The sequence below is a fragment of the Pseudomonas sp. TWI628 genome (assembly GCF_039673865.1).
Lineage (GTDB): Bacteria > Pseudomonadota > Gammaproteobacteria > Pseudomonadales > Pseudomonadaceae > Aquipseudomonas.
The window spans coordinates 222,103-277,749 of record NZ_JBDJMM010000001.1 but is presented as its reverse complement, the minus strand read 5'-3'; the positions used below and the strand labels follow the sequence as shown (position 1 = coordinate 277,749).

At 64.2% G+C, this 55,647-nt stretch carries 53 protein-coding genes and 2 pseudogenes (2 of these 55 cut by a window edge); 35 read left to right on the top strand and 20 right to left on the bottom strand.

Annotated elements, in window-relative coordinates:
* Both ABE528_RS01455 and ABE528_RS01450 read right to left on the bottom strand, forming a co-directional pair.
* A protein-coding gene (locus ABE528_RS01455; RefSeq protein ID WP_346651940.1) for an acyl-CoA dehydrogenase family protein crosses the window boundary here: on the bottom strand, positions 1-733 show its 5' portion. Its footprint begins 332 nt before the window's first position; only the first 733 of its 1,065 coding nucleotides appear in the window; the start codon lies at positions 731-733; its stop codon lies beyond the left edge, outside the window.
* A gap of 48 nt (positions 734-781) precedes the next feature.
* Complete coding sequence (locus ABE528_RS01450; protein WP_152957671.1) at positions 782-1,342, bottom strand: carboxymuconolactone decarboxylase family protein; 561 nt, start codon at positions 1,340-1,342, stop codon at positions 782-784.
* 103 nt (positions 1,343-1,445) lie between these two features.
* On the opposite strand from ABE528_RS01450, the gene ABE528_RS01445 reads away from it, so the two are divergent.
* Together ABE528_RS01445 and ABE528_RS01440 are read left to right on the top strand one after the other, a co-directional pair.
* A complete protein-coding gene (locus tag ABE528_RS01445) occupies positions 1,446-2,354 on the top strand; it encodes an AraC family transcriptional regulator (RefSeq protein ID WP_152957672.1) in 909 nt (302 codons plus the stop codon).
* A 277-nt stretch (positions 2,355-2,631) separates the two neighbouring features.
* Positions 2,632-4,257 (top strand): methyl-accepting chemotaxis protein, encoded by a 1,626-nt coding sequence (locus ABE528_RS01440; RefSeq protein WP_152957673.1) that lies wholly within the window; start codon positions 2,632-2,634, stop codon positions 4,255-4,257.
* A gap of 150 nt (positions 4,258-4,407) precedes the next feature.
* On the opposite strand, the gene ABE528_RS01435 is transcribed toward ABE528_RS01440, so the two are convergent.
* The gene (locus tag ABE528_RS01435; protein WP_152957674.1) at positions 4,408-5,814 is read right to left on the bottom strand and encodes a cytosine permease; all 1,407 of its coding nucleotides are present in this window, start codon (positions 5,812-5,814) and stop codon (positions 4,408-4,410) included.
* A 316-nt stretch (positions 5,815-6,130) separates the two neighbouring features.
* Here ABE528_RS01435 and ABE528_RS01430 point away from each other — a divergent pair, with 316 nt between their 5' ends.
* From ABE528_RS01430 to ABE528_RS01390, 9 genes are all read left to right on the top strand, one after another.
* Entirely contained in the window at positions 6,131-6,616 is a 486-nt protein-coding gene (locus ABE528_RS01430; protein WP_152957675.1) for a flavin reductase family protein, read from the top strand.
* A 75-nt stretch (positions 6,617-6,691) separates the two neighbouring features.
* Complete coding sequence (locus tag ABE528_RS01425; RefSeq protein ID WP_346651939.1) at positions 6,692-7,732, top strand: LLM class flavin-dependent oxidoreductase; 1,041 nt, start codon at positions 6,692-6,694, stop codon at positions 7,730-7,732.
* A gap of 238 nt (positions 7,733-7,970) precedes the next feature.
* Positions 7,971-8,567: an amino acid synthesis family protein gene (locus ABE528_RS01420; protein WP_003256068.1), complete on the top strand. Its 597-nt coding sequence runs from the start codon at positions 7,971-7,973 to the stop codon at positions 8,565-8,567.
* Between the two features lie 68 nt (positions 8,568-8,635).
* Complete coding sequence (locus ABE528_RS01415; protein WP_152957677.1) at positions 8,636-9,469, top strand: alpha/beta fold hydrolase; 834 nt, start codon at positions 8,636-8,638, stop codon at positions 9,467-9,469.
* Complete coding sequence (locus ABE528_RS01410) at positions 9,466-10,947, top strand: aldehyde dehydrogenase (protein ID WP_152957678.1); 1,482 nt, start codon at positions 9,466-9,468, stop codon at positions 10,945-10,947. Before ABE528_RS01415 ends, ABE528_RS01410 begins: the two co-directional genes overlap by 4 nt.
* Before the next feature lie 13 nt (positions 10,948-10,960).
* The gene (locus ABE528_RS01405) at positions 10,961-11,446 is read left to right on the top strand and encodes a flavin reductase family protein (RefSeq protein ID WP_152957679.1); all 486 of its coding nucleotides are present in this window, start codon (positions 10,961-10,963) and stop codon (positions 11,444-11,446) included.
* Positions 11,447-11,556: 110 nt separating this feature from the next.
* Positions 11,557-11,946 carry a carboxymuconolactone decarboxylase family protein gene (locus ABE528_RS01400; protein ID WP_152957680.1) on the top strand — a complete coding sequence of 130 codons (390 nt, stop codon included), beginning with the start codon at positions 11,557-11,559 and terminating at the stop codon, positions 11,944-11,946.
* Positions 11,947-12,036: 90 nt separating this feature from the next.
* Positions 12,037-12,783: a GntR family transcriptional regulator gene (locus tag ABE528_RS01395; RefSeq protein WP_152957681.1), complete on the top strand. Its 747-nt coding sequence runs from the start codon at positions 12,037-12,039 to the stop codon at positions 12,781-12,783.
* A 21-nt stretch (positions 12,784-12,804) separates the two neighbouring features.
* A complete protein-coding gene (locus tag ABE528_RS01390; RefSeq protein ID WP_346651938.1) occupies positions 12,805-13,368 on the top strand; it encodes an NUDIX hydrolase in 564 nt (187 codons plus the stop codon).
* Between the two features lie 87 nt (positions 13,369-13,455).
* Here ABE528_RS01390 and ABE528_RS01385 read toward each other — a convergent pair whose 3' ends face one another.
* A complete protein-coding gene (locus ABE528_RS01385; protein WP_346651937.1) occupies positions 13,456-14,070 on the bottom strand; it encodes a LysE family translocator in 615 nt (204 codons plus the stop codon).
* A gap of 111 nt (positions 14,071-14,181) precedes the next feature.
* On the opposite strand from ABE528_RS01385, the gene ABE528_RS01380 reads away from it, so the two are divergent.
* On the top strand, positions 14,182-14,634 hold the full coding sequence (locus ABE528_RS01380; RefSeq protein ID WP_346651936.1) for an Lrp/AsnC family transcriptional regulator: 453 nt from the start codon (positions 14,182-14,184) through the stop codon (positions 14,632-14,634).
* A 292-nt stretch (positions 14,635-14,926) separates the two neighbouring features.
* Positions 14,927-16,339 (top strand): cytosine permease, encoded by a 1,413-nt coding sequence (locus ABE528_RS01375; protein WP_152957684.1) that lies wholly within the window; start codon positions 14,927-14,929, stop codon positions 16,337-16,339.
* A gap of 63 nt (positions 16,340-16,402) precedes the next feature.
* Here ABE528_RS01375 and ABE528_RS01370 read toward each other — a convergent pair whose 3' ends face one another.
* The 5 genes from ABE528_RS01370 to glnT form a co-directional block, all read right to left on the bottom strand.
* The gene (locus ABE528_RS01370) at positions 16,403-17,704 is read right to left on the bottom strand and encodes an ammonium transporter (RefSeq protein ID WP_346651935.1); all 1,302 of its coding nucleotides are present in this window, start codon (positions 17,702-17,704) and stop codon (positions 16,403-16,405) included.
* 59 nt (positions 17,705-17,763) lie between these two features.
* Positions 17,764-19,089 carry an FMN-binding glutamate synthase family protein gene (locus ABE528_RS01365; RefSeq protein WP_346651934.1) on the bottom strand — a complete coding sequence of 442 codons (1,326 nt, stop codon included), beginning with the start codon at positions 19,087-19,089 and terminating at the stop codon, positions 17,764-17,766.
* A gap of 15 nt (positions 19,090-19,104) precedes the next feature.
* Positions 19,105-19,779 (bottom strand): protein glxC, encoded by a 675-nt coding sequence (locus tag ABE528_RS01360; RefSeq protein ID WP_152957686.1) that lies wholly within the window; start codon positions 19,777-19,779, stop codon positions 19,105-19,107.
* Positions 19,780-19,805: 26 nt separating this feature from the next.
* Positions 19,806-20,711, bottom strand: a complete 906-nt coding sequence (locus ABE528_RS01355; RefSeq protein ID WP_346651933.1) for a glutamine amidotransferase family protein — start codon at positions 20,709-20,711, stop codon at positions 19,806-19,808.
* A gap of 66 nt (positions 20,712-20,777) precedes the next feature.
* A complete protein-coding gene (glnT, locus tag ABE528_RS01350; RefSeq protein ID WP_152957688.1) occupies positions 20,778-22,112 on the bottom strand; it encodes a type III glutamate--ammonia ligase in 1,335 nt (444 codons plus the stop codon).
* Positions 22,113-22,455: 343 nt separating this feature from the next.
* Between glnT and ABE528_RS01345 the strand changes: the two genes are divergently transcribed.
* The gene (locus tag ABE528_RS01345) at positions 22,456-23,049 is read left to right on the top strand and encodes a cupin domain-containing protein (RefSeq protein ID WP_152957689.1); all 594 of its coding nucleotides are present in this window, start codon (positions 22,456-22,458) and stop codon (positions 23,047-23,049) included.
* A gap of 8 nt (positions 23,050-23,057) precedes the next feature.
* On the opposite strand, the gene ABE528_RS01340 is transcribed toward ABE528_RS01345, so the two are convergent.
* Positions 23,058-23,762: an NUDIX domain-containing protein gene (locus tag ABE528_RS01340; protein ID WP_346651932.1), complete on the bottom strand. Its 705-nt coding sequence runs from the start codon at positions 23,760-23,762 to the stop codon at positions 23,058-23,060.
* 137 nt (positions 23,763-23,899) lie between these two features.
* Between ABE528_RS01340 and ABE528_RS01335 the strand changes: the two genes are divergently transcribed.
* The 5 genes and pseudogenes from ABE528_RS01335 to ABE528_RS01315 all read left to right on the top strand — a co-directional run bounded on the left by ABE528_RS01335 (position 23,900) and on the right by ABE528_RS01315 (position 28,039).
* On the top strand, positions 23,900-24,550 hold the full coding sequence (locus ABE528_RS01335) for a nicotinamidase (protein WP_346651931.1): 651 nt from the start codon (positions 23,900-23,902) through the stop codon (positions 24,548-24,550).
* Entirely contained in the window at positions 24,547-25,746 is a 1,200-nt protein-coding gene (gene pncB, locus ABE528_RS01330) for a nicotinate phosphoribosyltransferase (protein WP_346651930.1), read from the top strand. Before ABE528_RS01335 ends, pncB begins: the two co-directional genes overlap by 4 nt.
* Before the next feature lie 13 nt (positions 25,747-25,759).
* Positions 25,760-25,840: pseudogene (locus tag ABE528_RS01325) on the top strand (arsenate reductase ArsC); the annotation flags it as partial.
* 215 nt (positions 25,841-26,055) lie between these two features.
* Positions 26,056-27,624, top strand: coding sequence for a phospholipase D family protein (locus ABE528_RS01320; protein ID WP_346651929.1), 1,569 nt, complete (start codon positions 26,056-26,058; stop codon positions 27,622-27,624).
* Positions 27,625-27,688: 64 nt separating this feature from the next.
* Positions 27,689-28,039 carry a DUF5329 domain-containing protein gene (locus tag ABE528_RS01315; RefSeq protein WP_346651954.1) on the top strand — a complete coding sequence of 117 codons (351 nt, stop codon included), beginning with the start codon at positions 27,689-27,691 and terminating at the stop codon, positions 28,037-28,039.
* Between the two features lie 115 nt (positions 28,040-28,154).
* On the opposite strand, the gene ABE528_RS01310 is transcribed toward ABE528_RS01315, so the two are convergent.
* Both ABE528_RS01310 and ABE528_RS01305 read right to left on the bottom strand, forming a co-directional pair.
* The gene (locus ABE528_RS01310; protein ID WP_346651928.1) at positions 28,155-28,427 is read right to left on the bottom strand and encodes a PepSY domain-containing protein; all 273 of its coding nucleotides are present in this window, start codon (positions 28,425-28,427) and stop codon (positions 28,155-28,157) included.
* Positions 28,428-28,484: 57 nt separating this feature from the next.
* Positions 28,485-28,919, bottom strand: a complete 435-nt coding sequence (locus ABE528_RS01305) for an NUDIX domain-containing protein (protein ID WP_346651927.1) — start codon at positions 28,917-28,919, stop codon at positions 28,485-28,487.
* 175 nt (positions 28,920-29,094) lie between these two features.
* Between ABE528_RS01305 and ABE528_RS01300 the strand changes: the two genes are divergently transcribed.
* Positions 29,095-30,078: a LysR family transcriptional regulator gene (locus ABE528_RS01300; protein WP_346651953.1), complete on the top strand. Its 984-nt coding sequence runs from the start codon at positions 29,095-29,097 to the stop codon at positions 30,076-30,078.
* An 18-nt stretch (positions 30,079-30,096) separates the two neighbouring features.
* Here ABE528_RS01300 and ABE528_RS01295 read toward each other — a convergent pair whose 3' ends face one another.
* A complete protein-coding gene (locus ABE528_RS01295; RefSeq protein WP_346651926.1) occupies positions 30,097-30,564 on the bottom strand; it encodes a RidA family protein in 468 nt (155 codons plus the stop codon).
* A gap of 206 nt (positions 30,565-30,770) precedes the next feature.
* On the opposite strand from ABE528_RS01295, the gene ABE528_RS01290 reads away from it, so the two are divergent.
* On the top strand, positions 30,771-31,457 hold the full coding sequence (locus ABE528_RS01290; protein ID WP_152957698.1) for a hydrolase: 687 nt from the start codon (positions 30,771-30,773) through the stop codon (positions 31,455-31,457).
* A gap of 74 nt (positions 31,458-31,531) precedes the next feature.
* Positions 31,532-31,900: pseudogene (locus ABE528_RS01285) on the top strand (AraC family transcriptional regulator); the annotation flags it as partial.
* 8 nt (positions 31,901-31,908) lie between these two features.
* Here ABE528_RS01285 and ABE528_RS01280 read toward each other — a convergent pair.
* A complete protein-coding gene (locus tag ABE528_RS01280) occupies positions 31,909-32,802 on the bottom strand; it encodes a LysR family transcriptional regulator (protein WP_346651925.1) in 894 nt (297 codons plus the stop codon).
* A gap of 111 nt (positions 32,803-32,913) precedes the next feature.
* Here ABE528_RS01280 and ABE528_RS01275 point away from each other — a divergent pair, with 111 nt between their 5' ends.
* Positions 32,914-33,975: a YeiH family protein gene (locus tag ABE528_RS01275; RefSeq protein WP_346651924.1), complete on the top strand. Its 1,062-nt coding sequence runs from the start codon at positions 32,914-32,916 to the stop codon at positions 33,973-33,975.
* Between the two features lie 63 nt (positions 33,976-34,038).
* Complete coding sequence (gene ppnN / locus ABE528_RS01270; protein WP_152957701.1) at positions 34,039-35,412, top strand: nucleotide 5'-monophosphate nucleosidase PpnN; 1,374 nt, start codon at positions 34,039-34,041, stop codon at positions 35,410-35,412.
* A 29-nt stretch (positions 35,413-35,441) separates the two neighbouring features.
* Here ppnN and ABE528_RS01265 read toward each other — a convergent pair whose 3' ends face one another.
* Complete coding sequence (locus tag ABE528_RS01265; protein ID WP_152957702.1) at positions 35,442-36,608, bottom strand: GGDEF domain-containing protein; 1,167 nt, start codon at positions 36,606-36,608, stop codon at positions 35,442-35,444.
* 211 nt (positions 36,609-36,819) lie between these two features.
* Complete coding sequence (gene pssA, locus ABE528_RS01260; protein WP_346651923.1) at positions 36,820-38,148, bottom strand: CDP-diacylglycerol--serine O-phosphatidyltransferase; 1,329 nt, start codon at positions 38,146-38,148, stop codon at positions 36,820-36,822.
* Positions 38,149-38,306: 158 nt separating this feature from the next.
* On the opposite strand from pssA, the gene ABE528_RS01255 reads away from it, so the two are divergent.
* A complete protein-coding gene (locus ABE528_RS01255; RefSeq protein WP_346651922.1) occupies positions 38,307-39,302 on the top strand; it encodes a GlxA family transcriptional regulator in 996 nt (331 codons plus the stop codon).
* 24 nt (positions 39,303-39,326) lie between these two features.
* Here ABE528_RS01255 and ABE528_RS01250 read toward each other — a convergent pair whose 3' ends face one another.
* The 3 genes from ABE528_RS01250 to katG all read right to left on the bottom strand — a co-directional run bounded on the left by ABE528_RS01250 (position 39,327) and on the right by katG (position 44,451).
* On the bottom strand, positions 39,327-40,661 hold the full coding sequence (locus ABE528_RS01250; protein WP_346651921.1) for an MFS transporter: 1,335 nt from the start codon (positions 40,659-40,661) through the stop codon (positions 39,327-39,329).
* A 163-nt stretch (positions 40,662-40,824) separates the two neighbouring features.
* On the bottom strand, positions 40,825-42,036 hold the full coding sequence (locus ABE528_RS01245; protein WP_152957705.1) for a M24 family metallopeptidase: 1,212 nt from the start codon (positions 42,034-42,036) through the stop codon (positions 40,825-40,827).
* Between the two features lie 159 nt (positions 42,037-42,195).
* Positions 42,196-44,451 (bottom strand): catalase/peroxidase HPI, encoded by a 2,256-nt coding sequence (gene katG, locus ABE528_RS01240; RefSeq protein ID WP_346651920.1) that lies wholly within the window; start codon positions 44,449-44,451, stop codon positions 42,196-42,198.
* A gap of 348 nt (positions 44,452-44,799) precedes the next feature.
* On the opposite strand from katG, the gene ABE528_RS01235 reads away from it, so the two are divergent.
* From ABE528_RS01235 to ABE528_RS01225, 3 genes are all read left to right on the top strand, one after another.
* Positions 44,800-45,708: a LysR family transcriptional regulator gene (locus ABE528_RS01235; protein WP_085675983.1), complete on the top strand. Its 909-nt coding sequence runs from the start codon at positions 44,800-44,802 to the stop codon at positions 45,706-45,708.
* 113 nt (positions 45,709-45,821) lie between these two features.
* Positions 45,822-46,409, top strand: a complete 588-nt coding sequence (locus ABE528_RS01230) for a hypothetical protein (RefSeq protein WP_178120116.1) — start codon at positions 45,822-45,824, stop codon at positions 46,407-46,409.
* A gap of 107 nt (positions 46,410-46,516) precedes the next feature.
* Positions 46,517-46,834, top strand: coding sequence for a DUF2388 domain-containing protein (locus tag ABE528_RS01225; RefSeq protein ID WP_346651919.1), 318 nt, complete (start codon positions 46,517-46,519; stop codon positions 46,832-46,834).
* Between the two features lie 61 nt (positions 46,835-46,895).
* Here the strand turns inward: ABE528_RS01225 and glcC are convergent, their stop codons facing one another.
* The gene (gene glcC, locus ABE528_RS01220; protein ID WP_152957710.1) at positions 46,896-47,660 is read right to left on the bottom strand and encodes a transcriptional regulator GlcC; all 765 of its coding nucleotides are present in this window, start codon (positions 47,658-47,660) and stop codon (positions 46,896-46,898) included.
* Positions 47,661-47,855: 195 nt separating this feature from the next.
* Here glcC and glcD point away from each other — a divergent pair, with 195 nt between their 5' ends.
* The 7 genes from glcD to ABE528_RS01185 form a co-directional block, all read left to right on the top strand.
* On the top strand, positions 47,856-49,355 hold the full coding sequence (gene glcD / locus ABE528_RS01215) for a glycolate oxidase subunit GlcD (RefSeq protein WP_346651918.1): 1,500 nt from the start codon (positions 47,856-47,858) through the stop codon (positions 49,353-49,355).
* The gene (gene glcE, locus ABE528_RS01210) at positions 49,355-50,407 is read left to right on the top strand and encodes a glycolate oxidase subunit GlcE (protein ID WP_346651917.1); all 1,053 of its coding nucleotides are present in this window, start codon (positions 49,355-49,357) and stop codon (positions 50,405-50,407) included. The genes glcD and glcE overlap by 1 nt, the downstream gene beginning before the upstream one ends.
* Positions 50,408-50,417: 10 nt before the next feature.
* Positions 50,418-51,653 carry a glycolate oxidase subunit GlcF gene (gene glcF, locus ABE528_RS01205; RefSeq protein WP_346651916.1) on the top strand — a complete coding sequence of 412 codons (1,236 nt, stop codon included), beginning with the start codon at positions 50,418-50,420 and terminating at the stop codon, positions 51,651-51,653.
* Positions 51,646-52,044, top strand: a complete 399-nt coding sequence (locus ABE528_RS01200) for a heme-binding protein (RefSeq protein WP_152957714.1) — start codon at positions 51,646-51,648, stop codon at positions 52,042-52,044. Before glcF ends, ABE528_RS01200 begins: the two co-directional genes overlap by 8 nt.
* 84 nt (positions 52,045-52,128) lie before the next feature.
* Positions 52,129-54,297, top strand: a complete 2,169-nt coding sequence (locus ABE528_RS01195; protein WP_346651915.1) for a malate synthase G — start codon at positions 52,129-52,131, stop codon at positions 54,295-54,297.
* A 206-nt stretch (positions 54,298-54,503) separates the two neighbouring features.
* The gene (locus tag ABE528_RS01190; RefSeq protein WP_346651914.1) at positions 54,504-54,842 is read left to right on the top strand and encodes a hypothetical protein; all 339 of its coding nucleotides are present in this window, start codon (positions 54,504-54,506) and stop codon (positions 54,840-54,842) included.
* A gap of 39 nt (positions 54,843-54,881) precedes the next feature.
* Positions 54,882-55,647, top strand: the 5' portion of a protein-coding gene (locus ABE528_RS01185; protein ID WP_346651913.1) for a PLP-dependent aminotransferase family protein. The gene runs 668 nt beyond the window's last position; 766 of the gene's 1,434 nt are visible here — the first part of the coding sequence; it begins with the start codon at positions 54,882-54,884; its stop codon lies off the right edge, out of view.

Genomic DNA, 55,647 nt, shown 5'->3' with positions numbered 1-55,647 from the left:
CATGCACTTCATGCAACGACCGCCGCGCCAGGCCAATGGCCATGCCGCACTGCAGGGCGAGAAACGCCGGGCGCACCTTGGGCAGGAACTCGCGGGCATTTTCGTGCAGCAGCCAGTCGCGGCTCAGCTCGACCTGGTGGAACGCCAGCGCTGCCGTGTTGCTCGACTGCAGGCCCATCAGCTCCAGGTCGTCAGAGCGCTCCAGGCCCTGGCTGTCGGAGGGAATGGCCATCACGAAAGGCGAGCCACCGGCGTCGTCCTCGATGGCTGCCGCCACGACAAAGCCGCTCTTGCGCAAGTTGGTCACCCAGTGCAGACGGCCTTCCAGTGCCCAGCCCGCTGCCTCGGCGCGGCCACGCACTTGCAATGCCTCGATCCCGGAAAGGAACTTCATGGCGTTGGACAACCCGGTGGCGCCGGCCAGTTCGCCGGTCAGCAGGCTGGGCAGCAAGCGCTCGCGCAAGGCCTGGTTAGGGCTTTGCAGCAGGTATTCGATGAACGCGCGCTGGCCCCAACAAACGAAGGCTGCGGCCAGTGAGCGACTGGCGATGGCGGCGATGGCTTCGACCGCGTGGGTAACTGCGCCGCCGCTGCCACCCAGTGCCGGGGGGACGCCAACACGCAGCAGTTGCGATTCGGCGATGTGCCCCAGCACCTGTTGCGGGTCGCATTGGCCCTGGTCGATTGCCTCGGCGTTGGCATCCAGCCATTGACGAAATGCAGCATCAAGCATGTCCCTACTCCTTTTGAAATCGCAGGCGCCACCAGCGCCAGGCGTCAATTACGCAGTTGGCAGCCAGCGGTACTTGCTCAGCTCGTCGTTGAGCGGCGTCTGGGCGAACACATTAGCAAAGTTGCACAGGGTTGCGAGACTCACGCCAAGAATCACTTCCAGGGCGTTGCCTTCGGTGAAACCGGCTGCGCGGAACGCCTGGTAGGTGGCGTCGCTGACATTGCCGCGGGTTGCAATGACTTCACGGGCGAATTCGGCCAGGGTCTCGTAGCGCGCATCTGGCAGTTCGCCACGAGCCCGCAGGGCGTCGACCACCTCGGCGGGCAGCTTGGCCTTGTTCAGGGCCACGGCGGTATGGCCGGCAACGCAGAAGTCGCAACCGTGTTGGGTCGCGGCAATCAATTGCACCACTTCACGCTCGGCCAGGGTCAGCTCGGATTTGCCGTTCAGGGCCGAGACAGTGACGTAGGTTTCCAGCGCCGCCGGGGCATTGGCCAGCACGCCGAGCAGGTTGGGAATGAAGCCGGAGTTCTTCTGGGCATTTTCGAGGAATGGGCGGGCCGCTTCCGGGGCACTCTGCAGAGTGTGTAGAGTAATGCGCGAGGTCATGGAGTGGTCTCCTGTCGATGTATGTGCCTACAGTCTGTTGGTTATAAGAAATACCCTCCATATTCATCAGTCGCCTTTCCTTGCTCCTGAGTCTTTGCATTAGATGATTTCATCCAGCCATCTTGTCGATTGGTTATTAGAAGGCCTCGAACTCGACGCCAGCCTGTTCCATGTCGGCCGCTATTGCGGCGGCTGGCATGCCAGCACCCAGGGCATGGGCCGCGCCAGCTTTCACCTAGTGGTGCAAGGGCATTGCTGGTTGCACCTCGATGGCCACGCCGAGGCCGTGCGCCTGGCAGCCGGCGATGCCGTGTTCCTGCTGCGCGACCTGAGCTATCGGCTATCCAGCGACCAGGACCCGATCACCGCCTGCGACCAGCCACGCCAGCAGATGCAGGCGCTGGATGCGACGGCGAGCGATGGGGTGGGCCTGGTCTGCGGGTTTTTCGACTTCCGCGCCGGGTTGTCGTCACTGATCGTCGAGGGGCTGGCCGACTGGATCGTGCTGCGCGCCGATGAGCCGGCCGGCCATGCGGCGCGGGCGTTGTTCGGGCTGATTCTGGAGGAGTGCCAGCGCTCGCCCTCGCAAACCATGCTGGAGCGCCTGACCCAACTGCTGTTTCTGTATGTGCTGCGCCAGCAGGTGCACGGGGGGCAATCGCTGGGCGGACTGGTCGCCCTCGCCCGCCAGCCGGCGTTTGCCGGGTTGCTGGAGCAGTTGATCGAGCAGCCTGGGCAGGCCTGGACGCTGGAGAGCATGGCGGCCTGCACCGGGTTGTCGCGCTCGGCGTTCTTCAAGCGCTTCAATGAGCTGGCCGGGCAGTCGCCGGGGCAAGTGCTGTTGGCACTGCGCATGCGCCACGCGTGCCGGTTGCTGAAGGCGGGCAATACCGTGGAACAGGTGGCGGTGCAGGTGGGGTACCAGTCGGTAGCGGCCTTTACCCGGGCGTTTGCCAAGGCCATGGGGGTGCAGCCCGGGGCCTATCGGCGGCAACAGGCTGGAACATTCTGACCTGGTAGCGCAGGGGCCCCGCCGCTGCTGGTGATCCTTTGACTGCAAAGTCCTGACAGATCCGTCAAAGAATGACGGATATTTCAGAAGATGTTGTTACATTGAATGGCTGGTCAATATTGATGGCCATATGGCATCATCGAAATCAAAAAAGCATACATGAGGGTGAGGCACACACTTAAATCCGCAGCGCATCGAGAGCCTGGCGCCATTCCCTGGTGGCCCGGCTACCCGCCCATGCTCTTGACGCCTGCACGCCAACGTCAAGGAGCATTCCATGCAGTTACGGAATATGAAGATCGGCACCCGCGCGACCAGCGTTTTCGCCCTGTTGGGCGCATTGGTCCTGGCCATGGGCCTTATCGCAATCTATGAAACCCGGCAGATGGACGCGGCCACGGACGAAATCCGTGTCACCTGGATGCCCGCCGTGGTTGCTCTCGGTGAAATCAGCACCAACCTCGGCCGCGCCCGCGCCGTCACCCTGCGCGCTGCGCTGGATGACAACACCGGCGAGCGTGCGCGCAACATCGACATGCTCAAGGGCATCAACGAGCAGCTCGGCAGTGGCCTGAAGGATTACGAGGACACCATCATCGCTGCGGATGACCGCGCCCTGTTCAACGCCTTCAAAGCTGCCCACCAGCAATACCTCGAACTGCAGTCACGCGTAGTGCAGGATATCGCTGCCGGTCGCATGGACCAGGCCAAGCAGCAGATTAGCGGCCCGCTCACCCAGTACGCCGACACCATGATGAAAGCCATGACCGCACTGATTGCCTACAACGGCAAAGGCGCCGAGGATGCCTCGCAACGCAGCAGCGATGTGGCCGATGAAGCCTTCACCGCCATCATCGCCTCGCTGGTGATCATCATGCTCGCCCTGGCCGCCATCGCCACCGTGCTCACCCGCAGTATCGTGATGCCGCTGGCCGATGCAGTTGCTGTGGCCGAGCGTGTAGCTACCGGTGACCTGACCCAGGACATCCGTGTCGTCGGCCGTGATGAACCGGCCCTGTTGCTGCGCGCCTTGAGCCGCATGCAGGACAGCCTGCGCGACACTTTGCGCAAGATCGCCGCTTCCTCCGACCAGTTGGCCTCGGCCTCGGAGGAGCTGCACACCGTGACCGAAGACACCAGCCGCGGCCTGCACCAGCAGAGCGCGGAAATCGACCAGGCCGCAACCGCCGTCAACCAGATGACCGCCGCAGTGGAAGAAGTGGCGAACAACGCGGTGAGCACGGCCGATGCCTCCCAAGGCGCCGACCGCACTACCCGCGATGGTCGTGACCAGGTCAACCAGGCCCTGGCCTCGCTCCAGCATCTGGTCAATGACGTGACGGGCACTTCCACCGAGATCGAGCAGCTGGCCAGCAACGCCAACGAGATCAGCCGCGTGCTGGACGTGATTGGCGCGATTGCCGGGCAGACCAACCTGCTGGCGCTCAACGCTGCCATCGAAGCCGCACGCGCAGGTGAAGCGGGCCGCGGCTTTGCCGTGGTGGCCGATGAAGTGCGCGCCCTCGCCCACCGCACCCAGCAGTCGACGGCAGAAATCGAGCAGATGATCGCCGGCATCCAGAACGGTACCGAGCGGGCAGTGTCGGCGATGCACAGCAGCCGCGGCCGGGCGAACGGCACGCTGGAAGTGGCGCAAGGCGCTGGCCAGGCGCTGGAAGTGATTGCCGAGGCGATCGCCTCGATCAACCAGCGTAACCTGGTGATCGCCAGTGCTTCCGAGGAGCAGGCGCAGGTGGCGCGGGAGGTGGACCGCAACCTGGTGAACATTCGCGATCTGGCGATGCAGACGTCGGCGGGGGCAAATCAGACCAGTGCGGCGGCGCAGGACCTGTCGCGCCTTGCCGTGGACCTGAATGGCATGGTGGCGCAGTTCAAGGTCTGATCCAAAACAGCTGGGGCCGCTTTGCGGCCCATCGCAGGCAAGCCAGCTCCCACAGGTACGGCGCAAGCCTAGGGCTATGTGTAATCCTGTGGGAGCTGGCTTGCCTGCGATGGGCTGCAAAGCAGCCCCTGTCACAGCAACAATTATCTATCAGTCGTTGACGCTTACAACCCGCCCCGCCTGCTCGGCAGCCTTGCCGCGCGTCGCCAGGCAGTAATACAGCGGCACCGTCACCAGCAAACCGAACAGCCACGACAGGTCAGCCCCTTCGACGATGTTCGAGTACGGCCCCACATACAGCGATGTGTTGGCAAACGGCAGCTGCACCAGGATGCCGCAGGCATAGGCAATGATCGCGTGGTGATTGAAGCGGCCATAGATGCCGCCGTCAGCGCGGAAGATCGACGCAATGTCGTACTGGCCCTTCTTGATCAGGTAGAAGTCGATCAGGTTGATCGATGCCCACGGCACCAGCACCAGCAGCAGCGCCAGGATCAGGCCGATGAACTGGCCAATGAAGCCCGCCGACGCATTCAGCGCGACCATCCCGCAGCCCACCAGGATCACCGTAGCCAGGATCACCCGCACCTTGATGCTCGGCGTCCACTCGGCAATGAAGGTCTGGATTGCGGTGACGATCGACAACACCGCGCCATACAGGTTGAGGGCGTTGTGGCTGATGATGTTGAGCAGGAACAGCACCATCAGGATCGGGCCCAGCCAGCCGGTGGCCTGCTTGACCGCATCCATCGCATCGGTGCCTTCCGGCACGCACAGCACCGCAATCGCACCAAAGCTGAAGCACAGGATGGTGCCCAGGGTGGCGCCGAAGTAGGTCGCCCAGAACGGCTTGGCGATGCCCACTTCACGCGGCAGGTAGCGCGAGTAGTCGGAGGTGTACGGCGAGAAGCTGATCTGCCAGATGATGCCCAGCGACACGGTGGCAATGAAACCCGACAGGTTGAACGCGCCACGGCTGAAGAAGTCGGCCGGCAGCTCCTGGACGAACATCATGATGAAACCGGCCAGCAGTGCCGAACCCATCACCCAGGTGCCGATGCGGTTGAGGATGTGGATGAAGCGGTAGCCGATCACACCGATAGCCGTCGCACTCAAGGCGCCGATCACGATCGCGCCTGGCATCGGCATGCTGGGGGCAATGCCGTGGATGGTCTTGCCCGCCAGGACGATGTTGGAAATGAAGAAGCCGACATAGATCAGCGCGGTGAAGAACACGATCAGCAGCGCGCCATACCGGCCGAACTGGCCACGGCTCTGGACCATCTGCGGAATGCCCAGCTGCGGTCCCTGCGCAGAGGCCAGGGCAATGAACACGCCCCCGATGAGATGCCCCAGCACGATTGCGATCAGCCCCCACAACAGGTTCAGGTGGAACACCTGGACCACCATGGCGCCGGTGACGATAGGCAGTGGCGCGATGTTGGTACTGAACCAGAGGGTGAACAGGTCACGCGCCTTCCCATGGCGCTCGGCAGGTGGAACGTAATCGACCGTGTGATTCTCGACAAACTGGTGTTGCGACGACGGTTGGGACATAGGATTCAGCTCGAAAGGTCGTTTTTATCGTTGTAAGGAAACCGCATCTAGGCGGCCTCTCAGCTGCGGACCATATTATGGTATTCCAAGCTTTTGACAACACTGATCCGTAGGAAAAAACGCCCGCTGATCTCCTCGCACAACCCCTGAGACAAACCGCCTCACGGCTCAAGCCCACGGTTTACGTGGCCTTGAGCCGTTCATCGTGAAAAACCAGGGCTGAAAATTCCGCTTGCAAAATAGGTATTACGGTATACCATCAGACACATCAACGATAAAAACCGCGGACCACCGCAGCCCTTTAGAGGTACACCAGATGATCGACGCAAGCATCTACAAGAACGTCCTGGGCTCCTTCCCGTCCGGCGTGACCGTCATCACCACCCTGGACGACGACGGCTCGGTCGTCGGCCTGACCGCCAGCGCCTTCTCCTCCCTGTCGATGGACCCGCCGCTGGTGCTGTTCTGCCCCAACTATACCTCCGACTCCTACCCGGTCCTGATCAAGAACAAGCGCTTCGCCATTCACCTGCTCTCCGGTGAACAACAGGCCGAAGCCTATGCGTTCGCCAAGAAGGGCAAGGACAAGGCCGCCGGCATCGAATGGACCCTGAGCGCACTGGGCAACCCGATCCTGGCCGGCGCCACCGCCGTCATCGAATGCGAACTGTGGCGCGAATATGAAGGTGGCGACCACGCCATCATGGTCGGCAAGGTACACAACCTGATCGTCCCTGAAGAAGCCCCACGACCAATGGTCTACTGCCGCGGCAAGATGGCCAGCCTGCCGGCGTTTGCCTGAAGCCTATTCTGAATCGAGACACCTGGCGCCGCCCCTGCCCGGCGCCAGAAACTTTCAAGCGTTGAGGAAAGCCCCATGAAATTTTCGTTGTTCGTGCACATGGAACGTTGGGATGAACAGGTCAGCCACCGCCAGCTGTTCGAAGACCTGACCGAACTGACCCTGATGGCCGAGCACGGCGGTTTCAGCACCGTGTGGATCGGCGAACACCACGCCATGGAATACACCATCTCGCCTAGCCCGATGCCGCTGCTGGCCTACCTGGCTGCACGCACCGAGAAGATCCGCTTGGGTGCCGGCACCATCATCGCGCCGTTCTGGAACCCGATCCGCGTTGCCGGCGAATGCGCCCTGCTCGACGTGATCAGCAACGGCCGCATGGAAGTGGGCCTGGCCCGTGGCGCCTACCAGTTCGAGTTCGACCGCATGGCAGGCGGCATGCCGGCCACCGACGGCGGCAAGGCCCTGCGCGAAATGGTGCCGGTGGTGCGCAAACTGTGGCAAGGCGACTACGCCCATGATGGCGAAGTCTACAAGTTCCCCACCTCCACCAGCGTGCCGAAGCCGTTCAACGCCACCCCGCCGATGTGGATCGCCGCCCGCGACCCGGACTCGCACAACTTCGCCGTGGCCAACGGCTGCAACGTCATGGTCACCCCATTGATGAAGGGCGACGAGGAAGTGCTGGACCTGAAGAACAAGTTCCAGGCCGCCCTCGACAACAACCCTGAAGTGCCGCGCCCACAACTGATGGTGCTGCGCCACACCCACGTGCACAGCCCGTCCGAGCCTGATGGCTGGAAAATCGGCGCCCAGGCCATCTCGCGCTTCTACCGCACCTTCGATGCCTGGTTCGGCAACAAGACCACCCCGGTCAACGGCTTCCTCGAGCCGAGCCCGGAGTCGAAGTTCGCCGAAGTGCCGGCGTTCCAGCTGGAGAACATCCGCAAGAACACCATGATCGGCACCCCGGAAGAGATCATCGCCCGCATCAAGTACTACCAGGAACTCGGTGTCGACGAGTTCAGCTTCTGGTGCGACAACAGCCTGCCCCACGCCGAGAAGAAGAAGTCGCTCGAGCTGTTCATCAAGGAAGTGGTGCCGGCGTTCGCCTGAATTCCCATTGCCTGAGTCATTGCGGGACACGCCCGCTCCCGTGGGCCCCTGTGGCCCGCGTGAGCGGGCTTTTTTTTAAGTGGGTGACCGCCTGGGCCAGTACAGACGCCGCAAAAATCAAGGCATCAGGCCACCTTTCGTCCCCTCGCAAGAGAAATTTCCTGCCACCTCTTGCACAACAAATATTATGGTATACCATCAGACAACAAGAGCTGATAACCCTCACCAGGAGCCACCCATGAGTTTCGAAATCCGCAAGATCGTCACCTACTCCGAAGAGACCCGCATCGAAGGCGGCAAGGCCACCGACAAGCCGGTGACCATGGTCGGCCTGGCCGTTGTGATCAAGAACCCATGGGCCGGTCGCGGTTTCGTTGAAGATCTGAAGCCGGAAATCCGCGCCAACTGCTCGGAGCTGGGTGCCCTGATGGTCGAGCGCCTGACCGCTGCCATTGGCGGTGCCGACAAGATCGAAGCCTACGGTAAAGCTGCCGTGGTCGGCGCCGACGGCGAGATCGAACACGCCTCTGCGGTGATCCACACCCTGCGCTTCGGCAACCACTACCGCGAAGCGGTACAAGCCAAGAGCTACCTGAGCTTCACCAACAAGCGCGGCGGCCCAGGCACCTCGATCCAGATCCCGATGATGCAGAAGGACGACGAAGGCCTGCGCTCGCACTACATCACCCTGGAAATGCAGATCGAAGACGCCCCGCGCGCCGATGAAATCGTCGTGGTCCTGGGCGCTGCCGACGGCGGCCGCCTGCACCCGCGCATCGGCAACCGCTACATCGACCTGGAAGAACTGGCTGCCGAAAAAGCCAACGCTCAATAACAACAACCAAGACGGGCCGGGGCGTGGCGTGCTTACCCGCCGCGCCCGACCTTCAAGGAGCGCCCTCCATGATTCAGCCTGTCGCTGAACGTACACCTGCCGGCACCAGCTACCTGTCCGTCGGCCAGGGCCAACCCGTGGTACTGATCCACGGCGTGGGCCTGAACAAGGAAATGTGGGGCGGGCAGATCGTTGGCCTGGCCAACGACTACCGCGTCATCACCTACGACATGCTCGGCCACGGCCAGAGCCGCGTGCCGGCTGCAGACACACCACTGGAAGGCTACGCCGACCAGCTCGCCGAACTGCTCGACCACCTGCAGATTCCACAGGCCACCGTGATCGGTTTCTCCATGGGTGGCCTGGTCGCCCGTGCATTCGCCCTCAACTACCCGCAGCGCCTGGCTGCCCTGGTAGTGCTCAACAGCGTGTTCAACCGCACCCCCGAGCAGAGTGCCGGCGTTATCGCCCGCGCCGCCCAGGCTGCGCAGCTCGGCCCCGACGCCAACGTCGACGCCGCCCTCGACCGCTGGTTCAGCCGTGAATACAAGGCTGCCAACCCGGCGCAGGTCGCCGCCATTCGCCAGGTGCTGGCGAACAACGACCCGCAGGGTTACCACACCACTTATTCGCTGTTCGCCACCCAGGACATGTACCGCGCCGGCGACCTGGGCAGCATCCAGGTGCCGACGCTGATCGCCACCGGCGAACTCGACTCGGGCTCCACCCCGGCCATGACCCGCCAGCTCGCCGCCAGCATTCCTGGCGCACAAAGCGTGGTCCTCGCCGAGCAACGGCATATGATGCCCGTGGAAGCACCGCGTGAAGTCAACAAGATGCTCCTGGACTTCCTCGCCCACGCCCGCACCCTCACCGAATCCGCCAAGGGGATTGTTGCATGACCCTCGTTCGTTTCCAGATGTGCATCGACGGCCAATGGCTCGATGCCCAGAGCGGCAAGACCTTCGACAGCCTCAACCCGGCCACTGCCCAGGCCTGGGCGCAACTGCCCGACGCCGACGAAGCCGATGTCGAGCTGGCCGTACAGGCCGCCCAGCGTGCCTTCGAGAGCAAGGAGTGGCGCAGCATCAGCGCCACCGCGCGCGGCAAGCTGCTGCGTCGCCTGGGTGACCTGATTACCGAGAACAAGGAACACCTGGCCCAGCTGGAAAGCCGTGACAACGGCAAGCTGATCCGCGAAACCCGCGGCCAGGTCGGTTACCTGCCGGAGTTCTTCCACTACACCGCGGGCCTGGCCGACAAGCTCGAAGGCGGCACCCTGCCGCTGGACAAGCCGGACCTGTTCGCCTACACCGTGCACGAGCCAATCGGCGTGGTGGCCGGGATCATCCCGTGGAACAGCCCGCTGTACCTGACCGCAATCAAGCTGGCGCCGGCCCTGGCCGCCGGCAACACCATCGTGCTCAAGCCGTCCGAGCATGCCTCGGCGACCATCCTCGAGCTGGCTCGCCTGGCCCTCGAAGCCGGCTTCCCGGCGGGCGTGGTCAACGTGGTCACCGGCTACGGCCCAAGCACCGGCGCGGCGCTGACCCGCCACCCGCTGGTGCGCAAGATCGCCTTCACCGGCGGCGCCGCCACTGCCCGCCACGTGGTGCGCAGCAGTGCCGAGAACTTTGCCAAGCTGTCGCTGGAACTGGGCGGCAAGTCGCCGAACATCATCTTCGCCGACGCCGACCTGGACAGTGCCATCAACGGCGCCGTGGCCGGCATCTATGCCGCCTCCGGCCAAAGCTGCGTGGCCGGCTCGCGCCTGCTGGTACAGGACGAGATCTTCGACGAGTTCGTCGAGCGCCTGGTCGCCCGCGCCAAGCGCATCCGCATCGGCAACCCGCAGGACGATGCCAGCGAAATGGGCCCGATGGCCACCGCACAGCAGCTGGCGGTGGTCGAAGGCCTGGTCGCTGCAGCCAAGGCCGAAGGCGCCAAGCTGCACATGGGCGGCAAGCGTGCCGAGGTTGAGGGTGATGGCTGGTTCTACGAGCCGACCCTGTTCGAGTGCGACAGCAACTCGATGACCATCATGCAGGAAGAGGTGTTCGGCCCGGTCGCCGCGGTGATCCGCTTCAAGACCGAGGAAGAGGCCCTGGCCATCGCCAACGACTCGCAGTTCGGCCTCGCCGCCGGCATCTGGACCCGCGACCTGGGCCGTGCCCACCGCCTGGCCCGCGACGTGCGTTCGGGGATCATCTGGGTCAATACCTACCGCGCCGTGTCGGCCATGGCGCCGATTGGCGGCTTCAAGAACAGCGGCTACGGCCGCGAGAGCGGCATCGATTCGGTGCTGGCCTATACCGAGCTGAAGACCGTGTGGATCAACCTGTCCACCGCGCCGATGCCCGACCCGTTTGTGATGCGCTAAGAGGTAGCACGAGATGATCGAACCAGGCATCTACAAAGACGTGATGGGCTCGTTCCCGTCCGGCGTCACCGTGGTCACCACCCTGGACGCCGACGGCGGCATCGTCGGCATCACCGCCAGCGCGTTCAGCGCGCTGTCGATCGAGCCGGCGCTGGTGCTGTTCTGCCCCAACTACGCCTCGGACACCTACCCGATCCTGCGTGACAGCAAGCAGTTCGCCATTCACCTGCTGTCCGCCGACCAGACCGCCGAGGCCTATGCCTTTGCCGGCAAGGGCAAGGACAAGGCCAAGGGCATCGAGTGGCAACTCAGCGAACTGGGTAACCCGCTGCTGACCAAGGCCACGGCGATCATCGAGTGCGAACTGTGGCGCGAGTACGACGGCGGTGACCACGCGATCATCGTCGGCGCGGTGAAGAACCTGGTGCTGCCGGCCGAGCCGGTGACGCCGATGGTCTACCACAAGGGCAAGCTGGGCGCCCTGCCCCCGCTGGGCTGACCTTGAGACTGGCGGGGCTGCTTTGCAGCCCCGTTTCACCCCTTTTTCAGGGGCCGCACTAATCGTCTCACCCTCGGTTGCGGCCCCTGTTTTATTCCGGAGTACTGCGCATGAGCAACGAAAAGTACGAGAAAGGCCTGCAGATCCGCACCCAGGTGCTGGGCGAGGAGTACGTCAACCGCTCGATCCAGAATGCCGACGAGTTCACCAAGCCGTTGCAAGAACTGGTCACCGAGTATTGCTGGGGCCACGTCTGGGGCCGCGAAGGCCTCTCGCTGAAAGAGCGCAGCATGATAAACTTGGCCATGATTTCCGCGCTCAACCGGCCCCACGAGCTCAAGTTGCACATTCGCGGCGCATTGCGTAATGGCCTGAGCCGTGAACAGATTCGCGAGATCCTGCTCCAGGTCGGCATTTATTGCGGCGTGCCCGCGGCGGTGGACAGCTTCCGCCTGGCCCGCGAAGCGTTCGCTGAAGCCGATGCGGAGTCAACCCGTTAACCGCGGGCTGTTCGAACCCACGCAAGGAGCACCGATGGTTCGGGGTGCTATTGCGGTGGCGGCCGGGCAGCCTCATTCAGAGCGCACTTGATGAAACGCCAGCCTCTCGACGACAGCTTCAAGGTCAACCGCAACCCCGTTACCCTGCGCGAAATCGTGCTCGACAAGCTGCGCGGCGCGATCATGAATTTCCACCTGCTGCCAGGCGACCGCCTGGTCGAGCGCGACCTCTGCGACCGCCTCGGCGTCAGCCGCACGTCGGTCCGTGAAGCCCTGCGCCACCTGGAGTCCGAAGGCCTGGTGGAATTCGCCGACGCCAAGGGCCCGCGCGTGGCCATCATCACCCTGGAAGACGCCCGCGACATCTACGAGCTGCGTTGCGTGCTCGAAGGCCTGATCGTGCAGCTGTTCACCCTCAACGCCAAGGCCAAGGATATCCGCGCCCTGGAGCGCGCGCTCGAGGTCAACCGCGAAGCCCTGGAGGAAGGCGAGCTGCAGCAGGTGCTGGACTCGGTACAAGGCTTCTACGACGTGCTCCTGGAAGGCTCCGGCAACCAGGTGGCGGCCCAGCAGCTGCGCCAGCTGCAGGCACGCATCAGCTACCTGCGCGCCACCTCGGTGTCGCAGGAAAACCGCCGCGGCGCCAGCAACCGTGAAATGGAAAAGATCGTCGAGGCGATCAAGGGTGGCGACCCGCTGGTGGCCCACCAGGCCTCGGTCGATCACGTGCGCGCTGCGGCCAAGGTGGCCCTCGACTACCTGCGCCAGAAGCAGGACGACAACACCAAGGTGCGCGACATGGTCGAGCCCCTGGCCATCAAGGATCCACGTATATAAAACCCGCATAGGCCGCTGACCATGCCCAACGCCCCGCGCTACTGCCCACACTGCACCACGGAACTGGCCCGGGGCGTTCCTGCCGGCGACACCCACGAACGCCTGCACTGCCCCGGCTGCGGCTATATCCATTACATCAACCCGAAGATCATCGCCGGCTGCATCATCGAGCGCGACGGCAAGTACCTGCTGTGCCAGCGCGCCATACCGCCGCGCCCCGGCACCTGGACCTTGCCGGCCGGGTTCATGGAAGCTGGCGAGACCACCGAGCAGGCGGCCTTGCGCGAGGTGTGGGAAGAAAGCGGCGTGCGCGCCGACATCGTCTCGCCCTACTCGATCTTCAGCGTGCCTACCATCTCCGAGGTGTACATCATCTTCCGCGCCATCGCCACTGAAGAGACCGGCCAGTATGGGCCGGAGACGCTGGCGTACAAGTTCTTCGCACCTGACGAGATTCCCTGGGATGAAATCTATTACCCGGCGATCCGGCAGATTCTCGAGCGCTACATCCTTGAGCGCCAGGCCGGGGTGTATGGCATCTACATGGGCAATGACGATACCGGCAAGGTGCACTTCATGCGGTAAGCCCCCCGCCAGCCGTGCATTCTGGGTGCATCCCGAAGGCCTTGAGCAGGAGGACCGGCAGCACACATGGCAAGGAGGCCAGTGAACTCAACCCAATTGCCCGGCGATCAAACCCAGGGCCACGGTAATCATCGCCACCCCCGACACCCGCCCGACCATCTTCGCCGCCCCCGGCCGAGTGCTCAGCACCGCTTTGGCGCCATAACCTACCAGCGAATAGATCACCAGCGAGCTGCACAGGTGCACCAGCCCCAGCAGCAAGATCTGCACCGGCACCGGCCAGCTCGACTGCGGGTCGGTGAATTGCGGTAACAGGGCCAGGAACAGCAGGAAAACCTTGGGGTTCAGGCCACTGACGCAAAAGCCCTTCAGCGCCCAGCGCGAGCCCGACTCCCCTGCGCCATCCTGCCCGGCCGACGGTAATGCCGGGCTCAGCAACAGGTTGCCACCCAGCCACAGCAAGTAGCTGCACCCTGCCAGGGTCAGCAAGGTCAGCGCCAGCGGGTGACCCGCCAGCAGGCTGCCCACCCCTGCCGCCACCACCAGGGTGGCCAGAAAATGCCCCGACAACATGCCCGCCACGGCAGGCATCACCCAACGCCCGCGCATCCCTGCGGAGATCGCATAGGCCCAGTCGGCACCAGGGGTGATCACGAACAGCATCGACACGGCCCAGAACGCCGTCAGCAGGCTGATTGCCACTTGAGTCTTCCTTTCACACAGTTTGGGAGGTGAAGAAAGCCTACGGATTCCACCGGGGGATTTTCTTTCGTATATTTCCCCTCAAGCCATTTTTCTGGAAGATTCTTCTCAATGGACAGAACAGACCGAAAGATCCTTGCCGAGCTGCAAAAAGACGGTCGCCTCTCGGTGACCGAGCTGGCCGACCGCGTCGGCCTCAGCCTGTCGCCCTGCCATCGGCGATTGAAGGCGCTTGAGGAGTCCGGCGCCATCCTTGGCTACCACGCGCGCCTGGCGCCCAGCGCCTTGGGGCTGAATTTTGCCGCGCTGGTGTTCGTCACCCTGCGCGAGGTAACCCGCCAGCCGGTGGCGGATTTCGAGGCGGCGCTGGGCGAGATACCGCAGATCGTCGAAGCCCAGCGGCTGTTCGGTGACCCGGATTACCTGCTGCATGTGGTGGCCAAGGACTTGCCGGCTTTTCAGAAGCTGTATGACGAGCAGCTGACCAGTATTCCCAATGTGAAACGCCTGAGTTCGACCTTGGTGATGAAGGACGTGATCCAGGACCGGGTGCTGCCGATGTAGATTTTCAACCTGCACTGTTAATGCCCACGACGCACCAGTGCAGCTCACCCTCTCTAGCGCGGGAGGCCGCAAACCCCTCTACCCCAAGCCCTCCCGCCAACTGGCACCGTCCTTGCTACCGTCCACCGCTTAAGCTTTTGTCAGCCTTAGGTTTTTTAAGGTTTATGGGCACATATTTACTAATTTCTCGTTATCCCCGCGCCCCGCATCATCGCTCCAACAAGAACGCGTCGCCCTTCGCCGGCACGCATCCGGGCAGCACCCGATGCCCCACCTTGCCTTGGAGTCAGTCATGACCAGTGCAGCCAATTCGGCACCCCTCATAGAAAAACACACGATCGGCTATGTGCCACCGGAAGACCGCCACGGAAAGGTAAGGGATCTGTTCACACTGTGGTTCGGCGGCAATATCGCGCCGCTGCCCATCGTCACCGGCGCGCTGGGCGTGCAGCTGTTTCACCTGAACCTGGTGTGGGGCATCGTCGCCATCCTGGTCGGCCACCTGGTCGGCGGCGTGCTGATGGCGCTGCACTCGGCCCAGGGCCCGCAGATGGGCATCCCGCAGATGATCCAGAGCCGCGCCCAGTTCGGCACCCTCGGTGCGTTGCTGGTGGTGGTAATCGCCGGGGTGATGTACATCGGCTTCTTCGCCTCCAACATCGTCCTCGCCGGCAAGTCGCTGCATGGCGTGGTCGAGGCCGTACCGGTGCCAGTGGGCATCGTCATCGGTGCGCTGGGGTCGGGCATCATCGGCATCATAGGCTACCGCTTCATCCACGTGCTCAACCGCATCGGCACCTGGGTGCTGGGCATCGGCATCGTGGTGGGCTTTGGCTACATCTTCAGCCATGTGCAGAGCGACGACTTCCTCACCCGCGGCGGCTTCAACCTGGCCGGCTGGCTGGCCACCGTATCGCTGGCGGCGCTGTGGCAGATCGCCTTCGCCCCGTACGTGTCGGACTACTCGCGCTACCTGCCGGCCGACGTGAAAGTCAGCTCGACCTTCTGGACCACCTACCTGGGCTCGGCCCTGGGTTCGAGCCTGTCGTTCATCTTTGGCGCGGTGGCGGTGCTGGCGATCCCGGCTGGCGTAGACACCATGGACGCGGTCAAGCTGGCCACCGGCACCCTCGGCCCGGTGATGCTGGTGCTGTTCCTGCTCAGCGTGATCAGCCACAACGCCCTCAACCTGTATGGCGCGGTGCTGTCGATCATTACCCTGGTGCAGACCTTCGCCTACCGCTGGATTCCCACTGCCAAAAGCCGCGCGGTGCTGTCGCTGATCGTGCTGGCCGCCTGCTGCGTGGTGGCGGTGTTCGCCTCGGCCGACTTCATCGGCCACTTCGTCGACATGGTGCTGGTGCTGCTGGTGGTGCTGGTGCCGTGGACGGCGATCAACCTGATCGACTTCTATGCCATCCACAAGGGTGACTACGACATCCAGTCGATCTTCAAGGTCGATGGCGGCATCTACGGCCGTTACAACCCGCAGGCGCTGATTGCCTATGCAGTGGGTATCGTGGTGCAGATTCCTTTCATGAACACGCCGCTGTACGTCGGGCCGATCTCCGAGCACATCAACGGGGCTGACCTGTCGTGGTTGGTGGGCCTGGCTGTGACCTCGCCGTTGTATTGGTGGTTGGCCAGCCGTGACAGTGCCTACCGTCGTCGCCAGACCAGTGCCAAGCTGGCCATGGGGCACTGATTCACTTGCACCGGCCTCTTCGCGGGTTCAACCGCGAAGAGGCCGGGACTGGCAACACATCACTCAGAGGTTATAAGCCCGCTCATTGTGCTCAGCCAGGTCCAGCCCCTGCTCTTCCTCTTCCCGGCTGGCCCGCAGCCCCACAGTCAGCTTGATCGCCCCAAGAATCGCCCAGCTCACCACGAAGCAATAAACAAAGGTGAACGCCACGCCCTTGAGCTGCACCAGCGCCTGCCCGATCGGTGAAGCCCCTTCCACATACCCGCCCAACGCCGGCGCCGCAAACACCCCGGTCAACACCGCCCCGACCATCCCGCCAACCCCATGCAGCCCGAACACATCCAGGCTGTCGTCATACCCCAGCGCCTGCTTCATGCGGGTCACGGCAAAGAAGCAGATCGCCCCCGTCAGCAAGCCGATCACCACCGCACCCAACGGCCCGACAAACGCACAGGCCGGCGTGATCCCCACCAGCCCGGCCAATGCCCCTGAGGCCGCACCCAACGCGGTAGGCCGACCATGCATGACCTTCTCGGTCAGCAACCAGCCGACAATCCCGGCACACGCCGCCACCATGGTCGCCAGCATCACCACCCCAGCCCCTTCATTGGCCGCAAGCCCGGAGCCTACGTTGAAGCCGAACCAGCCAACCCACAGCAGCCCCGCGCCGACCAGGGTGAAGCCGAGGTTGTGCGGCGGCATGGCCACCTGCGGGTAACCCTTGCGCTTGCCCAGCATCAACGCGGCGGCCAATGCCGCTACACCGGAGTTGATGTGCACCGCAGTGCCGCCAGCAAAGTCCAGCACCCCCCAGTTGACCATCAGCGCCCCCGGCCCGCCCCACACCATATGGGCGATCGGCGCGTACACCAGGACGAACCAGGCCGCCATGAACAGCAGCGAGGCGCTGAACTTCATGCGCTCGGCAAAACCACCGGCGATCAGTGCCGGGGTGATGATGGCGAAGGTCAGCTGGAACACCGCGAATACCCCTTCCGGGATGGTGCCGACCAGGCTGTCGTGGCCGATGTTCAGCATCAGTGCCTTGTCCAACCCGCCGATGAAGCTGTTGAAGGTCAGTTGCCCCTCGACCATGCCCGTGGTGTCCACCACCAGGCTGTAGCCGAACAGCACCCAGAGGATGCCGATCACCCCGGCCACGGCGAACAGCTGGGTGAACACCGAAAGGAAGTTCTTCGCCCGCACCATGCCGCCATAAAACAGCGCCAGGCCCGGGATGCACATCATCAGCACAAACATCGCGGCGCAGATCATCCAGGCGGTGTTGCCCGTATCCAGGGCAGGTTCGGCGGCGTAGGCCAACGGCGTCAACGCGCACAGCACAACAGCTAGGGCAAGCTTCATGGAGTCACTCCTGTGCAAATTAAAACCGCCGGCGCGAAGGCCGGCGGTGTCGAGGTGGATCAGTACTGGGCCTGGCCCGGCACCCAGGCGGTGCCGGCCAGCGGCACCCGGGCCATGGCGGCGGCCTCGACGGTCAGCGCCACCAGGTCCTCGGGGTCGAGGTTGTGCAGGTGCGACTTGCCGCAGGCACGGGCCATGGTCTGCGCTTCCAGCACCAGCACCCGCAGGTAGTTGGCCAGGCGCCGGCCGGCCTCTTCCGGGTTCAGGCGCTTGGCCAGTTCCGGGTCCTGGGTGGTGATGCCGGCCGGGTCGCGGCCGTTCTGCCAGTCGTCGTAGAAGCCGGCGGCCGAGCCGATCTTCTTCAGCTCGCTGTCCAGCCGCGGGTGGTTGTCACCCAGGGCAATCAGCGCCGCCGTGCCAATCGCCACGGCATCGGCGCCCAGGGCCATGGCCTTGGCCACGTCGGCACCGTTGCGGATGCCACCGGAGACGATCAGCTGCACCTTGCGGTGCATGCCCATCTCCTGCAGCGCCTGCACCGCCTGCGGAATGGCCGGCAGGATCGGGATGCCGACGTGCTCGATGAACACTTCCTGGGTGGCTGCGGTGCCGCCCTGCATGCCGTCGAGCACGATCACGTCGGCGCCGGCCTTCACCGCCAGCTTGACGTCGTAGTACGGGCGGCTGGCGCCGATCTTCACGTAGATCGGTTTTTCCCAGTCGGTGATTTCGCGGAGCTCGGCAATCTTGATCGCCAGGTCGTCCGGGCCGGTCCAGTCCGGGTGGCGGCAGGCGCTGCGCTGGTCGACACCGATCGGCAAGGTGCGCATGCCGGCGACGCGCTCGGTGACCTTCATGCCCAGCAGCATGCCGCCGCCGCCCGGCTTGGCACCCTGGCCGAGGACGATCTCGATGGCGTCGGCCTTGCGCAGGTCATCGGGGTTCATGCCATAGCGCGATGGCAGGTACTGGTACACCAGGTGCTGCGACTGGCCGCGCTCTTCCGGGGTCATGCCGCCGTCGCCGGTGGTGGTGCTGGTGCCGGCAATGGTCGCGCCACGGCCCAGGGCTTCCTTGGCGTTGGCCGACAGGGCGCCGAAGCTCATGCCGGCGATGGTCACCGGGATCTTCAGGTGGATCGGCTTCTTGGCAAAGCGGTTGCCCAGCACCACGTCGGTGCCGCATTTTTCGCGGTAGCCTTCCAGCGGGTAGCGCGACACGCTGGCGCCCAGCAGCAGCAGGTCGTCGAAGTGCGGCACGCGGCGCTTGGTGCCACCGCCGCGGATGTCGTAGATGCCGGTTTCGGCGGCACGCTGGATTTCCTGGATGGTCAGGCGATCGAAAGTGGCCGACTCACGCAGTACCGGGGGGAATTGCTCGCTCATGGGAATGCTCCTGGATCAGTACGCGCTGGCGTTGTCGACTTTGAAGTTGTACAGCTGGCGGGCCGAACCGTAGCGTTTGAAATCGGCGGCCTTGTGCGCAAGGCCGGCCTTGTTCAACAGCTCCTGCAGCTCTTGCAGGTGCTCGGCGCGCATCTCTTTCTCGATGCAGTCCGAGCCCAGCGACTGCACCGAACCCTTGACGTAGATACGCACCTCGTACAGCGAATCGCCCAAGGCATCACCGGCATCGCCACACACCACCAGGCGCCCGGCCTGGCCCATGAAGCAGCTCATGTGGCCGATGCTGCCGCCGACCACGATGTCCACGCCCTTCATCGAGATGCCGCAGCGCGCGCCGGCATCACCCTCGATCACCAGCAACCCGCCATGGGCGGTGGCGCCAGCGGCCTGGGAGGCGCTGCCCTTGACCCGCACCGAGCCAGACATCATGTTCTCGGCCACGCCCACGCCGACGTTGCCGTGCACGGTGACGCTGGCCTGCTGGTTCATGCCGGCGCAGTAGTAGCCGGCATGGCCTTCGATATCCACCGCCACGGCGGCGTTGATGCCCACGGCAAGGTTGTGCTTGCCGTCGGGGTGGGTCACCCGCCATTCGTGGTCTTGCACGTCGCCATGCAGGGACTGGTTGAGTACGCGCACCGAGGCGCTGGAAAGGTCGATCGTCTTCATGAATGTCTCCAGTGATTCGCTGAGGGTCAGGCGCTTTCGCGTTCCCAGACGTACAGGGTGGCCGGCGCCGGCTCCCAGACCCTGGCCTTGTCGATGCCCGGCAGGCTGGCCAGGGCCTGGTACTCGGAGGCCATGGCCACGTAATCGTCGGTTTCGGCCAACACGGCAGGCTTGCAGGCAATCGGGTCGCGGATCACGGCAAAGCCGTTGCGGGTGCCGATGGCGAAGGTGAAGAAGCCGTCCAGGTCTTCCAGCGCACCCACCAGGGCCTGGGCCAAGGTGTCGCCTTGCTGAAGGCGCCAGGTCAGGTAGCCGGCCGCCACCTCGCTGTCGTTGTCGGTCTCGAAGCTGATGCCTTCGCGCTTGAGCTCCTGGCGCAGGCGGAAGTGGTTGGACAGCGAGCCGTTGTGCACCAGGCACAGGTCGGCGCCGGTGGAGAACGGGTGGCTGCCTTCCATGGTCACGGCGCTTTCGGTGGCCATGCGGGTATGGCCGATGATGTGGCTGCCCTTCATGCCGGCCAGGCCGAAGCGGCTGGAGATTTCCGCCGGCAGGCCCATGCCCTTGAGGATCTCGATGCTCTGCCCGGCGCTCATGATGCGCACCTCAGGGGCCAGTTCGCTCAGGGCCAGGCGGGCCTCGGTCTCGCTGGTGTGCACCTTGAGTACCGCCGCGCTGGCGTTCTGGAACCAGTCCAACGAACAGCCCAGGCGCCCTTCCAGCTGGCCCATCAGGGCCGCCCAGGGGTAGTTGATGTGCGTCGCCTGGAGGGTCAGCTTGACCCAGCCATCGGCCACTTCGTCACCGTAGATGGCGAAGCCGGCGCTGTCCGGGCCACGGTCGGTCATGGCTTCGAGCATGGGTTCGAAGAGCTTGCCGAGCTGGGCTTCCAGCTCCGGCTTTTTCAGGTACAGACCTACGATTCCACACATGGTGATACTCCTTCTAGGCAGTGGGTAGCCGCTGCATTCGCCGCTACCCAGGGATAGGGTTGGCGGTCAGAAGAATTCGGTGTAGCGCTGGATTTCCCAGTCGGAGACGTGGCGGCTGTACTCCACCCACTCCATGCGCTTGAGCTTGATGAACTCGTCGACGATCTCGGCACCGAGCACCTCGCGGAACAGCGGGTCGGCCTCCAGCGCGTCGGCGGCTTCCTTGAGCGACTGCGGCAAGGTCTTGATGCCGCGTGCGGCGATCTCTTCCAGGCTCAGGTTGTAGAGGTTCTCGTTGCACATCTCGCCCGGCTCCAGCTGGCGGTCGATGCCATCGAGGCCGGCGGCGATGATCGCGGCGGTGACCAGGTACGGGTTGCAGCCGGCGTCTGGCAGGCGGAACTCCAGGCGGCCATAGGGGATGCGCACCATCGCCGAGCGGTTGTTGGCGCCATAGGCAACGAAGGCCGGGGCCCAGGTGGCACCGGACAGCGAACGGCCGACCACCAGGCGCTTGTACGAGTTGACCGTGGGTGCGGCGAAGGCACACAGCGCCGGGCCGTGGGCCAGCAGGCCGGCGGCGAAGTGGTAGGCCAGTTTCGACAGGCCCATGCCGCTGCTGTCGGAGGGGTCGTGGAACAGGTTCTTGTTGGTCGAGCTTGCCAGCGACAGGTGGAAGTGCATGCCATTGCCGGCGCGCTTGGGGTCGGGCTTGGGCATGAACGAGCAGATCATGCCCAGGTCGTTGGCAATCTCGCCGGCGGCCATGCGGAAGAAGGTGAAGCGGTCGGCCGACTCCATGGCGTCGCTGTAGGTGTAGTTGATCTCGAACTGGCCGTTGGCGTCTTCGTGGTCGATCTGGTAGATGTCGAAGCCAACCGGTTGCAGGGCCTCGGTCAGGCGCTCCAGGAACAGCCGCGAGCGCGACAGGCCCTTGTAGTCGTAGCACGGCTTGTCGAGGTTGTCGGAAGCGTCCACCAGCTGCAGCTTGCCGCCTTCGTCGCGGCGGAACAGGCTGAACTCGGGCTCAAGGCCGGTGTTCAGGGTCCAGCCCTTGTCGGCCAGGCGCTGCACCTGCTGCTGCAAAACGTAACGGCTGTCATAGGGCCAGGGCTGGCCGTTGACATGGCCCACGCACACCACCCGGCCATAGCCCGGCTGCCACGGCACCGGGATCAGCGTAGACAAGTCGCCACGGGCCATGAAATCCGGGCCATGGGGCTCCATGCCCATGCCGCAGATGGCAAACCCGGCAAAGCCGGCACCGTCTTCAGCCACCATCTTGAGGCCCGATACCGGCACCGACTTGGTCTTCGCCGAACCGTGGATATCGACGAACTGCGCCAACACATACTTGATGCCGTACTGGTCGAGGGTGCGCTGGGTTTCTGCTGGCAACATGGGTGATCACTCCTGGGTGAGGGGCACTAATTCCGCATGGGAAACTTACTTTCCTCACAGGAATGCAATGTGCTTGCCAACTTGTGATCAACCCGGGTCAAGTAGCGCCTGTGCCGGCCTCATCGCGGCTGAAGCCGCTCATACAGGGACCGCGCAAGGCCCTGTAAGAGCGGCTTTAGCCGCTATGAGGCCGGACCAGACAGCGCAAAACCTTGCAGATTTTTATGCGCTATTTATGGGAAACTTGTTTTCACCTGAGGAAAGAAGCAGCCAATGCAGCTGCTCTTCGCACTTTCCCAGTGCGAAATCTTTATTCTTGAACTGAAACCGTGCAGGACATTCGATGCCAACCGAAACCGAACCGCGCCTTCGCCTGGAGCAGTACCTGGGCCTGCAGATCAAGCGCCAGCGCCAGGCCCAGTCGCTCAAGCTCGCCGATGTGGCACGCATCGCCGGCATCAGCCAGGGCATGCTGAGCAAGATCGAGAACGCCCAGGTGTCCACCAGCCTCGATACCCTGAGCCGCCTGTGCGATGTGCTGGGCATGCCGATGGCCAAGCTGTTCAGCCAATATGACCAGCCCGATGGCAATGCCTTGCTGGTCAAGGCCGGTGAAGGGCTGGAGGTGGTGCGCCGCGGCACCGAGAAGGGCCATACCTACCATTTGCTCAATCACGCCAGGGGGCCGAAGAAAAACTTCGAGGCGTACATGGTGACGATGGACGACGCCAGCGAAGAGTTCCCGACCTTCGCCCACCCCGGTACCGAGTTCCTGCATTTGCTGGAGGGGGAACTGGTCTACCGCCACGGCAACCAGCTCTACCGCATGCAGGCCGGCGACAGCCTGACCTTCGATGGCGAAACCCCGCACGGCCCGGAGCAGCTGGTACAGGTACCGATCCGCCTGTTGTCGATCATGAATTACGCAGAGGAATAAGAAGGCGCCTACCCCCCTTCAGGCAACAGGCTGCGATCAAACATGAACACCCGCTCGCCCTGCGGCGTGTACTGATACAACTGCTGTGGCCGCCCCAGCCTGGGCTGGTTCTTCTCCCCCGTATCCCTTACCCACCCCAGCTCACGCAAGCGCTCCAGCCGCTTGCGCAGCGAGGTGTTGTTCACCGCCTGCCCCAGGCACGCCTGCACCGCCCCGAGCGCATCGAGTACGGTGAACTTCTGCGCCAACAGGTACAGCGGCAGGCTGCTATACACCGTCTTCGCCGCCAACCGCTCGCGGGCCCGCTCCACCAGAAGGTTATGGTCGAACGGCAGCAGCACCTTGCGGTCAATCACGCTGTCCAGGTCGAAAAACGCCAGCTGCTCACCTTCAACCTGCTGCTGCGGGTCAAGCAACGCCAGGTAATAGGTGCTCAACGACCACCCCCGAGGGTCGCGAAAGGCATTGCCTTCGGTACCCACCTGTTCGAGGTGGCGCGGCAGCACCAGGGCTTTCTCGCGCAGGGCGCGTTCGGCAGCACCTTCCAGGCTGGTATCCGGGGTGCGGCCATTGACGATCACGCCGGGCAAGGCCCACTGGCCGGCATGGGGCTCGCGCTCACGACGGTGCAACAACACTTGCAGATGCTGGGCATCAGGGGCCAGACGCAGGGCGACAATATCGACACTGGCCAGAACTTCGACTGTACTCACCGGGGGCTCCTTGTTCATCAGCGCAATAATCCACCAGAGCGTCTAAGTATGGCAACCCGCAATAGCGTAGCAATTGTCACTTGACACACTTACAACACCAGGTGAATTATATAGCCATTCCAGCGAGGAGACCCGCCATGAAGATCGCCAGTTTCGATGTCGACGCGCAGAACGGCTTCACCGCCAATGCCCCTCAGGAGCTGCCGGTGCCGGAAGGCAACGAGATCGCCCCGGACCTCAACGCCATGGCCCGGCGCGCCGACCTGCGCCTGGGCAGTAAAGACGCCCACCCGGCCAACGCAGCCTGGGTGGTGGCCGAACCTGGCCAGATGCTGCAGCCGCTGCCCCTGGCCAACGCTGACCTGACCTGGGTCAGCCACTGCGTCCCCGGCACTCCCGGTTTCGAACTGCTGCCCGGCCTCCCTGCGCCCATCGACTACGACTACTTCGTCTGGAAAGGCGTCGAGCCCGACCTGCATCCCTACGGCGCCTGCTACCACGACCTCGCCGAGCGCCGCTCCACCGGGGTCATCGAGTTTCTCAAGGTGCAGCAGGTGGGTGCGGTGATCGTCGGCGGCCTGGCCCTGGACTACTGCGTCAAGACCACCGCCCGGCAATTGCGCCAGGCTGGCTTCCAGGTGCTGCTGTACTTGCCAGCCTGCCGCGCCCTGACCCAGGAAGGCGCCATTACTGCCTGCGGTGCGCTGGCCGCCGAAGGCGTGATCCTGTGCGGCGATGAAGCCGCGCTCGACTACCAGCTCTCCCTGATCAAAGGGGACCGCCCATGAGCGAAAGCGTATTCGGCCCACGGATCATCCAGAACCTGCTGGACACCGACTTCTACAAGATCACCATGATGCAGGCGGTGCTGCACAACTACCCCAACGCCGAGGTGGAGTGGGAGTTCCGCTGCCGCAACGGCGAAGACCTCTCCCCTTACCTGGCAGAAATCCGCTACCAGATAGAGCAGCTGAGCGAAGTTACCGTCACCCACGACCAGCTGGCCTATCTGGAAAAGATCCCGTTCCTCAAGCCGGACTTCATCCGCTTCCTCAGCCTGTTCCGCTTCAACCTGCGCTACGTGCAGGTCGGCTTGGACGCGGCCGGGCAACTGGCGATCCGCGTGCGCGGGCCGTGGCTGCACGTGATCCTCTACGAGATCCCGTTGCTGGCGATCATCAGCGAGGTGCGCAACCGCTACCGCTATCGCGATGTGGTGATCGAACAGGTGGGCGAGCGCCTGTACCAGAAAATGGACTGGCTCAAGGCCGAGGCCAGCGCCGACGAGCTGGCCGGTTTCCAGCTGGCCGACTTCGGCACGCGGCGGCGTTTTTCCTACCGGGTGCAGGAAGAAGTGGTGTACCTGCTCAAGCACGACTTCCCCGGCCGCTTCGTCGGCACCAGCAACGTGCACCTGGCACGCGAACTGGAACTCAAGCCGCTTGGCACCATGGCCCATGAATGGTTCATGGCGCACCAGCAACTCGGCCCACGGCTGGTCGACAGCCAGGCCGCCGCGCTGGAAGCCTGGGTGCGCGAGTACCGTGGCTTGCTGGGCATCGCCTTGACCGACTGCATTACCATGGACGCCTTCCTGAGTGATTTCGACCTGTACTTCGCCAAGCTGTTCGACGGCCTGCGCCACGACTCCGGCGACCCGCTGGTGTGGGCGGAGAAAGCCATCGCTCACTATGAACGGCTGGGGATCGACCCGAAGGGCAAGACGCTGATCTTCTCCGACGGCCTGGATTTCGCCAAGGCGCTGAGCCTGTATCGGGCGTTACACTCGCGGATCAACGTGAGCTTCGGCATTGGTACCCGGCTGACCTGCGATATCCCGGGGGTGGAGCCGATGAACATCGTGATCAAGATGACCGACTGCAATGGCGCGCCAGTGGCGAAGATCTCCGACAGCCCGGGCAAGACCCAGTGCCGGGACGAGAATTTCGTGGCCTACATGAAGCATGTCTTCAAGGTGAGTTGACCCCGCCTGGCGCCCTCCGGATATCGTCATCACCGTTTGCGACAGGGCTGCCGGAGAAGCGTGCCCGGTGTATTTCGGCCCTGCACTGAAATCGCCCATCGGTACGCGTTGAGCAGGAGGGAAGATGATCTCTGCGGCATTGCCTGATACGCCCGGAACGATACGGCACCCTCGCAGTTGATCTACGCTTTGAACAACACCGCTGATCGAAGAAACATTGCGCACGGTCGTTACAGCTATGCGCGGGTGGTAAGGGATGGCCCATTCTTCGGCTCCGCCCCCTCATCGCCATCCGCCGGGGTACCCTCCGTGAGATCCAAACAGCCCTTGTTTGCCGTTCTGTTTCTCACGCTGCTCTTCGGTGGCTGCACGACACCCAATGCCCCCCATGAACCCAGTCAGGCCTTGCCCGCCAACGGTTCGGCGTTCGGTCGTTCGATCCAGGCCGAGGTAGCCCCCCATCAAGGACGCTCGGGCTTTCGTCTGTTCCCGGAGAGCGCCGAGGCGTTTGCCGCCCGCGCCGAGCTGATTCGCAATGCTCAAAGCAGCATTGACCTGCAGTACTACATCGTCCACGACGGTATCAGCACTCGGATACTGCTGCGCGAGTTACTCGTCGCTGCCGACCGTGGCGTGCGCGTGAGGATTTTGCTCGATGACACCACCAGCGATGACTTGGAGGAAACCATCGCGACGCTGGCGACGCATCCGTATATACAGATCCGAGTGTTCAATCCTCTGCATCTGGGCCGCAGTACCGTCGTGACACGCACGATGGGTCGGCTCTTCAACCTGTCGCAGCAACACCGGCGCATGCACAACAAGCTGTGGGTGGTAGACAACTGTGTGGCCATTGTCGGCGGGCGCAATCTGGGGGACGAGTATTTCGATGCCGAGCCCAACAGAAATTTTACTGACATCGACATGCTCAGTGTCGGCCCGGTCGCAGAACAATTGGGACATGGTTTCGACGAGTATTGGAACAGTGCCCTGAGCAAGCCGATCGAGCAGTTCATAGCGTTCAAGCCGACGGGCAAAGACCTGGAAGATCTTCGGACTCGGCTGGATGCCTCGCTGGAGGAAACTCGCACTCAGCATCATGCGCTCTATCAGCAGTTGATGAGGTATACCACTCAGCCTCGCCTGAACCACTGGCGCCGGGAATTGATCTGGGCCTGGAACAAAGCGTTGTGGGATGCGCCGAGCAAGGTCCTGGCCGATGGCGAACCCGCTCCGTATCTACTGTTGACCACCCAGTTGGCACCCGAACTCAACGGCGTCACCCAGGAACTTATTCTGGTTTCGGCCTACATGGTACCCGGCCAACCCGGTGTGATGTATTTGACACGTCAGGCCGACGCCGGCGTGTCGATCAGCTTGCTGACCAATTCGCTGGAGGCGACCGATGTTCCTGCGGCGCATGGTGCCTACGCGCCTTACCGCAAGACCTTGCTCGAGCATGGTGTGCAATTATTCGAGCTACGCCGCCAAGCCGGTGACCATGGCAACAGAAAGCCGCGCCTCTTTCACAAGGGTTCGTCCAACAGTTCCGATTCCAGCCTGCATACCAAGGCGATGATTTTCGACCAGCAGAAAGCGTTCATCGGCTCGTTCAATTTCGACTCACGCTCCTTGCTGTGGAACACCGAAGTCGGCGTGCTGGTCGACGATCCGAAGCTCGCCGGGCAGGTGCGTGAACTGGCGTTGCAGGGCATGGCCCCTGCCCTCAGTTATCACGCCCGGTTGCAAGGCTCCCAGTTGGTATGGGTCACCGAAGACAACGGCAAACAGCATACGTTGACCCAGGAACCGGGGAGCTGGTGGCGGCGCTTCAATGCGTGGCTCAGTAGCACGATTGGGCTGGAGAAAATGTTATAGGTGGGAAGGATCAATCATGCGAGCGTGGACAAAAGGCTCCGTGCGGCTTATTCGTCAACTGATGATGGCGACAGGTATTTGCCTGCTCGCGATGATCCTTGGCCCCCCCGTATCAGCCCTCTCTCAAGCCGATAGAGAAATAAGTGGCCTGCTGGACTTCGTAGAGCACAGTGACTGCACATTTGTTCGCAACGGAGCCGAATATCCAGGTTCCCGAGCGCGAGCGCATCTGGAGCAGAAGCTGAATTATCTCGAAAGCAAGAACAGGGTGAAAAGCGCGGAAGACTTCATTGACCTTGCTGCCACTAAAAGCAGCCTGAGTGGACGTGCCTATGAGGTGCGATGCCCGGAAGGCGTGCAACCGGCAGGCATCTGGTTGCACCAGGAACTGCAAAGACAACGGGAATCCAAATAACCTGCTCTTGAGCCTGGAAGCGGCAGCTTTGAGCATGATGCGAGACCGGTGTCGTACTCCCTGAAAAAAGCCCGCGTGATGACGCGGGCCGCTCAGAGAGCAACACCCGCCCTGATCAGTTATCCAGCTCGTCCTTGATGATCTTCCCGTCGTGCGGATCGACCTGGAACTCATACTGCTTGCCGTCAGCTTTCATGCCCTCGCCTTCCCAGTGACCATCATCGGCCTCGATCTTGGTGATCTGTGTGTAGCCGGCGCCTTTCAAGGTGGCTTCGGCTTGATCCTTGGTCACCTTCCAATCCGCTCCAGGCTGATCCGCCCATGCTGACGTGGCACCCAACGCCCCTACAAGCGCCAAGCCAGTGAATACTCGAGTCATCGCTTTCATCGCTAACATCCTTTTTCATGGCATTTAATGATCCGACCGGCTCGCTGAACGCGCCGTTCAATCTGGATTGGATACCAACTGAGAAACAGCAGGCTGATCACCATGGACAAGCGCCGACAAATCACGAGCCAGCAAGGCAGCGGCCGTGGGTTTCAGCATGGTCGCGCTCAAGTCCTGCCAACCGACCCACTTGCACGCGACAATGCCGTTGCCAAGCGAGACACTGCAGCCCTCAGCGAAGTCAGCGGTAAAAACATGGTGGAGCACATTACCTACCTCAATGGTGCCCACCCCGTTGAGGCCGCAACAGTGTAACGACAGGGCGTTCCAAAGCGCTCTGGCAGCCGCTACGATCGGGGCCTCACCCGTCTCAAGCAGCCCGCCTGGGAACTTCCATTTAGCGCCCTTCCTGCGCACCAGAAGGACTTGGTCATTTCGGGCACAGAGGATCGTTACCTTTGCCCTGGCGGGACGATGCTTGCTGACGCTCATGAGGGATCGCACCTGCAGAATGCGCGACATCCTGAACGCTGGAACGAACATCCTTATGCTGATGACCGACAGGGAGGATGTCGAGTTCCGGCACCAGGTGGATACGTCTGCAAGAGCGGCGCGTCACCTTGGTTGCCCACGCGCCTTCTCGTATCATCTGCACACCGCACCTGGAATGAACCCCGTGAAGCCGTCACCTGGAAGTGTCTCGCCGATCCCTGCCACCACCACTGGGCCCGAATGGGATGTCACTCAGGCGGTCAACCAGCTCTCCTGGGACGATTTGCGCATCATCAAGACCTTGAGTGATTGCGCCAATCGCTCCGCTACGGCGAAGAAACTGGGCATCAACGTTTCAACGGTGTCGCGCCGGGTCTCCCAGGTCGAAAAGACCCTGGGCGTTGCGCTGTTCGACCACCGCAAGGCCGGCTACCTGCTGACTGCCGAAGGCGCGGAACTGCGAGCGCTGGCCGAGCGGGTCGAACTCGATATCGTGAGTGTGACCCGGCGGGTCTCCCGGGCAGGCCAAGGCCCGCTTGGCAAGCTGCGGATCACCACCAGCGACTCACTGCTGCTGTACTTCCTCACCCCGATCATCGCGGATTTCAAAGCGCTCAACGAGGGGATCAGCATTGAAGTGCTGGTCGGCAACGAAACGCTGAGCCTGGCCCGGGATGAATCGGATATCGCGGTACGTGCCACGCGCAAGCCCGCAGAAAGCCTGGTGGGCAGAAAGCTGGCCAACATCGCCTGGGCGCCCTATGCCAGTGTCAGGCAACCGCTACCTGCCGACCCGTTTGCCGAAGGTCACGGTTGGGTGTCGTATTCCGGGGCGCTGTGCGGCTTGAAAGCGACCCGCCATGTGGAAGGCCGGGTTGCGCCAGAGTGCATTGCCTACCGCACCGATTCAGTGGCAGCGGCGAGTGCCGCCATTGCAGCGGGCCTGGGTTACGGGTTCCTTCCCTGCATGCTGGGCGACATCACGCCCGGCCTGGTTCGCCTCGGTCCGGTAGTACCGGAGCTGCAGGACGAATTGTGGTTGCTGACCCATCAGGACATACGCAAGTCCTGGCGCGTCAAAGCATTCATGACCTTCTGCGCTGCTGCAGTTGCCGACCTTAAACCCTTGGTCGAAGGGCAGCAGGCGCTTGCGACCTGACAGGCTGATGCCTGGCCCTCAGGCGCGGGTGGCCGGTGCGCCGATCACCGCACGGCAGACGATTTCGATCAGCTGAGGGCGTTGGGCGAGCCTCGACACGCCGATGATGTTGCTCGCCGCCTGGGGGCGATCCGAGCCATAGACCGCCTTGCGCACCTTCCCGACCACGGCGAACGCTGCGTCCATGTCGAGCACGTAGAGGGTTTCTTCCACCACATCCTCGAGGCTGGCACCGTACAGGGCGAGCAGCTTGGCGATGTTGGCGTAGCAGACGCGCATCTGTACGCCCATCGTGGAGAAATCACTCGGCCTGCCGTCGGCATCCAGAGGTGCCGGCGCAACCAGGCTGCCGTCCTCGTCGTGGCTGAACTGGCCGGACACGAAAAGCTCGTTGCCTACCCGCCGCGCCTGCGGATAACCGTAGCTTTCTTCCCATGGAACGCCCCAATAGGCGGTATCGTCGTTGAAAGGTCGTGTAGCGGCCATTGCATTTTCCCGGATGGATGGCGGCTCGGGGTGATCCGCGTGGCTCGAATGCTAGCACCGCGAACGGCATGACCACGGGTGCATTATTGCGCCTTTGGTGGCGCAAAAGTGCGCCACCGCTGCGCTCGATGTTTGACTATCTTTTGCTGGCACCCAGCGACGACCCGCTGAGGAACGTTGATCACCATCCAGCACAGGGAATAACCATGAGCACTGCAAACACTGAAGTTCTGACCCCGTTCAACAGCCAGCTGATCTTCATCGACCAACAGCCGCAAATGGCCTTCGGCGTGCAAAGCATCGATCGTCAGACGCTGAAGAACAACACCGTGGGCCTGGCCAAGGCGGCCCGGATCTTCAACGTGCCGACCACTATCACCACGGTGGAAACCGAGAGCTTCTCCGGCCACACCTACCCCGAGCTGCTGGCCGTGTTCCCGGATGCGCCACTGCTGGAGCGCACCTCCATGAACTCCTGGGACGACCAGAAGGTTCGCGATGCCCTGAAGAAGAACGGTCGCAACAAGATCATCGTTTCTGGCCTGTGGACCGAGGTCTGCAACACCACATTTGCGCTGTCCGCCATGCACGATGCCGGTTACGAGATCTACATGGTGGCCGATGCCTCCGGCGGCACGACCAAAGAGGCCCATGACTACGCCATGCAGCGCATGATCCAGGCAGGCGTGGTACCGGTGACCTGGCAGCAGGTGCTCCTGGAGTGGCAGCGCGACTGGAAGAACCGCGATACCTACGATGCCGTGATGGAGCTGGTCAAGGAACACTCCGGTGCCTACGGCATGGGCGTGGACTACGCCTACACCATGGTGCACAAGGCGCCTGAGCGCGTTCAGCACGGCCCGACCTTGGCGCCGGTTGCCGCGCCCCGCTGATCGGCCAGGAGCCACCTTCAGCGGGCAGCCCTGCCCGCTGAGCGTTCCCCCCTCTCGAACAGGAATGGACCCTCATGAGCAGTGGCGATTGCACTGTGCTGGCGACTGTCGCCTCGAAATCGACCGGGCAGCTCAAGCCCTGGCAGTTGCACGCCGCCAAGCGGCTGATGCTGGCGCATCTGGACGTGGGCATCTCGGTGACGCAGCTTGCCCAGGCATGCGCCCTGTCGCGCAGCCACTTCACCCGGATGTTCAAGGAAAGCACCCGCGTGCCGCCGCAACAATGGATGCGCGAGCAGCGGATCAGAAAGAGCAAGGAGCTACTGGCAGACGCCAGGATGCTGCTGGCAGAAATCGCGCTGGACTGTGGGTTCTACGACCAGGCGCACTTCTGCCGCACCTTCATGAAGGCTGAAGGGCTCACTCCCCTGGCCTGGCAAAAGCTGACCCATCATCCGGGCGCTGCAACCAGCGGCGCCACGCACAGCTCCATGAACCGCGCCGCCGCCCGCGAAGGCGTGGCGGCGTGGGGCAACAGGATGGAAAAGCGCCTGACCAATGGCGCTGGCGCAATCCGCACCTGCCGCAGTGCGCCGTCCTCATGGCGGATCGACATGGCCGAGACGAATCCAACCCCCATCCCGGCCCGTACTGCCTCTTTCACCCCTTCGACCCCGGCAATCTCCAACGCCACGCGCATCGCCACGCCGTAGCGGGCAAACGCCCGCTCGACGATCTGCCTGACCCCCGAGCCACTTTCGCGCAACACCAAGGGATAGGCGCCCAGTGACGCCAAGGTTTGCCCCTGGGCCTCGGCAAGCGGATGATCACTTGGCACGATGGCCACGATCTCGTCCTCACGCCACGCGGTCACTTGCGTGCCCAATGGCAGTTCCTGCCCGGGCGGCCCCTCGATCATGGCGATATCGACACTGTCCAGCGCTGCGACGATCTCCGCCGTGTTGCCGTGGGACGTGGTCACCAGCACCTCCGGATAGCGCTTGTGGAAGTCGGCGATCAGGTACGGCAGCAGGTAGCTGGCCGGCGTGGTACTGGCGCCGATGCGCAAGGTGCCCCGCTCCAGCCCGCGCATGGCCTCGCACAAGGCCTGGGCCTGGCGGAAGGTGTCGCGCAGGCGCTGGGCATGAGCCAACAGCTGCTCGCCGGCAGCGGTCAGGCGCACGCCACGGCCGGCGCGCTGGTACAGGGGTTCGCCAAAGTCTTCCTGCAGCAACTTGAGCTGGCCGGACACCGCCGGTTGCGACAGATGCAAGGCCTGAGCCGCATGGCTGATGTTGCCGTGCTCGGCTACGGTGGCGAAGGTTATCAGCTGTTCTGGGGTCATACAGTCAAAGTATCAGCTAAGCGGATATTTGCCATCCTAAATTACGATTTTTTATAAGCTTATAACCAGATTAACGTAGGCCATGTCGAAACACTCTCCCGGAGGACTCACATGGCCACGGCAACTTCCAACCCCGCGTTGGCGCCCACCCTCTCTACCCGAGGGCGGCTCAACGGCATCCTGTTCGTCGCGTTGTTCGCGCTCGCCGTCACCCAGCTGGCAGCCCTGCCCGCCATCGCCAGCCTGGGCATCAGCCCGCTGATCGTCGGCATCGTCGCCGGCGCTCTGTACGGCAACGCCCTGCGCGATGGCGTGCCGGCCAGCTGGGCAGCCGGTATCAACTTCTCGGCCCGCGGGCTGCTGCGCATTGCCGTGGCCTTCTTCGGCCTGCGCGTGAGCCTGCAGGAGATCGCCGAAGTCGGCAGGTCTGGCTTGAGCGTATCGCTGCTGGTGGTGACCAGCACCCTGCTGATCGGCCTGTGGTGCGGCACCAAGCTGTTCAAGCTGGACCGCGACACCGCCCTGCTCACCGCGGCCGGCAGCGCAATTTGTGGCGCCGCCGCCGTGCTGGCATTCGAGTCGGCACTGCGCAGCGCCCCGCACAAGAGCGCCATGGCGGTCGGTAGCGTGGTGCTGTTCGGCACCCTGTCGATGTTCCTTTACCCACTGGCGATCAACGCTGGCTGGTTGCACCTGGACACACTGGGCGCCGGGCTGTTCCTCGGCGGTACGATCCACGAAGTGGCGCAGGTGGTGGGCGCGGCCAGCAATGTCAGCCCCGAAGCCACGCACATCGCCACCATCGTCAAGATGACCCGGGTGATGCTGCTGGTGCCGGTGCTGCTGGTGGTGGGCCTGTGGATCAGCCGCTCGCGCCAACCCGGCCAGGCACAGGGCAACGGCCGCATCGCCATGCCCTGGTTCGCCTTCGGTTTCCTCGCCCTGGTGCTGGTGAACTCGCTGCAGGTGCTTCCGGGCAGCGTGACCCAGGCGGTCAACAGCCTGGACACCTTCGCCCTGACCATGGCCATGACCGCGCTGGGCATGGAAACCCGCTGGAGCCAGATCCGCCAGGCGGGGCCCAAGGCGCTGATCACCGGTGCGCTGCTCAACCTGTGGCTGGTAGGTGGCGGCCTGGCGATTACCCTGGGTGTGCAACGCCTTTTAGGTTGACGTGCATTGATCGGTATGGTGTTGTCTTGCAAGGATGTTTTTACCTGCACAGGAACGACTTAGATGCCTCAACGCCATGTCATCAATGCATCCGTCAGCCCCAAAGGCAGCCTGGAGACGCTGTCGCAACGTGAAGTCCAGCAACTGAGTGAAGTCGGTACCGGTAGCCTCTACACCTTGTTCCGCCAGTGCGCCCTGGCCATTCTCAATACCGGCGCCCATGTCGACAACGCCAAGACCATTCTCGAGGCGTACAAGGACTTCGAAGTCCGCATCCACCAGCAAGACCGCGGCGTGCGCCTGGAGCTGCTGAACGCTCCGGCGGACGCCTTCGTCGATGGTGAAATGATCGCCAGCACCCGCGAAATGCTGTTCAGCGCCCTGCGCGACATCGTCTACACCGAAAGCGAGCTGGCCAGCCAGCGCATCGACCTGGAAAGCTCCCAGGGCATCACCGACTACGTCTTCCACCTGCTGCGCAACGCCCGCACCCTGCGCCCTGGCGTGGAGCCGAAGATGGTGGTGTGCTGGGGCGGCCACTCGATCAGCAGCGAGGAGTACCAGTACACCAAGAAGGTCGGCCACGAACTGGGCCTGCGCAAACTGGACATCTGCACCGGCTGCGGCCCGGGCGTGATGAAGGGCCCGATGAAAGGCGCGACCATCGCCCATGCCAAGCAACGCATGCACGGCAGCCGCTACCTGGGCCTGACCGAACCGGGCATCATCGCCGCCGAGGCGCCGAACCCGATCGTCAACGAGCTGGTGATCCTGCCGGACATCGAGAAGCGCCTGGAAGCCTTCGTCCGTGTCGGCCACGGCATCATCATCTTCCCCGGCGGCGCTGGCACTGCCGAGGAATTCCTCTACCTGCTCGGCATCCTCATGCACCCGGACAACCAGGCCCTGCCGTTCCCGGTGGTACTCACCGGGCCGCGCAGCGCCGAACCGTTCCTGCAGCAGCTGCATGCCTTCGTCGGCGCCACCCTTGGCGAGGAAGCGCAGCGCCACTACCAGATCATCATCGATGACCCGGCCGAAGTGGCCCGGCACATGGTCGAGGGGCTCAAGGAGGTCAAGCAGTTCCGCCGCGAGCGCAATGACGCCTTCCACTTCAACTGGCTGCTGAAGATCGACGGTGGCTTCCAGCACCCGTTCGACCCGACCCACGCCAACATGGCCGAACTGGCCCTGCGCCGTGACTTGCCAGCGCACGAGCTGGCGGCCAACCTGCGCCGGGCGTTTTCCGGGATCGTCGCGGGCAACGTCAAGGACAAGGGCATCCGGCTGATCGAGGAGCACGGGCCGTATCAGATCCGCGGCGATGCGGCGGTGCTGGAGCCGTTGGGGCGCCTGTTGCAGGCGTTTGTCGACCAGCACCGGATGAAACTGCCGGGTGGCGCGGCGTATGTGCCTTGCTATCAGGTAGTGACCTGAGATCGCCGGGGCCGCTGTGCGGCCCCTTGCTATCGCACAGCGCTCGCCACAGTCCGGTCCACCAGGCGAATGCTGTCACGCCCGCCACGCTTGGACTGGTACAACGCCACATCGCCCTGCTCGATCAACGCCGCCAGGCTGGCCGGCGGCTGGTCGAACAGGTTGGCGCCAATACTCAAGGTCACTGCCTGCGGGGTCGGCATCGCCTCCCTGGCAAACTGCTGGAACTGGTCGCGCAGCTGGCTGCCCAGTTCCACCACGCTCTCGCTGCTGACATCGCTAAGCAGGATCACGAACTCATCGCCGCCCAGCCGCGCGGCCAACGACCGCTCCGGCAGCACCGCGCGGATCATCTCGCTCAAGGCAATCAACAGGCGGTCTCCCGCCGCATGGCCATGCAGGTCGTTGACCAGCTTGAAGTTGTCGATGTCGATCAGTAGCAACGCCCCGGGCTGCGCCGGGCTGACCGCCTTGAACAGGTGCGTGGCCCGCACTTCCAGGGCCCGCCGGTTGTACAGCGCGGTCAGGGGGTCGCGGGCGGCCAGCCGGGCGATGCGCTCTTCACGGCGGTAGCGCACGGTGCCGGTCATCGACAGCGCGATCAGCATGATCGCCATCGCCCCTTCGACCAGGGAAACCTGGATGATCAAGCCGCCAAAGGTCGCCAGGTCGATCAGCGAGCCCGGCGTCACCGCCACGATCGCCTTGGCCACATAGAACAGCCCATGGACCAGCAGCACGTAACGCAACTGCACCGCCCCTACACTCAGCGACTTGCCGTGCGGGCGCAGCAGGTAGCTGGCCTTGAGCGTGAGCAACGCCACCAGCAGCGAGTTGACCATCAGCATCACTTTCGACCACTGCGGCCCCACCGGCAGCAGCAGCAAGCCGAACCAGACCAGCACGATCAGCAGCCACGCCCATGACAGCCGGACCTGGGTGAAACGCACCACGCCCAGCAAAAAGAACGCGTGGGCGACCACCAGCAAGCCGTTGGCGAACCAGATACCGATCAGCAGCAGGCCGATGCCGCGCAGCAGGGCCAGGGTCGAACCAACCGTGATGGTGGCGAAACCGGCGCTCCAGCACAGTAGTGATGTTTCGCGGACACTGCGCCACTCGATCGCCAGGTACAACGCAGCCGCAGCGGCCAGGGCGATGCTGATCGTCAGCATCGTGGGTGGATCAAGCGCCATATACGGATTGGCCTGTCTGGTTAACGTGGAAAAGCGCTGATTGTATGCGTTCGAGATAACTTTTCAGAGGGGCGAACCGTCGCGTTGCACGCAAATGGATGTGTCCGCGCAGGGCACGCTCCGCATGCCCATGGCGTTGCCCAGCTTGATGATAGCCTGTGCCAGGCGGCGGTCACTGTCGCTGCCCGCGACGAGGCCCGTGCAGGCGAGCTCAGAGCACCCGTTTGATCAACGGCTCCAGCCGGCTGTAGCGCAGGCGGCGGAGGAACTTGCGTACCTCCTTGGGGTGCTCGGCCTTCTCGCCCAGTTCAGCCACCGTGCCGATCTGCGGCGCATGCCGGCGAATGCCCTCAAGCTCCACCGCCCGTGGTACCAGCCACTGGCCGTGCGGGTCATCGATCAGCAGGCCGTTTTCCAGGTCCAGGTTGAACCCGCGCGGGTTGAGGTTGTTGCCGGTCAGCAGCGAATAGCGCTGGTCGACCCACACGCCCTTGGCGTGGAAGGTATGGCCCGGGTCGTTCCAGATGCGTATCTGCAACTGGCCGCTGGCAATCGCGGCCTGGCGCCGCCGGGCAAAGGCGCGCAGGTTGTCTTCGTACAGGTACGGCAAGGCACCGCTGGCGCTGAACGGCTCGCCCGGGGCGATGTAGAAGTCGTTGGCGGTGCGGTGGCCGACGATCAGCTCGATGCGCACGCCCCGGTCCAGGGCATGGTCGATCTCGCGCATCACCACCCGTGGCGGGTTGAAATACGGCGTGCTGATGATGATCTGCGCACGTGCCGCCGCCAGCAGCGCGCACAGCGTGCGGTTGAGCGGGTTGCCACGGCCGACGCCGAGCAGCGGAACAACGCGCAGCCCCTGCCCCGCCATGGCTGGCGGTGCCTCATAGGCCATGCGCCGCAAGCGTGCGCGCAGGCGCCGGATTTCACCGCGCAGGTTGCGGGTTGCCGGTGGCGCGGGCAAGTCCAGGCGCGGCGTGGCGGTGTGGTGCAACAGGCGCCGCACCAGGTCGACCATGGCGTCGGCCAGGGCCGGCGCCTGGAACAGGTGGTAACGGTCCAGCCGGTAACGGTCGAACCGGTGCAGATAGACGTTGTTCAGGCTGGCGCCGGTATAGATCACGCAATCGTCGATCACGCTGCCCTTCAGGTGCAGCACGCCGAACAGCTCGCGGGTCTGCACCGGCACGCCATGGATTACCACGTCGAGCCCACGCAACTGGCGCTGGGCCTGGTACCAGGCCGCGTTGCCCGGCTGGCGCCCGGCCCCCAGCAGGCCTCGGCGGGCACGGAACCAGTCGACCACGATGACGATCTCCAGCCCCGGCCGCTCGGCCTTGGCCTGGTACAGGGCATCGAGCACCTCCTGGCCGGCCTCGTCTTCCTGCAGGTACAAGGCAACGATGACGATGCGCCGGGTCGCCGTGGCAATGCGCTCGAGCAGGCAGGTGCGGTAGGCCGCGGCATCAGGCAACACCTGGATCGCCTCAGGGGCGATGGCGAAACCTGGCAGTGCCGCCAGCATGGATTCGGGGTTCACGTACGATCACCTTCTGTCTGCAATCAGGTCCATTCCTGGCCGTTGCGCCCGGGGTGTATGATCAGCCCGGCAACGACCCATAACAACAAGAAACACGCGAGGCTTGTTTTCCTTCTGCCCCAGACGAACTACGCCTCAGCTTGCACAGGAAGATCGCAATGGTCCACCCCGCGTCCAAAAGCGTAATGCCTTACCCAACCAGGACCTTTGGTTTTCTGGTATTGCCCAACTTCACGACCATTGGCCTGGCATCGGCGGTGGAAACCCTGCGCATGGCCAACCTGGCAGCGCGCCACCCCTTGTACCGCACCGTGTTGATTGCCGCCAGCCCGGAGCCGGTGGTGGCCAGCAATCGCATGCGCGTGCTGCCCGACCACACTATCGCAGACGCCCCGGCGCTGGACGCCCTGTTCGTGGTCGGTGCCAACCCGATCGACCGCAGCCGTGGCGGCACCCGGCCACTGATCGACTGGCTGCGCCAACTGGCGCGCCAGCGCTTGCCGCTGGGCGGGATCTGCACCGGCAGCTACCTGTTGGCCAAGGCCGAGCTGCTCGACGGCTACCGCTGCACCATTCACTGGGAAGACCTGCAGACCCTGCAGGAACACTTCCCCGACATTGTCATCTCCAGCCAGCTGTTCGAACTGGACCGCGACCGTTTCACCTGTTCCGGTGGCGTGGCGGCGATGGACATGATGCTGCAACTGGTCGCCCGCCAGGCCGGTGGCCAGGACATCGCCGCCAAAGCCGCCGAGCTGTTGCTGTGTGACCGTGTAAGGGGGGAGCGCGAGCGCCAGCGCGTGCCGTTGCGCACCCTGCTCGGCAGTGCCCAGCCCAAGCTGAGCCAGGTGGTGGCGATCATGGAGGCGAACCTGGAGGAGCCGCTGGCGCTGGAAGAGCTGGCCAACCTCAATGAAGTGACCGTACGCCAGCTGGAGCGGTTGTTTCACAAGTACCTGCAACGCACCCCCAGCCAGTATTACCTGGAGCTGCGCCTGTCACGGGCACGGGAACTGCTGCTGCGCAGCGATGTGCAGGTGCGCGAGGTGGCGCTGGCCTGCGGGTTCAGCTCACCGGCGCATTTTTCCAAGAGCTACAGTCGCTTCTTCGGCCTGTCACCGTTAGGCGAACGGCGGCAGGCCTCATTGCATTGAAGGACGCTGGCGTGCCGGTGCAGCTCAGTCCGGCAGGGCCGAATGCGCCGTCTCCCGGCACATCAACATGGCCAGCAACGCAACCAGCGCTGCCGCCAACAGGTAGCCTGCCGGGGCCAGCTTGCTACCGGTGGCCTGGATCAACCAGGTGGCAATGAACGGCGCAGTGCCGCCAAACAGTGCGTTGGCCAGGTTGAAGCTCAAGGCGAAGCCGCTGAAGCGCACCTGAGTCGGGAATATCTCCGCCAGCAGGCACGGCAAGGTACCGTCGTTCATCGCCAGCATCGCCCCAAAGACGATCTGGATGGCCAGGATCACCAGCAACGGCTGCCCGTCGAGCAATTTGAACAAGGGCACGGTCAGGCCAAGAAACAGCAACGAAGCCACCACCAGCATGGTCTTGCGGCCGAACTGGTCGGACAGCCGCCCCATCAGGAAGATCAGGCCGATATAGGTAGCCAGCGACACCGTAGAGGCAATGAACGAATCACGCTCGCTCATGCCCATCTCGCTGGACAAATAGGTCGGCATGTAGCTGAGCAGCAGGTAGAACGCCACGGCATTGAGGCAGGTGACGCCGAGGCCGATGGCCAGGCTGCGACGATGCCGTGAAAACAGCTCGCGAATCGGCGCCGGGGTCATGCAGGCCTTGTGTTCCAGGCGCTGTTCCATCTCCAGGAACTTTGGCGTGTCCTGCAGGCTCATGCGGATGTAGCGGCCAACCAGGCCGAACGGTGCAGCCAGCAGGAACGGCAGGCGCCAGCCCCAGCTGTGCAGGTCCTCGCTGCTCAGCAGCTCATGCAGCACCGCGACGAATGCCGCACCAAACAGCAGCCCGGCGGCCGTGCTGGCCGGGACGATGCTGGTGTACAGGCCACGCCGGCCGGGCGGCGCATACTCGGCAAGAAAAGCCGCAGCACCGGCGTATTCACCCGAGGCGGAAAACCCCTGGACCAGGCGGATCAGCAACAGCAGGCCGGGCGCCCACAGGCCGATCTGCGCATAACTTGGCAGCAGGCCGATGCAGAACGTTGAAATCGACATGATCAGGATCGACAAGGACAGGGCGTTGCGCCGGCCATGGCGATCGCCAAAATGCCCCCAGACCACGCCACCCAGCGGGCGGACCAGAAATGACAGGGCAAATACCGCGAAGGTTGCCAGCAAGCCGCTGGTCTTGTCGGTCTGTGGGAAGAAGGTGGCGGCAATGATGGTGGCGAGGTAGCCGTAGGCGGCGTAGTCGAACCATTCGACGAAATTGCCCATGAAACTGGCGCGCGCGGCCTTGCGCAGGGCCTGGCGTTCGGCGTTTGGTGCGGCGTTGTCAAGGGAAGGAGCGTTGAGCGTGGTGCTGGACATGACGGGTACCCTCTGATTCTTCTAATTGGAGGCAGGGTCTGGTGGTCATACAGTGGTTTTTATATTGCCCGGGCCGGCCCCTTCGCGGCCGAAGCCGCCCCCACAGGTATTTCACTGGCCTCTGTAGGAGCGGCTTCAGCCGCGAAGCAGGCGACGCCGGTGCTTATTTGCGAATGATGTTGTGCTCCGGCCCAAACGGGAATTTGGTAATGTTCTCGGCGCCGTGCTCATTGACGATCAGGATGTCATGCTCACGGTACCCGCCCGCCCCCGGCCGCCCTTCGGGCAGCATGATCATCGGCTCGATCGACACCACCATACCCGGCTCCAGTACCGTGTCGATGTCTTCGCGCAATTCCAGCCCGGCTTCGCGGCCGTAGTAGTGGCTCAGTGTGCCGAACGAGTGGCCGTAGCCAAACGTGCGGTACTGCAGCAGGTCGTGGCGCAAGAAGATCTCGTTCAGTTCACGGGCGATGTCGCAGCAACGCATGCCCGGGCGCACCAGCTTGAGGCCCGCCTCATGCACCTCGACGTTGGCCTGCCACAGGCGCAGGTGATCGTCCGGGCAATGATCGAGGAACAAGGTGCGCTCCAGCGCGGTGTAGTAGCCGGCGATCATCGGGAAGCAGTTGAGGCTGAGGATATCGCCCTTGTTGACCTTGCGGCTGGTGACCGGGTTGTGCGCGCCGTCGGTGTTGAGCCCGGACTGGAACCAGGTCCAGGTGTCCATCAGCTCGCTGTCCGGGAAGCTTCGGGCGATCTCGCGGACCATCGCCTGGGTGGCGTGCAGCGCCACTTCATATTCCGGCACCTGGTCGCGCAGTGCCTCGACCACCGCCGCCCCACCGATGTCGGCAACCCGTGCGCCATGGCGGATCAGCGCCTGCTCTTCGGCCGACTTGATCATGCGCATGCGCATGCACGGTACACCGATGTCGAGCAGTTCGGCCTTGGGGTAGCAGGCCGCGAGCTTGGCGTGGTTCTGCAGGTTGAGGTGGTCGTATTCGACGCCGATGCGCGAGGCCAGCGGCAGGGCCTGCTGGATGGCGACGAAGTAGTTGTCACGTTGCCAGTCGGTGTAGACGATGTTGTCGGTGCCCACCGTGCGCCGCCAGGGCTGGCCGCCGTCGATGTTGGCGCTGATCGATACCACCTTGTCCTGGGTCACCACCAGCGCGTAGGGGCGGCCGAACGAGCAGTAGAGGAAGTCGCTGTAGTAGTTGACGTTGTGGTACGAGGTGAAGATCGCCGCTTCGATATCCTGCTCGGCCATGTAGGCCCGCAGGCGGGCGTGACGGGCGGCGTACTCCTGTGCGGAGAAGGTCGGCTTGACCTTGTCGCCATTGCGGATTTTCAGGGTCTGGGGCATTTGCATGGTCGGTGTTCCTTGTCGTTGTGAGCACGCTGTTCAGGCCGGCCGCCTGGAAAGCATTGCAACAGAACCAACGAGGACGCTTTTGTATCTATCCGACCTGGAATTGGCGTTATCGCCACAGGCCGGGGGGCGCTTTGCGCCCCCCGGCTTCAAACAGCGCTATTTGAGGTCAAACCGGTCAAGCTCCATGACTTTCACCCAGGCCGCGACGAAGTCTTTGACGAACTTGTCATTGCCATCGCTGCTGCCATACACCTCGCTCAACGCCCGCAGTTGCGCATGCGAGCCGAACACCAGGTCGACCCGGCTGCCCGTCCACTTCACCTGCCCGGTCTTGCGGTCGCGGCCCTCGAAGCTGTCGTTGTCCGCCGACGTCGGCTTCCATTCCACGCCCATGTCCAGCAGGTTGCGGAAGAAGTCGTTGCTCAGGGTGCCAGGCTTGTCGGTAAACACGCCGTCCTTGCTGCCGCCATGGTTGGCACCGAGCACGCGCAAGCCGCCAATCAGCACGGTCAGTTCAGGTGCGGTGAGGGTCAGCAGCTGGGCCTTGTCGAGCAACAGCTTCTCGGCCTTGACGCTGTAGCGGGCCTTGCTGAAGTTGCGAAAGCCATCAGCCAGCGGTTCCAGCACGGCAAACGACTCGACATCGGTCTGCGCCTGGGAGGCATCGACACGGCCCGGGCGGAAGCCCACGCTGATGTTGTGCCCGGCATCCTTGGCGGCCTTCTCCACGGCGGCTGAGCCGGCGAGGACGATCAGGTCGGCCAGGGAGATCTTCTTGCCACCGGCGTTGAACTCGCCCTGGATCTTCTCCAGCGCCGCCAGCACCTTGCCAGTGCCCTGGTTGGCCGCCCAGTCCTTCTGCGGCGCCAGGCGCAGCCGGCCACCGTTGGCACCACCGCGCTTGTCCGAGCCACGGAAGGTCGAGGCAGCCGCCCAGGCGGTGGCCACCAGTTCGGCGACGCTCAGGCCCGATGCGAGAATCCTGGCCTTGAGCCCGGCGATATCCTGCTCGCCCACCAGCGGCTGGTCGGCTTTGGGCAGCGGGTCTTGCCACAGCAGCTCTTCGTTGGGCATTTCCGGGCCCAGGTAGCGCGAGAGCGGCCCCATGTCACGGTGGATCAGTTTGTACCAGGCGCGGGCGAAGGCATCGGCCAGCTGGTCAGGGTTGTCCTTGAAGCGCTTGGCGATCGGCCCGTAGATCGGGTCGAAGCGCAGCGCCAGGTCGGAGGTGAGCATCGAGGGCGCGTGGCGTTTGCCCGCGTCATGGGCATCCGGCACGGTGCCTGCGCCTTTGCCATCCTTGGGTCGCCACTGGTGAGCGCCGGCCGGACTCTTGGTCAGTTCCCACTCGAAGTTGAACAGGTTGTTGAGGTACTCGTTGCTCCATTGGGTGGGCGTCGAGGTCCAGGTCACTTCCAGGCCGCTGGTAATCGTATCGCCACCCTTGCCGCTGCCGAACTTGTTGGCCCAGCCCAGGCCCTGCAGCTCCAGGCCTGCCGCTTCAGGCTCGGGGCCGACGTTGTCGGCCGGGCCGGCACCGTGGGTCTTGCCGAAGGCGTGGCCGCCGGCGATCAGCGCCACGGTTTCTTCGTCGTTCATGGCCATGCGGCCGAACGTTTCGCGGATGTCCCGGCCCGATGCCACAGGGTCCGGGTTGCCTTCCGGGCCTTCCGGGTTGACGTAGATCAGGCCCATCTGCACCGCAGCCAGCGGGTTTTCCAGGTTGCGCTCGCTGCTGAGGTCACGGCTCTGTTCTTCGGGATGTTTCTGCGGCTCTGCGACCAGGTCACCCTGCCCTGGCGGCTGCGCCTTGACCTGCTCCTTGCCATAACGGGTGTCGCCACCCAGCCAGACCTTTTCCGAACCCCAGTACACGTCTTCGTCCGGCTCCCACACATCGGCGCGGCCGCCAGAGAAACCGAAGGTCTTGAAGCCCATGGACTCCAGGGCGACGTTGCCGGTGAGCACGATCAGGTCGGCCCAGGAGATCTTGTTGCCGTACTTCTGCTTGATCGGCCACAGCAGGCGCCGGGCCTTGTCCAGGCTGACGTTGTCCGGCCAGCTGTTGAGCGGGGCGAAACGCTGCTGACCGGAACCGGCACCACCGCGGCCATCACCGATACGGTAGGTACCGGCGCTGTGCCAGGCCATGCGGATGAACAGCGGGCCATAGTGGCCGAAGTCGGCTGGCCACCAGTCCTGGGAGTCGGTCATCAAGGCGGTCAGGTCTTTTTTCAGGGCCTGGAAGTCGAGGCTCTTGAACGCCTTGGCATAGTCGAATTCCGGGTCAGGGCTGGACTTCGACGAGTGTTGATGAAGGATCCTGAGGTTGAGCTGGTCAGGCCACCAGTCACGGTTGGTGGTGCCGCCACCAGCGGTTTGATGGAACGGGCATTTCGATTCGTTCGACATCTGCTGTTACCTTTGGGTCGGTTATCCAGATTTCCGGTCTATGCCAGGTGTTCTTTCAGCCGAGCACTTGGGCTCATGCCTACCCCTCATCAGGTCAAGTCGGTCACGTGCCGACACGGGGCTGGCGAAGCTCTCACGTCACGTGCGGCGCGGTCTTGCACGCAAGTGCTGACACGCCGCCCGCGGGCGGATTTCGCAGGGCCAAGGGGAAGACTAGTCGAGCTTGGGCAGAGGTCTAATAGAGTGGCTCTTGCAGGCTGATAGCCCCGGCACATCCATACAAGGCACTACGCTCAGCGTCGTGCTTCAATACACCGCCAACCCCTCTACCCCCGGTGAGCCAGCCCCATGAACCGCAACGACCTGCGCCGCGTCGACATGAACCTGCTGGTGCTTTTTGAAGCCCTGATGATCGAGCGCAACCTGACCCGCGTCGGCGAGAAGCTGTTCATCACCCAGTCCACCGTCAGCGCCGCCCTCGCCCGCCTGCGCGAACTGTTCGACGACCCGCTGCTGATCCGCAGCGGCCGGGCCATGGAGCCGACGCCGCGGGCGATGCAGATCTTCGCCGAGCTGGGCCCGGCCATGGACGTGATTTCGTCGGCCATCAGCCGCGCCCGTGACTTCGACCCGGCCAACAGTTGCAACCAGTTCCGCCTGGGGCTTTCGGACGACGCCGAGTTCGGCCTGTTCCCGGCCCTGCTGCAGGCCCTGCGCGAGGAAGCACCGGACATCAGCGTGGTGGTGCGCCGCGCCAACTTCCTGCTGATGCCGGGCCTGCTGGCCAGTGGCGAGATTTCCGTGGGCGTGAGCTACACCACCGACCTGCCGGCCACCGCCAAACGCCGCAAACTGCGCGATATCGGTGTGCGTGTGCTGCGCGCCGACGACCGCCCCGGCCCGCTGACCCTCGATGAGTACTGTGCCCGGCCCCATGTGATGGTGTCGTTCTCCGGCGACATGAGCGGCAACATCGACCTCGACCTCGCGCGCATCGGCCGTTGCCGCAAGGTGGTGCTGGCCGTGCCGCAGTTCGGCAGCCTGCGCGCGCTGCTGCGCAACACCGAAATGATCGCCACCGTGCCGGACTACGCCGCCTGTGCCCTGGCCGACGATGGCAGCCTGCGCGCCGACCCGGCGCCCTTCGAGATCACCGAGGCCGAGCTGTCGATGGTCTGGAGCGGCGCCCACGACAACGACCCCGCGGAGCGCTGGCTGCGCGAGCGCATCCTGCAGTACATGGCCCGCCCGAGCTGATTCATCGACCCCATCGATAGCCACCATGAATGCCATCAAGTTCCGCCGCAGCCGCGGCGGGCGGAAGATGGCGGCATTCACTGATCGATGAGGCTCTCCCCATGAAAACCGGCATGCTCGCTGCCCTGCTCGCCCTGTTCGCTGCCCTTGGCGGTTGTGCCGCGCCGGCTAGCCAGCAGGTTGCCCAGCCTTATGGGCATTTCTACTCGGCCAGCGCCATTTCCAGCGTCGCACTAGCCCCGGGGCAGCACGTGGCCGTGCTGCTCGGGCGCAATACCGACAGCACCCTCAGCTACCTGCAGCAGCACCGTGACGACGCGGTGGCCACAGCGCAGCCGCGCAGCATTCCGGTAGCCTCCCTGCGCGGAGGTAGCCAAGCCTACGACTGGCTGGCGCATTCGCTGGCCCAGCAGTTCGCCGATGTGACCTTTTATGAGGACCTGGACAGCCTGCTCGCCGCCCATCCGGACGTGATCGTGCTGCTGGACAGCGAAAGCCGCCTGGCCACGGCAGACGTGGAGAGCCGGGTGGTGGCGCGATTCTTCGACAGCCAGCTGACCTACATCGGCCGCGCCGAGGGCCGTGCGCGCAAGGATGTCAGCAATGTGGCGCGGATGCTGGAAGACGAACAGGCCGCCAAGGCCGATGCCCTGCGGGATTTCGACGCTTCGCTGCAGCACTTGCTGGGCAGCAAGGTGTAAGGCACAACGACGCTCCGGCAGAAAACAGGGAACTCCCGCCATTCTCCCACCATCTTAAGCAGTGAGTGGTTTATTTCCTTGTGCTTCACGTTACTGGAGAACACAACATGCGCCACCTAATCCTCGCCCCTGCGCTGCTGCTCCTGCTGCCTGCCGGAGTTGCGTTGGCCAAAGTCGATGCGGGCGACGTCGCCACTTCGGCAGGTGTCTCCGCTTCGCTGTATTCAACCTTCAAGGATGACAAACGGATCATCCCCGCCCAGGACGAGCTTTCTGCGTTCGTCGCCAGCGGCGGTACCATCCGCGGCGCCTATGTGGAGTCGGCGCTGGAACAGGCCCGCAAGGACCATCCAGGGCTGCAGGCCAGTGACGAAGAGCTGGCCCGGGCAATCCTGTCCCAGGATGACCCGATCGCCGATCATTGATTAATCACCTGTACCGGCCTCTTCACCGCTTTAGCCGCGAAGAGGCCGCTACAGGTAACGCTCAGCCCCAACCATCCATGCGCATCGTCGCCCTGACCAAGCGCTGCTCCTCCTGCTCGATCTCGCGCAAACTGTCGCGAATCCCGTTGATATGCTCCCGCGCCGCCCGTTGCGCCTGCTCGGGCAACTGCTCCATCACCGCGTGATACAACCGCGCATGCTGGCGATCGATCTGGCGCTTCTGCGCAGGCCGGCAATAGAGGTTGTTGACCGAGGCGAACACTGTGCTCAAGGTCAGGTCGCTCAGCGACTGCAAGGTATGCACCAGCACCGGGTTGTGTGACGCCTCGCTGATCGCCCGGTGAAACGCATGGTCACGCCGGGCATGCTCGCGTGGGTCGAGCGCTTCGGCAGCAGCATGGGCATCCAGCATGTCTTCATAGCGCCGGCGGATCAGCAGGCGGTCGATATCAGTAGCACGCAAGGCCGCGAGGCGGGCCGACTCGGCCTCCAGCAAGGCCCGCACCTCCAGCAGGTCGAACAGCGTGCGCGGCTGTGAGCTGAACAGGTGCATCAATGGCGTGGCACCCGCCTGCCCGGCAAGGTCGGCAACGAACGAACCGCGCCCCTGCTCGGTATCGATGATGCCGCGCCCACGCAGGATGCGCAGGCCTTCACGCAATGCCGAACGCGAGCAACCGAGCTTTTCCACCAGGCGCCGTTCCGAGGGCAAGGCCTGGCCGACCTTGAGCACACCTTCGACGATCAGCCGCTCGACCCGCTCGGCCACCTGATCCGCGACCTTGGCCTTGCCTTCAATTCCCATGCACAGACTCCAACTGGTAGGACCACTGCTGCCGATGTTTCAAATCTAGCCGGTTAAAGCCATGGATAACCAGTACTTCACGGAAAAACTGGTAGGACCAGTGCCCTGCACCCTCGACCACACCCAGCCGAACGCGCAGGCTGCAAGGGCGAACGGTTTGCCCACAACAACAAAAATTGCCGCTGAGTGAGCCTCATGAACATCCTCTACGACGAACGCGTCGACGGCGCGCTGCCCTCGGTGGATCTGCCCGCGCTGCTACAGGCGTTGCACGATGCCCTCCCGGACCTTGAGGTCCTGCACCGCGCCGAAGATCTCAAGCCTTATGAATGCGACGGCCTCTCGGCCTACCGCACCGTGCCGCTGTTGGTGGTGTTGCCCGAACGCCTGGAACAGGTGCAGACCTTGCTCAAGCTCTGCCACCAGCGTGGCGTGCCGGTGGTGGCACGCGGCGCCGGCACCGGCCTGTCAGGCGGCGCGCTGCCGCTGGCCAAGGGCATCCTGCTGGTGATGGCGCGCTTCAACCGCATTCTCGAAGTCAACCCGCAAGGGCGCTTCGCCCGGGTGCAGCCCGGTGTGCGCAACCTGGCCATTTCCCAGGCCGCCGCGCCCCACGGCTTGTACTACGCACCCGACCCTTCTTCGCAGATCGCCTGCTCGATCGGTGGCAACGTCGCCGAAAACGCCGGTGGCGTGCACTGCCTGAAATACGGCCTGACCGTGCACAACCTGCTCAAGGTCGAGATCCTCACCGTCGAGGGCGAACGCCTGACCCTAGGCAGTGACGCCCTCGACAGCCCGGGCTTCGACCTGCTGGCGCTGTTCACCGGCTCTGAGGGCATGCTCGGCATCGTCACCGAAGTGACCGTCAAACTGCTGCCCAAACCCCAGGTGGCGCGGGTGCTGCTGGCCAGTTTCGACAGCGTCGAGGACGCGGGCCGCGCCGTGGCCGAGATCATTGCCGCCGGCATCATTCCCGGTGGCCTGGAGATGATGGACAACCTGGCGATCCGCGCCGCCGAGGATTTCATCCACGCCGGCTACCCGGTGGACGCCGCCGCCATCCTGCTGTGCGAGCTGGATGGCGTCGAAGCCGATGTGCAGGATGACTGCGAGCGGGTGGCCGACGTGCTCAAGCAAGCCGGTGCCCGCGAAGTGCGCCTGGCCTGTGACGAAGCCGAGCGCGTGCGCTTCTGGGCCGGGCGCAAGAACGCCTTCCCGGCAGTGGGGCGAATTTCGCCGGACTACTACTGCATGGACGGCACCATCCCGCGCCGCGAGCTGCCGCGGGTGCTCAAGGGCATCAGCGAACTGAGCGAGGAATACGGCCTGCGCGTGGCCAACGTATTCCACGCCGGCGACGGCAACATGCACCCGCTGATCCTGTTCGATGCCAACCTGCCCGGCGAACTGGAGCGTGCCGAGGCCATCGGCGGGCGCATCCTCGAACTGTGCGTGGCGGTGGGCGGCAGCATCACCGGCGAACACGGCGTGGGGCGCGAGAAGATCAACCAGATGTGCGCGCAGTTCAACAGCGACGAAATCACCCTGTTCCATGCCGTAAAAGCGGCGTTCGACCCGCAAGGGCTGCTCAACCCAGGCAAGAACATCCCCACCCTGCACCGCTGCGCCGAGTTCGGCGCCCTGCACGTGCATCACGGGCAACTGCCCTTCCCCGAGCTGGAGCGCTTTTGATGAGCCTGGACCGCGACATCAGCCAGGACCTGCTCGAACAGGTCAACCAGGCCCTGAACCTGGGCACGCCACTGCGCATCCAGGGCGGCAACAGCAAGGCCATGCTCGGCCGCCCGGTGGCCGGCGAGATCCTCGATACCCGCAACCACCGGGGCATCGTCAGCTACGACCCGACCGAGCTGGTGCTCACCGCCCGGGCTGGCACGCCGCTGCTGGAAATCGAGGCGGCGCTGCACGAGGCCGGGCAGATGCTGCCCTGCGAGCCGCCGCACCTGGGCGCCGAGGCGACCCTTGGCGGCATGGTCGCGGCCGGGTTGTCCGGGCCGCGGCGGCCCTGGGCCGGGTCGGTACGTGACTACGTGCTCGGCACGCGGGTGATCACCGGGCACGGCAAGCTGCTGCGGTTTGGCGGTGAGGTGATGAAGAACGTTGCCGGCTATGACGTCTCGCGGCTGATGGCCGGCAGCTTTGGCTGCCTGGGGCTGCTGACCGAGGTGTCGCTGAAGGTCCTGCCACGCCCACGTGAATGCCTGAGCCTGCGCCTGCCAATGGGCCGTCACCAGGCCCTGGCCGAACTGGCTGAATGGGGCCAGCAGCCGCTGCCGATCAGCGCCGCCTGCCACGATGGCGAAACCTTGTACCTGCGCCTGGAAGGCGGTGCAGGCTCGGTGCAGTCGGCGCGTCAGCGCCTGGGCGGCGACGTGCTCGACAGCCGCTTCTGGAGCGACCTGCGTGAGCAGCGCCTGGCCTTCTTCAACGACCCGGCACCGCTGTGGCGGCTGTCGGTGCCGACGGCCAGCGGCGAACTCGACTTGCCGGGGCAGCAGCTCATCGACTGGGGCGGCGCGCAACGCTGGCTGAAGTCGACGGCACCGGCGCAGCTGATTCGCGAACAAGCGGCCAAGGTCGGCGGCCACGCCACCCTGTATGCCCCCGGCGACGACAGCAGCGCGCCGCTGCCGACAGCGCTGATGCGCTACCACCTGGCGCTCAAGCAGCAACTCGACCCCCAGGGCGTGTTCAACCCTGGCCGCCTGTACCCGGACCTGTGAGGCCACGCCCATGCAAACCAACCTGAGCGAGAGCGCCAAGCGCCTGCCCCGCGGCGAAGAAGCCGAAAGCATCCTGCGTTCCTGCGTGCACTGCGGTTTCTGCACGGCCACCTGCCCGACCTACCAATTGCTCGGCGACGAACTGGACGGGCCACGCGGGCGCATCTACCTGATCAAGCAAGTGCTCGAAGGCGCGCCGGTCACAGCCAGCACGCAACTGCACCTGGACCGCTGCCTGAGCTGCCGCAACTGCGAAACCACCTGCCCGTCGGGCGTGAAGTACCACGACCTGCTGGACATCGGCCGCGCCGTGGTCGAGCAGCAGGTGCCGCGCCCGCTCGGCCAGCGCCTGCTGCGCCAGGGCCTGCGCGCAGTGGTGCCACGCCCGGCGCTGTTCAAGGCCCTGACCCGCACCGGCCAGGCCCTGCGGCCAGTGCTGCCAGCCAACCTCAAGCGCAAGCTGCCGGCCCAGGTGACGCCGCCCGGCGAACGGCCCGCGCCGCGCCATGCCCGGCGCATCCTGCTGCTCGAAGGTTGCGTGCAGGCCGCCTTGTCGCCCAACACCAACGCCGCCACCGCGCGCCTGCTGGACCGCCTCGGGATCAGCGTGGAGCCGGCGTACGAAGCCGGCTGCTGCGGTGCGGTGGACTATCACTTGAATGCCCAGGAACAGGGCCTGGATCGCGCCCGGCGCAACATCGATGCCTGGTGGCCCGCCATCGAGGCCGGTGCCGAGGCCATTGTGCAGACCGCCAGCGGCTGCGGTGCCTTTGTGCGTGACTACGGCCACCTGCTGGAAAAGGACCCGCACTACGCCGCCAAGGCTGCGCGGGTCAGCGCCCTGTCGCGGGACCTGGTCGAAGTGCTGCGCGACGAACCGGTCGAACAGCTTGGCCTGTGCGCCGAACAGCGCCTGGCCTTCCACTGCCCGTGCACCCTGCAGCATGCGCTCAAGCTCGGCGGCCAGGTGGAAAGCCTGCTGACGCGCCTGGGCTTCACCCTCACCCCGGTGCCGGACGGCCACCTGTGCTGCGGCTCGGCCGGCACCTATTCGTTGACCCAGCCAGCGCTGTCGCAGCAATTGCGCGACAACCGCCTGAACGCGCTGGAAAGCGGCAAACCGCAAATCATCGCCACCGCCAACATCGGCTGCCAGACCCACCTCGACGGGGCCGGGCGCACGCCGGTGCGGCACTGGATCGAAATTGTCGAAGCAGCCTTGAACCAGGAGAACAGCCATGCATAGCAAGCCCGTGATCGGCCAGGCGGAAGTGTCCCGCCTGCTCGCTGCCGCCCGCCAGGAAGCCCAGGCGCAACAGTGGAACGTGACCATCGCCGTGGTCGACGACGGCGGCCACCCGCTGGCCCTGGAGCGCATGGACGGCTGCGCCCCGTCCAGCGCCTACATCGCCATGGAAAAAGCCCGCAGTGCCGCGCTGGGGCGCAAGGAAACCCGCGACTTCGAACAAATGGTCAATGGCGGGCGCATCGCCTTCGTCACCGCACCGCTGCTGACCAGCCTGGAAGGCGGCGTGCCCGTGCGGGTCGATGGCCAGGTGGTAGGCGCCGTCGGCGTGTCCGGGGTCAAGCCCGAGCAGGATGCCCAAGTGGCCAAGGCAGGCGTAGCGGCCCTTTGAAGGCCCTGTAGGAGCGGCTTCAGCCGCGAAGAGGCCGGCACAAGCGGCACATTTTCTGAAACCTGACCACCGAGCGAGAAGACAATGACCCATCCCCTCAAGGTCGCCCCGACCCTGCAACGCTTCATCGAGGATGAAGTGCTGCCCGGCACCGGCATCGACGCCGCCAGCTTCTGGCAAGGCTTCAGCAGCCTGGTCCACGACCTCGCCCCGCGCAACCGCGAACTGCTCGCCGAGCGCGACCGCCTGCAGCACGAACTGGACACCTGGCACCGCCAGCACCCGGGCCCGATCAGCGACATGCCCGCCTATCAGGCCTTCCTGCGCCGCATCGGCTACCTGGTCGACACCCCGCAGCCAGTGCGTATCAGCACCACCCAGGTCGACCGCGAAATCGCCGAGCAGGCCGGCCCGCAACTGGTGGTGCCGCTGAGCAATGCCCGCTACGCGCTGAACGCCGCCAATGCCCGCTGGGGCTCGCTGTATGACGCGCTGTACGGCACCGATGCCATCCCCGACAGTGACGGCGCCGAGCGCGGCCAAGGCTACAACCCGGTGCGCGGCGCCAAGGTGATCGCATTCGGCCGGGGCTTTCTCGACCGCTCGGCGCCGTTGGCAGGTGCTTCCCACGCTGACGCCCAGGCCTACGCCATCAGCCAGGGCACGTTGCGGGTGACGTTAAGCGATGGCCGCCAGGTCGGGCTCGAAGACGCAGCGCAACTGCGCGGCTATCAAGGCGAACCCGGCCAGCCAACGGCCATCCTGCTGCAACACCATCGCCTGCACTTCGAAATCCAGATCGACCCGGCCAGCACCATCGGCAAGGCCGACCGCGCCGGGGTCAAGGACATCCTCGTCGAAGCCGCACTGACTACCATCATCGACTGTGAAGACTCGGTGGCAGCGGTGGATGCCGAGGACAAGGTCAACGTCTACCGCAACTGGCTGGGCCTGATGAAAGGCGACCTCAGCGAACAGGTCAGCAAGGGCGGCAAGTCGTTCACCCGTGCGCTGGCCAAGGACCGCGAATACCACGGCGCCGATGGCGGGCAGTTGACCCTGCCCGGCCGTTCGCTGCTGTTCATCCGTAATGTCGGCCACCTGATGACCAACCCGGCGATCCACGACCGCGATGGCCGGGAGATCCCCGAAGGCATCCTCGACGCCGTGGTCACCAGCCTGATTGGCCTGCACGACCTCAAACGCCGCGGCAACTCCCGCGAGGGCAGCCTGTACATCGTCAAGCCGAAGATGCACGGGCCGGCCGAAGTGGCCTTCGCCGACCAGTTGTTCAGCCGGGTCGAGGCGCTGCTGGGGATGCCCCGGCACACCTTGAAGATGGGCATCATGGACGAAGAGCGGCGCACCAGCGTCAACCTCGCAGCCTGCATCGCCAGCGCGGCAGCGCGGGTGGTGTTCATCAACACCGGTTTCCTCGACCGCACCGGCGACGAAATGCACAGCGCCATGGAAGCCGGCGCCATGCTGCGCAAGGGCGACATGAAAGGCAGTGCCTGGATCCAGGCCTACGAACGCAGCAATGTGCTGGTCGGCCTGGCCTGCGGGCTGCGCGGCAAGGCGCAGATCGGCAAAGGCATGTGGGCCATGCCCGACCTGATGGCGGCCATGCTCGAACAGAAGATCGCCCAGCCCCGGGCTGGCGCCAACACCGCCTGGGTGCCCTCACCGACTGCCGCGACCTTGCATGCGCTGCATTATCACCAGGTGGACGTGCCGGCTGTGCAGGCGCAACTGGAAAACGTCGACCTGGGTGCCGAGCGCGAACAGTTGCTGCATGACCTGCTGAGCATCCCGGTGAGCCCGGACCGCCCATGGAGTGCCGAGGATATCCAGGCCGAGCTGGACAACAACTGCCAGGGCATCCTCGGTTATGTGGTGCGTTGGGTGGAGCAAGGCGTCGGTTGCTCGAAGGTGCCGGACATCCATGACGTGGGGCTGATGGAAGACCGCGCTACCCTGCGCATCTCGGCCCAGCACATCGCCAACTGGCTGCACCACGGGGTGGTCGGCAGTGACCAGGTCGAGGCGACCTTGCAGCGCATGGCCAAGGTGGTGGACCAGCAGAATGCCGGGGATCCGGCGTACCGGCCGATGGCCGGGAACTTTGCGGGTTCGCACGCGTTCCGTGCGGCGCAGGCGCTGGTGTTCAAGGGGCGTGAACAGCCCAGCGGGTATACCGAGCCGTTGCTGCACGGGTGGCGCTTGAAGTTCAAGCAGGAAGTGCGTCAGTAAGGGCCATTCGCGGGCGTGCCCACGAATGCGCGGGCACAGCGCGACATGCCCTTCCATCCGCGCCAGCACGATGCCGATGCTGGCCAGCTTGTCCGGCCTTTCTCGTACTTGCAGAAACTTCCTACAGCGTATTCCGAAGTGGCTTACTTGCCGCCTTCGGGTGGGTGAAAACAAGATCGACGTCTTCGCCCCAGAGGAGGCTGCGCATGCACCCAGATTCCCGCACCAAAGCCGAACTGCGCAGTGCCCTGCGCGAACTGCTGGCCCATGATGTCAACAACCCGGACGACGACCCGCACCTGTCAGGCGTGCTGTTCTTCTGCGCCACCGACGAGCGCACCCGGCAACTGGTCGAGCGCATCGAACTGCTGGCCAGCGAAATCTTCTTCGACCCTTGCGGGCGCGCCATCCACCACCGGATGCGCGCCATCGGCGTCAAGGGCGTGTGCATCAAGCAGAAGCGCAAGGCTTCGGCGGATGAAACGGTGATACGCATTGACCTGAACGACAAGGGCTACATCACGGTGAGCACCGCACGGTTCTGATCCGCTATCCTCAGCACTCTCGTGCTTCGGACCGTGATCATGGAACTGCATATCCGCCTGGACGGCCGTAAAGGCCTGGCCGACCAGCTCTACCAGCAACTGCGCGCCGGCATCGACAGCGGCCACCTGGCTGCCGGCACGCAACTGCCGCCAACCCGGCTGCTGGCCGAGCAACTGGGCGTGTCGCGCAAGACCGTGGCCGAGGCCTATTCGCGGCTGACCTACGACAACCTGCTCAGCGGCGTGGTCGGCCGTGGCACCTTCATCACCCCGCGCCAACCAGTGCGCACGGGTGATTCACACACCGTGCCGCTGGCCGCTGCCGCTTCGCTGGAGCGCTGGCAGCAACGCGCCACGGTACTCGCCCGGCGCACCCAGCAAGCCCCTTCGCGCTATGACTTCGTTGGTGGCGCTTCAAGCAAGGCGCAGTTCCCCTTCGACCAGTGGCGCAGCTGCCTGAACTACGCCCTGCGCCGCAGCCAGCGGCACCCCGAGCGGCAGTTTGCTGCCCAGGGCCTGCCCGAACTGCGCGAGGCGATCGCTCACCATATCGCCTACGCCCGTGGCGTGCATTGCAGTGCGGCGGAGGTGCTGGTGTGCAACGGCGCCCAGCAGGCCCTGGACCTGATCGCCCGGGTACTGGTCGAGCCCGGCTGCCAGGTGGCCATGGAAGACCCCGGCTACCCGCCAGCACGCCAGTTGTTCCTGGCCCTGGGGGCAACGCTGCAGTCCGTACCGGTGGACGATGAAGGGATGTGCGTTGCGCACATCGCCGAGGGCACCCGGCTGATCTACGTGACCCCTT

What these genes read in the sequence shown, in the direction of transcription:
- ABE528_RS01275 (WP_346651924.1), top strand. Translation starts at nt 32,914, where the DNA reads ATGGCCACGGCAACTTCCAACCCCGCGTTGGCGCCCACCCTCTCTACC.
- ABE528_RS01405 (WP_152957679.1), top strand. Translation starts at nt 10,961, where the DNA reads ATGATCGAACCAGGCATCTACAAAGACGTGATGGGCTCGTTCCCGTCC.
- ABE528_RS01245 (WP_152957705.1), bottom strand. Translation starts at nt 42,036, where the DNA reads ATGCAAATGCCCCAGACCCTGAAAATCCGCAATGGCGACAAGGTCAAG.
- glcC (WP_152957710.1), bottom strand. Translation starts at nt 47,660, where the DNA reads ATGGGAATTGAAGGCAAGGCCAAGGTCGCGGATCAGGTGGCCGAGCGG.
- ABE528_RS01200 (WP_152957714.1), top strand. Translation starts at nt 51,646, where the DNA reads ATGCATAGCAAGCCCGTGATCGGCCAGGCGGAAGTGTCCCGCCTGCTC.
- ABE528_RS01310 (WP_346651928.1), bottom strand. Translation starts at nt 28,427, where the DNA reads ATGAAAGCGATGACTCGAGTATTCACTGGCTTGGCGCTTGTAGGGGCG.
- ABE528_RS01445 (WP_152957672.1), top strand. Translation starts at nt 1,446, where the DNA reads ATGATTTCATCCAGCCATCTTGTCGATTGGTTATTAGAAGGCCTCGAA.
- ABE528_RS01390 (WP_346651938.1), top strand. Translation starts at nt 12,805, where the DNA reads ATGCCCAACGCCCCGCGCTACTGCCCACACTGCACCACGGAACTGGCC.
- glcE (WP_346651917.1), top strand. Translation starts at nt 49,355, where the DNA reads ATGAGCCTGGACCGCGACATCAGCCAGGACCTGCTCGAACAGGTCAAC.
- ABE528_RS01410 (WP_152957678.1), top strand. Translation starts at nt 9,466, where the DNA reads ATGACCCTCGTTCGTTTCCAGATGTGCATCGACGGCCAATGGCTCGAT.
- ABE528_RS01365 (WP_346651934.1), bottom strand. Translation starts at nt 19,089, where the DNA reads ATGAGCGAGCAATTCCCCCCGGTACTGCGTGAGTCGGCCACTTTCGAT.
- ABE528_RS01425 (WP_346651939.1), top strand. Translation starts at nt 6,692, where the DNA reads ATGAAATTTTCGTTGTTCGTGCACATGGAACGTTGGGATGAACAGGTC.
- ABE528_RS01355 (WP_346651933.1), bottom strand. Translation starts at nt 20,711, where the DNA reads ATGTGTGGAATCGTAGGTCTGTACCTGAAAAAGCCGGAGCTGGAAGCC.
- ABE528_RS01295 (WP_346651926.1), bottom strand. Translation starts at nt 30,564, where the DNA reads ATGGCCGCTACACGACCTTTCAACGACGATACCGCCTATTGGGGCGTT.
- ABE528_RS01335 (WP_346651931.1), top strand. Translation starts at nt 23,900, where the DNA reads ATGAAGATCGCCAGTTTCGATGTCGACGCGCAGAACGGCTTCACCGCC.
- ABE528_RS01315 (WP_346651954.1), top strand. Translation starts at nt 27,689, where the DNA reads ATGGCGACAGGTATTTGCCTGCTCGCGATGATCCTTGGCCCCCCCGTA.
- ABE528_RS01250 (WP_346651921.1), bottom strand. Translation starts at nt 40,661, where the DNA reads ATGTCCAGCACCACGCTCAACGCTCCTTCCCTTGACAACGCCGCACCA.
- ABE528_RS01415 (WP_152957677.1), top strand. Translation starts at nt 8,636, where the DNA reads ATGATTCAGCCTGTCGCTGAACGTACACCTGCCGGCACCAGCTACCTG.
- ppnN (WP_152957701.1), top strand. Translation starts at nt 34,039, where the DNA reads ATGCCTCAACGCCATGTCATCAATGCATCCGTCAGCCCCAAAGGCAGC.
- ABE528_RS01395 (WP_152957681.1), top strand. Translation starts at nt 12,037, where the DNA reads ATGAAACGCCAGCCTCTCGACGACAGCTTCAAGGTCAACCGCAACCCC.
- ABE528_RS01420 (WP_003256068.1), top strand. Translation starts at nt 7,971, where the DNA reads ATGAGTTTCGAAATCCGCAAGATCGTCACCTACTCCGAAGAGACCCGC.
- ABE528_RS01280 (WP_346651925.1), bottom strand. Translation starts at nt 32,802, where the DNA reads ATGACCCCAGAACAGCTGATAACCTTCGCCACCGTAGCCGAGCACGGC.
- ABE528_RS01380 (WP_346651936.1), top strand. Translation starts at nt 14,182, where the DNA reads ATGGACAGAACAGACCGAAAGATCCTTGCCGAGCTGCAAAAAGACGGT.
- ABE528_RS01375 (WP_152957684.1), top strand. Translation starts at nt 14,927, where the DNA reads ATGACCAGTGCAGCCAATTCGGCACCCCTCATAGAAAAACACACGATC.
- ABE528_RS01430 (WP_152957675.1), top strand. Translation starts at nt 6,131, where the DNA reads ATGATCGACGCAAGCATCTACAAGAACGTCCTGGGCTCCTTCCCGTCC.
- glcD (WP_346651918.1), top strand. Translation starts at nt 47,856, where the DNA reads ATGAACATCCTCTACGACGAACGCGTCGACGGCGCGCTGCCCTCGGTG.
- ABE528_RS01345 (WP_152957689.1), top strand. Translation starts at nt 22,456, where the DNA reads ATGCCAACCGAAACCGAACCGCGCCTTCGCCTGGAGCAGTACCTGGGC.
- ABE528_RS01435 (WP_152957674.1), bottom strand. Translation starts at nt 5,814, where the DNA reads ATGTCCCAACCGTCGTCGCAACACCAGTTTGTCGAGAATCACACGGTC.
- ABE528_RS01235 (WP_085675983.1), top strand. Translation starts at nt 44,800, where the DNA reads ATGAACCGCAACGACCTGCGCCGCGTCGACATGAACCTGCTGGTGCTT.
- ABE528_RS01400 (WP_152957680.1), top strand. Translation starts at nt 11,557, where the DNA reads ATGAGCAACGAAAAGTACGAGAAAGGCCTGCAGATCCGCACCCAGGTG.
- pncB (WP_346651930.1), top strand. Translation starts at nt 24,547, where the DNA reads ATGAGCGAAAGCGTATTCGGCCCACGGATCATCCAGAACCTGCTGGAC.
- ABE528_RS01305 (WP_346651927.1), bottom strand. Translation starts at nt 28,919, where the DNA reads ATGAGCGTCAGCAAGCATCGTCCCGCCAGGGCAAAGGTAACGATCCTC.
- ABE528_RS01370 (WP_346651935.1), bottom strand. Translation starts at nt 17,704, where the DNA reads ATGAAGCTTGCCCTAGCTGTTGTGCTGTGCGCGTTGACGCCGTTGGCC.
- ABE528_RS01360 (WP_152957686.1), bottom strand. Translation starts at nt 19,779, where the DNA reads ATGAAGACGATCGACCTTTCCAGCGCCTCGGTGCGCGTACTCAACCAG.
- ABE528_RS01255 (WP_346651922.1), top strand. Translation starts at nt 38,307, where the DNA reads ATGGTCCACCCCGCGTCCAAAAGCGTAATGCCTTACCCAACCAGGACC.
- ABE528_RS01225 (WP_346651919.1), top strand. Translation starts at nt 46,517, where the DNA reads ATGCGCCACCTAATCCTCGCCCCTGCGCTGCTGCTCCTGCTGCCTGCC.
- ABE528_RS01230 (WP_178120116.1), top strand. Translation starts at nt 45,822, where the DNA reads ATGCTCGCTGCCCTGCTCGCCCTGTTCGCTGCCCTTGGCGGTTGTGCC.
- ABE528_RS01265 (WP_152957702.1), bottom strand. Translation starts at nt 36,608, where the DNA reads ATGGCGCTTGATCCACCCACGATGCTGACGATCAGCATCGCCCTGGCC.
- glnT (WP_152957688.1), bottom strand. Translation starts at nt 22,112, where the DNA reads ATGTTGCCAGCAGAAACCCAGCGCACCCTCGACCAGTACGGCATCAAG.
- ABE528_RS01190 (WP_346651914.1), top strand. Translation starts at nt 54,504, where the DNA reads ATGCACCCAGATTCCCGCACCAAAGCCGAACTGCGCAGTGCCCTGCGC.
- ABE528_RS01440 (WP_152957673.1), top strand. Translation starts at nt 2,632, where the DNA reads ATGCAGTTACGGAATATGAAGATCGGCACCCGCGCGACCAGCGTTTTC.
- ABE528_RS01290 (WP_152957698.1), top strand. Translation starts at nt 30,771, where the DNA reads ATGAGCACTGCAAACACTGAAGTTCTGACCCCGTTCAACAGCCAGCTG.
- katG (WP_346651920.1), bottom strand. Translation starts at nt 44,451, where the DNA reads ATGTCGAACGAATCGAAATGCCCGTTCCATCAAACCGCTGGTGGCGGC.
- ABE528_RS01450 (WP_152957671.1), bottom strand. Translation starts at nt 1,342, where the DNA reads ATGACCTCGCGCATTACTCTACACACTCTGCAGAGTGCCCCGGAAGCG.
- glcF (WP_346651916.1), top strand. Translation starts at nt 50,418, where the DNA reads ATGCAAACCAACCTGAGCGAGAGCGCCAAGCGCCTGCCCCGCGGCGAA.
- ABE528_RS01300 (WP_346651953.1), top strand. Translation starts at nt 29,095, where the DNA reads ATGAACCCCGTGAAGCCGTCACCTGGAAGTGTCTCGCCGATCCCTGCC.
- ABE528_RS01195 (WP_346651915.1), top strand. Translation starts at nt 52,129, where the DNA reads ATGACCCATCCCCTCAAGGTCGCCCCGACCCTGCAACGCTTCATCGAG.